60 protein-coding genes (1 of these 60 running past the window's edge) are annotated in these 57,671 nt (G+C 44.7%); 14 read left to right on the forward strand and 46 right to left on the reverse strand.

Annotated elements, in window-relative coordinates:
• The 4 genes from HOL16_02940 to HOL16_02955 form a co-directional block, all read left to right on the forward strand.
• The coding region (locus HOL16_02940; GenBank protein MBT5389651.1) for a hypothetical protein at window positions 1–4,494 on the forward strand (4,494 nt) is incomplete at its 5' end.
• A gap of 215 nt (window positions 4,495–4,709) precedes the next feature.
• A complete protein-coding gene (locus tag HOL16_02945) occupies window positions 4,710–5,684 on the forward strand; it encodes a hypothetical protein (protein MBT5389652.1) in 975 nt (324 codons plus the stop codon).
• 142 nt (window positions 5,685–5,826) lie between these two features.
• Complete coding sequence (locus HOL16_02950) at window positions 5,827–6,741, forward strand: hypothetical protein (protein ID MBT5389653.1); 915 nt, start codon at window positions 5,827–5,829, stop codon at window positions 6,739–6,741.
• A gap of 143 nt (window positions 6,742–6,884) precedes the next feature.
• Entirely contained in the window at window positions 6,885–8,021 is a 1,137-nt protein-coding gene (locus HOL16_02955; GenBank protein ID MBT5389654.1) for a hypothetical protein, read from the forward strand.
• A 423-nt stretch (window positions 8,022–8,444) separates the two neighbouring features.
• On the opposite strand, the gene HOL16_02960 is transcribed toward HOL16_02955, so the two are convergent.
• The 13 genes from HOL16_02960 to HOL16_03020 all read right to left on the reverse strand — a co-directional run bounded on the left by HOL16_02960 (window position 8,445) and on the right by HOL16_03020 (window position 24,407).
• Window positions 8,445–9,461, reverse strand: coding sequence for a hypothetical protein (locus HOL16_02960; protein MBT5389655.1), 1,017 nt, complete (start codon window positions 9,459–9,461; stop codon window positions 8,445–8,447).
• Between the two features lie 257 nt (window positions 9,462–9,718).
• Complete coding sequence (locus HOL16_02965; GenBank protein ID MBT5389656.1) at window positions 9,719–10,597, reverse strand: hypothetical protein; 879 nt, start codon at window positions 10,595–10,597, stop codon at window positions 9,719–9,721.
• 21 nt (window positions 10,598–10,618) lie between these two features.
• The gene (locus HOL16_02970; protein MBT5389657.1) at window positions 10,619–15,490 is read right to left on the reverse strand and encodes a hypothetical protein; all 4,872 of its coding nucleotides are present in this window, start codon (window positions 15,488–15,490) and stop codon (window positions 10,619–10,621) included.
• 674 nt (window positions 15,491–16,164) lie between these two features.
• On the reverse strand, window positions 16,165–16,929 hold the full coding sequence (locus HOL16_02975; protein ID MBT5389658.1) for an inositol monophosphatase: 765 nt from the start codon (window positions 16,927–16,929) through the stop codon (window positions 16,165–16,167).
• 59 nt (window positions 16,930–16,988) lie between these two features.
• Entirely contained in the window at window positions 16,989–17,558 is a 570-nt protein-coding gene (efp, locus tag HOL16_02980) for an elongation factor P (protein ID MBT5389659.1), read from the reverse strand.
• A 7-nt stretch (window positions 17,559–17,565) separates the two neighbouring features.
• A complete protein-coding gene (locus tag HOL16_02985) occupies window positions 17,566–18,495 on the reverse strand; it encodes a class I fructose-bisphosphate aldolase (GenBank protein MBT5389660.1) in 930 nt (309 codons plus the stop codon).
• 137 nt (window positions 18,496–18,632) lie between these two features.
• Complete coding sequence (gene gmk / locus HOL16_02990; protein ID MBT5389661.1) at window positions 18,633–19,241, reverse strand: guanylate kinase; 609 nt, start codon at window positions 19,239–19,241, stop codon at window positions 18,633–18,635.
• A 35-nt stretch (window positions 19,242–19,276) separates the two neighbouring features.
• Complete coding sequence (gene mltG, locus HOL16_02995; protein MBT5389662.1) at window positions 19,277–20,329, reverse strand: endolytic transglycosylase MltG; 1,053 nt, start codon at window positions 20,327–20,329, stop codon at window positions 19,277–19,279.
• A gap of 21 nt (window positions 20,330–20,350) precedes the next feature.
• Window positions 20,351–21,610, reverse strand: coding sequence for a beta-ketoacyl-ACP synthase II (gene fabF, locus HOL16_03000; GenBank protein MBT5389663.1), 1,260 nt, complete (start codon window positions 21,608–21,610; stop codon window positions 20,351–20,353).
• A gap of 119 nt (window positions 21,611–21,729) precedes the next feature.
• Window positions 21,730–21,966 carry an acyl carrier protein gene (locus HOL16_03005; GenBank protein ID MBT5389664.1) on the reverse strand — a complete coding sequence of 79 codons (237 nt, stop codon included), beginning with the start codon at window positions 21,964–21,966 and terminating at the stop codon, window positions 21,730–21,732.
• A 110-nt stretch (window positions 21,967–22,076) separates the two neighbouring features.
• Entirely contained in the window at window positions 22,077–22,814 is a 738-nt protein-coding gene (gene fabG / locus HOL16_03010) for a 3-oxoacyl-[acyl-carrier-protein] reductase (GenBank protein ID MBT5389665.1), read from the reverse strand.
• An 18-nt stretch (window positions 22,815–22,832) separates the two neighbouring features.
• Window positions 22,833–23,774, reverse strand: coding sequence for an ACP S-malonyltransferase (gene fabD, locus HOL16_03015; protein ID MBT5389666.1), 942 nt, complete (start codon window positions 23,772–23,774; stop codon window positions 22,833–22,835).
• 93 nt (window positions 23,775–23,867) lie between these two features.
• On the reverse strand, window positions 23,868–24,407 hold the full coding sequence (locus HOL16_03020; GenBank protein MBT5389667.1) for a hypothetical protein: 540 nt from the start codon (window positions 24,405–24,407) through the stop codon (window positions 23,868–23,870).
• Between the two features lie 266 nt (window positions 24,408–24,673).
• On the opposite strand from HOL16_03020, the gene rpsF reads away from it, so the two are divergent.
• The 5 genes from rpsF to HOL16_03045 are packed head-to-tail and all read left to right on the forward strand — an operon-like array spanning window position 24,674 to window position 28,731.
• Window positions 24,674–25,165, forward strand: coding sequence for a 30S ribosomal protein S6 (gene rpsF, locus HOL16_03025; GenBank protein MBT5389668.1), 492 nt, complete (start codon window positions 24,674–24,676; stop codon window positions 25,163–25,165).
• Window positions 25,166–25,209: 44 nt separating this feature from the next.
• Window positions 25,210–25,530: a 30S ribosomal protein S18 gene (locus HOL16_03030; GenBank protein ID MBT5389669.1), complete on the forward strand. Its 321-nt coding sequence runs from the start codon at window positions 25,210–25,212 to the stop codon at window positions 25,528–25,530.
• Window positions 25,531–25,568: 38 nt separating this feature from the next.
• Window positions 25,569–26,483, forward strand: a complete 915-nt coding sequence (locus tag HOL16_03035; GenBank protein ID MBT5389670.1) for a DUF2232 domain-containing protein — start codon at window positions 25,569–25,571, stop codon at window positions 26,481–26,483.
• Between the two features lie 38 nt (window positions 26,484–26,521).
• The gene (gene rplI, locus HOL16_03040; protein ID MBT5389671.1) at window positions 26,522–27,178 is read left to right on the forward strand and encodes a 50S ribosomal protein L9; all 657 of its coding nucleotides are present in this window, start codon (window positions 26,522–26,524) and stop codon (window positions 27,176–27,178) included.
• Window positions 27,179–27,225: 47 nt separating this feature from the next.
• Complete coding sequence (locus HOL16_03045; protein ID MBT5389672.1) at window positions 27,226–28,731, forward strand: replicative DNA helicase; 1,506 nt, start codon at window positions 27,226–27,228, stop codon at window positions 28,729–28,731.
• Between the two features lie 48 nt (window positions 28,732–28,779).
• On the opposite strand, the gene HOL16_03050 is transcribed toward HOL16_03045, so the two are convergent.
• Window positions 28,780–28,989 carry a cold-shock protein gene (locus tag HOL16_03050; protein ID MBT5389673.1) on the reverse strand — a complete coding sequence of 70 codons (210 nt, stop codon included), beginning with the start codon at window positions 28,987–28,989 and terminating at the stop codon, window positions 28,780–28,782.
• Window positions 28,990–29,372: 383 nt separating this feature from the next.
• Here HOL16_03050 and mtaB point away from each other — a divergent pair, with 383 nt between their 5' ends.
• The 3 genes from mtaB to HOL16_03065 are packed head-to-tail and all read left to right on the forward strand — an operon-like array spanning window position 29,373 to window position 33,050.
• On the forward strand, window positions 29,373–30,623 hold the full coding sequence (mtaB, locus tag HOL16_03055) for a tRNA (N(6)-L-threonylcarbamoyladenosine(37)-C(2))-methylthiotransferase MtaB (protein ID MBT5389674.1): 1,251 nt from the start codon (window positions 29,373–29,375) through the stop codon (window positions 30,621–30,623).
• Window positions 30,620–31,558 (forward strand): signal recognition particle-docking protein FtsY, encoded by a 939-nt coding sequence (gene ftsY, locus HOL16_03060; GenBank protein ID MBT5389675.1) that lies wholly within the window; start codon window positions 30,620–30,622, stop codon window positions 31,556–31,558. Before mtaB ends, ftsY begins: the two co-directional genes overlap by 4 nt.
• Window positions 31,559–31,571: 13 nt before the next feature.
• On the forward strand, window positions 31,572–33,050 hold the full coding sequence (locus tag HOL16_03065; GenBank protein ID MBT5389676.1) for an AMP nucleosidase: 1,479 nt from the start codon (window positions 31,572–31,574) through the stop codon (window positions 33,048–33,050).
• A gap of 6 nt (window positions 33,051–33,056) precedes the next feature.
• Here the strand turns inward: HOL16_03065 and HOL16_03070 are convergent, their stop codons facing one another.
• From HOL16_03070 to HOL16_03080, 3 genes are all read right to left on the reverse strand, one after another.
• Window positions 33,057–33,983, reverse strand: a complete 927-nt coding sequence (locus HOL16_03070; protein ID MBT5389677.1) for a DMT family transporter — start codon at window positions 33,981–33,983, stop codon at window positions 33,057–33,059.
• A 130-nt stretch (window positions 33,984–34,113) separates the two neighbouring features.
• Window positions 34,114–35,304, reverse strand: coding sequence for an ATP-binding protein (locus HOL16_03075; protein MBT5389678.1), 1,191 nt, complete (start codon window positions 35,302–35,304; stop codon window positions 34,114–34,116).
• Between the two features lie 128 nt (window positions 35,305–35,432).
• Window positions 35,433–36,737 carry a replication-associated recombination protein A gene (locus HOL16_03080; protein ID MBT5389679.1) on the reverse strand — a complete coding sequence of 435 codons (1,305 nt, stop codon included), beginning with the start codon at window positions 36,735–36,737 and terminating at the stop codon, window positions 35,433–35,435.
• Between the two features lie 168 nt (window positions 36,738–36,905).
• Here HOL16_03080 and HOL16_03085 point away from each other — a divergent pair, with 168 nt between their 5' ends.
• Together HOL16_03085 and HOL16_03090 are read left to right on the forward strand one after the other, a co-directional pair.
• Window positions 36,906–37,730: a hypothetical protein gene (locus tag HOL16_03085; GenBank protein MBT5389680.1), complete on the forward strand. Its 825-nt coding sequence runs from the start codon at window positions 36,906–36,908 to the stop codon at window positions 37,728–37,730.
• Between the two features lie 71 nt (window positions 37,731–37,801).
• A complete protein-coding gene (locus tag HOL16_03090; protein ID MBT5389681.1) occupies window positions 37,802–40,525 on the forward strand; it encodes an FAD-dependent oxidoreductase in 2,724 nt (907 codons plus the stop codon).
• A gap of 70 nt (window positions 40,526–40,595) precedes the next feature.
• Here the strand turns inward: HOL16_03090 and rplQ are convergent, their stop codons facing one another.
• The 29 genes from rplQ to fusA all read right to left on the reverse strand — a co-directional run.
• A complete protein-coding gene (gene rplQ, locus HOL16_03095; GenBank protein MBT5389682.1) occupies window positions 40,596–41,147 on the reverse strand; it encodes a 50S ribosomal protein L17 in 552 nt (183 codons plus the stop codon).
• Window positions 41,148–41,187: 40 nt separating this feature from the next.
• Window positions 41,188–42,207: a DNA-directed RNA polymerase subunit alpha gene (locus HOL16_03100; protein ID MBT5389683.1), complete on the reverse strand. Its 1,020-nt coding sequence runs from the start codon at window positions 42,205–42,207 to the stop codon at window positions 41,188–41,190.
• A gap of 57 nt (window positions 42,208–42,264) precedes the next feature.
• Complete coding sequence (rpsK, locus tag HOL16_03105; GenBank protein MBT5389684.1) at window positions 42,265–42,657, reverse strand: 30S ribosomal protein S11; 393 nt, start codon at window positions 42,655–42,657, stop codon at window positions 42,265–42,267.
• Window positions 42,658–42,676: 19 nt separating this feature from the next.
• On the reverse strand, window positions 42,677–43,045 hold the full coding sequence (gene rpsM / locus HOL16_03110) for a 30S ribosomal protein S13 (protein MBT5389685.1): 369 nt from the start codon (window positions 43,043–43,045) through the stop codon (window positions 42,677–42,679).
• 66 nt (window positions 43,046–43,111) lie between these two features.
• Window positions 43,112–43,789: an adenylate kinase gene (locus tag HOL16_03115; protein MBT5389686.1), complete on the reverse strand. Its 678-nt coding sequence runs from the start codon at window positions 43,787–43,789 to the stop codon at window positions 43,112–43,114.
• Window positions 43,786–45,129: a preprotein translocase subunit SecY gene (gene secY, locus HOL16_03120; protein ID MBT5389687.1), complete on the reverse strand. Its 1,344-nt coding sequence runs from the start codon at window positions 45,127–45,129 to the stop codon at window positions 43,786–43,788. The genes HOL16_03115 and secY overlap by 4 nt, the downstream gene beginning before the upstream one ends.
• A 10-nt stretch (window positions 45,130–45,139) precedes the next feature.
• The gene (locus tag HOL16_03125) at window positions 45,140–45,604 is read right to left on the reverse strand and encodes a 50S ribosomal protein L15 (GenBank protein ID MBT5389688.1); all 465 of its coding nucleotides are present in this window, start codon (window positions 45,602–45,604) and stop codon (window positions 45,140–45,142) included.
• Window positions 45,605–45,620: 16 nt separating this feature from the next.
• Window positions 45,621–45,821: a 50S ribosomal protein L30 gene (gene rpmD / locus HOL16_03130; GenBank protein MBT5389689.1), complete on the reverse strand. Its 201-nt coding sequence runs from the start codon at window positions 45,819–45,821 to the stop codon at window positions 45,621–45,623.
• Between the two features lie 3 nt (window positions 45,822–45,824).
• A complete protein-coding gene (gene rpsE, locus HOL16_03135) occupies window positions 45,825–46,448 on the reverse strand; it encodes a 30S ribosomal protein S5 (protein ID MBT5389690.1) in 624 nt (207 codons plus the stop codon).
• An 11-nt stretch (window positions 46,449–46,459) separates the two neighbouring features.
• A complete protein-coding gene (gene rplR / locus HOL16_03140; GenBank protein MBT5389691.1) occupies window positions 46,460–46,822 on the reverse strand; it encodes a 50S ribosomal protein L18 in 363 nt (120 codons plus the stop codon).
• Window positions 46,822–47,355 (reverse strand): 50S ribosomal protein L6, encoded by a 534-nt coding sequence (gene rplF / locus HOL16_03145; protein ID MBT5389692.1) that lies wholly within the window; start codon window positions 47,353–47,355, stop codon window positions 46,822–46,824. Before rplF ends, rplR begins: the two co-directional genes overlap by 1 nt.
• A gap of 13 nt (window positions 47,356–47,368) precedes the next feature.
• A complete protein-coding gene (gene rpsH, locus HOL16_03150; GenBank protein ID MBT5389693.1) occupies window positions 47,369–47,767 on the reverse strand; it encodes a 30S ribosomal protein S8 in 399 nt (132 codons plus the stop codon).
• 14 nt (window positions 47,768–47,781) lie between these two features.
• Complete coding sequence (gene rpsN / locus HOL16_03155; protein MBT5389694.1) at window positions 47,782–48,087, reverse strand: 30S ribosomal protein S14; 306 nt, start codon at window positions 48,085–48,087, stop codon at window positions 47,782–47,784.
• A gap of 6 nt (window positions 48,088–48,093) precedes the next feature.
• A complete protein-coding gene (rplE, locus tag HOL16_03160) occupies window positions 48,094–48,642 on the reverse strand; it encodes a 50S ribosomal protein L5 (GenBank protein MBT5389695.1) in 549 nt (182 codons plus the stop codon).
• Between the two features lie 11 nt (window positions 48,643–48,653).
• Complete coding sequence (rplX, locus tag HOL16_03165) at window positions 48,654–48,965, reverse strand: 50S ribosomal protein L24 (GenBank protein ID MBT5389696.1); 312 nt, start codon at window positions 48,963–48,965, stop codon at window positions 48,654–48,656.
• An 11-nt stretch (window positions 48,966–48,976) separates the two neighbouring features.
• Window positions 48,977–49,345, reverse strand: coding sequence for a 50S ribosomal protein L14 (gene rplN, locus HOL16_03170; GenBank protein MBT5389697.1), 369 nt, complete (start codon window positions 49,343–49,345; stop codon window positions 48,977–48,979).
• Window positions 49,346–49,357: 12 nt separating this feature from the next.
• Window positions 49,358–49,615 (reverse strand): 30S ribosomal protein S17, encoded by a 258-nt coding sequence (rpsQ, locus tag HOL16_03175; GenBank protein ID MBT5389698.1) that lies wholly within the window; start codon window positions 49,613–49,615, stop codon window positions 49,358–49,360.
• A 32-nt stretch (window positions 49,616–49,647) separates the two neighbouring features.
• Window positions 49,648–49,836, reverse strand: a complete 189-nt coding sequence (rpmC, locus tag HOL16_03180; protein ID MBT5389699.1) for a 50S ribosomal protein L29 — start codon at window positions 49,834–49,836, stop codon at window positions 49,648–49,650.
• An 11-nt stretch (window positions 49,837–49,847) separates the two neighbouring features.
• Window positions 49,848–50,264: a 50S ribosomal protein L16 gene (rplP, locus tag HOL16_03185; protein ID MBT5389700.1), complete on the reverse strand. Its 417-nt coding sequence runs from the start codon at window positions 50,262–50,264 to the stop codon at window positions 49,848–49,850.
• A gap of 23 nt (window positions 50,265–50,287) precedes the next feature.
• Window positions 50,288–50,965 (reverse strand): 30S ribosomal protein S3, encoded by a 678-nt coding sequence (gene rpsC, locus HOL16_03190; GenBank protein MBT5389701.1) that lies wholly within the window; start codon window positions 50,963–50,965, stop codon window positions 50,288–50,290.
• On the reverse strand, window positions 50,965–51,345 hold the full coding sequence (gene rplV / locus HOL16_03195; protein ID MBT5389702.1) for a 50S ribosomal protein L22: 381 nt from the start codon (window positions 51,343–51,345) through the stop codon (window positions 50,965–50,967). Before rplV ends, rpsC begins: the two co-directional genes overlap by 1 nt.
• Before the next feature lie 2 nt (window positions 51,346–51,347).
• The gene (rpsS, locus tag HOL16_03200; GenBank protein ID MBT5389703.1) at window positions 51,348–51,626 is read right to left on the reverse strand and encodes a 30S ribosomal protein S19; all 279 of its coding nucleotides are present in this window, start codon (window positions 51,624–51,626) and stop codon (window positions 51,348–51,350) included.
• Between the two features lie 12 nt (window positions 51,627–51,638).
• Window positions 51,639–52,466 carry a 50S ribosomal protein L2 gene (rplB, locus tag HOL16_03205; protein ID MBT5389704.1) on the reverse strand — a complete coding sequence of 276 codons (828 nt, stop codon included), beginning with the start codon at window positions 52,464–52,466 and terminating at the stop codon, window positions 51,639–51,641.
• A gap of 4 nt (window positions 52,467–52,470) precedes the next feature.
• A complete protein-coding gene (locus HOL16_03210; protein MBT5389705.1) occupies window positions 52,471–52,800 on the reverse strand; it encodes a 50S ribosomal protein L23 in 330 nt (109 codons plus the stop codon).
• A complete protein-coding gene (rplD, locus tag HOL16_03215) occupies window positions 52,797–53,420 on the reverse strand; it encodes a 50S ribosomal protein L4 (protein ID MBT5389706.1) in 624 nt (207 codons plus the stop codon). The genes HOL16_03210 and rplD overlap by 4 nt, the downstream gene beginning before the upstream one ends.
• A gap of 30 nt (window positions 53,421–53,450) precedes the next feature.
• Window positions 53,451–54,098, reverse strand: a complete 648-nt coding sequence (gene rplC / locus HOL16_03220; protein ID MBT5389707.1) for a 50S ribosomal protein L3 — start codon at window positions 54,096–54,098, stop codon at window positions 53,451–53,453.
• Between the two features lie 13 nt (window positions 54,099–54,111).
• Window positions 54,112–54,420 (reverse strand): 30S ribosomal protein S10, encoded by a 309-nt coding sequence (gene rpsJ, locus HOL16_03225; protein MBT5389708.1) that lies wholly within the window; start codon window positions 54,418–54,420, stop codon window positions 54,112–54,114.
• Between the two features lie 25 nt (window positions 54,421–54,445).
• On the reverse strand, window positions 54,446–55,636 hold the full coding sequence (gene tuf / locus HOL16_03230; protein MBT5389709.1) for an elongation factor Tu: 1,191 nt from the start codon (window positions 55,634–55,636) through the stop codon (window positions 54,446–54,448).
• Window positions 55,637–55,654: 18 nt separating this feature from the next.
• Window positions 55,655–57,671 carry the 3' portion of an elongation factor G gene (fusA, locus tag HOL16_03235; protein MBT5389710.1) on the reverse strand. Its footprint extends 59 nt past the window's final position, so the window shows 2,017 of its 2,076 coding nt (coding positions 60–2,076); its start codon lies off the right edge, out of view; it ends in the stop codon at window positions 55,655–55,657.

The following is a 57,671-nucleotide window of genomic DNA, read 5'->3' on the forward strand; positions in this document are numbered from 1 at the left end:
GAACTCAGAAAGAGCGCCGTGGCGGATGCCTTAAAGGCACAAACTTACTCTGCAGACGCGTCAACTAAACTAGTGCAAGCTGACTCGCGTAAAGCTGCTATCTCAGATGCATTATCTGAGCAAGTAAACGTACCATCTGATTCAATGAAGTTGGCTCAAGAAGAACTCAGGAAGAATGCCATTACAGATGCTTTGAAGGCACAAACTTACTCTGCCGATAGTTCAACGAAGTTAGCTCAGGCTGAACTCAGGAAGAATGCCATGGCAGATGCCTTAAAAACGCAGACTTACTCTGCAGGTGGCTCAACCAAATTAGTACAAGCTGATACACGTAAAGCTGCTATCTCGGCTGCATTATCTGAGCAGTCCCATCTCGCTGCCAAATCGGCGAAGTTAGCTCAAACCGAACTCAGGAAGAATGCTATGGCAGGTGCACTAACTGGGCAAACTCATATGGCTGCCGATTCGGTAAGTTTAGCTCAAGCCGAACTCAGGAAGAATGCCATGGCAGATGTTTTGATGGCACAAACCTTCTCTGCGGATAGTTCAACCAAATTAGTACAGGCTGATACACGTAAAGCCTCTATCTCTACCGCACTATCTGAGCAAGTGAACGTACCATCTGATTCAACTAAATTGGCTCAAGTCGAACTCAGGAAGAACGCTGTAGCAGGTGCCTTAAAAACGCAAACTTACTCTGCTGGTGGCTCAACTAAATTAGTACAAGCTGATACACGTAAAGCCTCTATCTCTACCGCATTATCTGAGCAAGTGAACGTACCATCAGATTCAATGAAATTGGCTCAAGCTGAACTTCGGAAGAATGCTATGGCAGCTGCGTTAACTGAACAACCTCATTCGAATGCTGATTCAATGAAGTTGACTCAAGAAGAACTCAGAAAGAATGCTGTAGCAGATGCTTTGATGTCGCAAACTCATTCTACGGAGAATTCAGTGAGTTTGGCTCAGGCCGAGCTGCGGAAGAAGGCTGTTGCGGATGCATTATCTGGTCAGACTCACCTCTCTACCCAATCGACGAAGTTAGCTCAGGCTGAACTCAGGAAGAATGCCATGGCAGATGCCTTAACTGGCCAGACACATTCGACAACTGATTCGGTAAACTTGGCTCAGGCCGAATTTCGTAAGAGCGCAGTTGCTGATGCTTTGAACACTCAAACTTATTCAGAAAATGGATCCACCAAATTAGTACAAGCTGATGCACGTAAAGCCGCTATCTCTACAGCACTATTTGATCAAACCCATCTCGCTGCCAAATCGGCGAAGCTTGCTCAAACCGAATTCAGGAAGAACACCGTTGTTGATCCTTTGAACACTAAAACGTATTCACCAAACGAGTCTGCGAAGTTAGCTCAAACCGAACTCAGAAAGAATGCTGTAGCAGCTGCCTTAAAAACGCAGACTTACTCTGCAGGTGGCTCAACTAAACTGGTACAAGCTGACACACGTAAAGCTGCTATCTCGGATGCATTATCTGGTCAGACTCATCTCTCTACCGAATCGACGAAGTTAGCTCAGGCCGAACTCAGAAAGAGCGCCGTGGCGGATGCCTTAAAGGCACAAACTTACTCTGCAGACGCGTCAACTAAACTAGTGCAAGCTGACTCGCGTAAAGCTGCTATCTCAGATGCATTATCTGACCAAGTGAACCTACCATCTGATTCAATGAAGTTGGCTCAAGAAGAACTCAGGAAGAATGCCATGACAGATGCTTTGATGGCACAAACCTTCTCTGCGGATAGTTCAGTGAGTTTGGCTCAGGCCGAGTTACGGAAGAAAACTATGGCAGGTGCACTACCTGGTCAGACTCCCCTCTCTACCGAATCGACGAAATTAGCGCAGAACGAAATCCGGAAGAATGCTGTGGCAGATGCCTTAAAAACGCAGACTTACTCTGCAGGTGGCTCAACCAAATTAGTACAAGCTGACACACGTAAAGCCTCTATCTCAGCCGCACTATCTGAGCAAGTGAACGTACCATCTGATTCAACTAAATTGGCTCAAGCCGAACTCAGGAAGAATGCTGTAGCAGGTGCCTTAAAAACGCAAACTTACTCTGCAGGTGGCTCAACTAAGCTAGTACAGGCTGATACGCGTAAAGCCGCTATCTCGGATGCATTATCTGATCAGTCCCATCTCTCTATCGAATCAACGAAACTATCCCAAGCTGAACTCAGAAAGGAGGCCATGACGGATGCCTTAAAGGCTCAAACTTACTCTGTTGATGGATCTACCAAATTGCTCCAAGCTGACTCGCGTAAAGCTGCTATCTCGGCTGCATTATCCGACCAGGCTCCCCTCTCTACCGAATCGACGAACTTAGCTCAGGGTGAACTCAGAAAGAAAGTAATGGCAGATGCACTAACTGGGCAAACTCATATGGCTGCCGATTCGGTAAGTTTAGCTCAAGCCGAACTCAGGAAGAATGCCGTTGCTGATACTTTGAACACTCAAACGTATTCTGCCGAAAGTTCAACTAAACTGGTACAAGCTGAACTCAGGAAGAAGGCAGTTGCGGATGCTTTGAAAGCTCAAACTTACTCTGCAGGGAGCTCAACTAAACTGGTACAAGCTGATGCGCGTAAAACCGCTATCTCTACCGCACTATCTGATCAGTCCCATCTCTCTACCGAATCCACGAAGTTAGCTCAGGCTGAACTCAGAAAGAAGGCTATGGCAGAAGCTTTGATGGCACAAACTCATTCTACGGAGAATTCAGTGAGTTTGGCTCAGGCCGAGCTGCGGAAGAATGCTGTGGCAAATGCACTATCTGACCAGTCGCACCTCTCTACCGAGTCGACGAAGCTTGCACAGGCTGAACTTCGGAAGAATGCTATGGCAGGTGCCTTAAAAGATCAAACTTACTCTGTAGGTGGCTCAACTAAGCTAGTACAGGCTGATACGCGTAAAGCTGCTATCTCGGATGCACTATCTGATCAAACCCATCTCTCTACCGAATCGGCGAACTTAGCACAAGCTGAACTTCGGAAGAATGCTATGGCAGGTGCACTAACTGGCCCCACACATTCGGTTGCTGATTCGCTAAGCTTGGCTCAGGCCGACCTTCGGAAGAATACCGTTGCTAATGCTTTGAACACTCAAACGTATTCTACCGATAGCTCCACCAAATTAGTACAAGCTGATGCACGTAAATCATCTATCTCTACCGCACTATCTGACCAAACTCACCTCTCTCCCGAATCGACGAAACTAGCCCAAGCTGAACTCAGGAAGAATGCCACGGCAGATGCACTATCTGACCAGACTCACCTCTCTACTGAAGCGACGAAGCTTGCTCAGGGAGAATTTAGAAAAAGCGCCATTGCAGATGACTTGAACATACAAACTCATTCTACGGAGGATTCAGTGAGTTTGGCTCAGACAGAGCTTAGGAAGAATGCTATGGCAAGCGCGCTAACTGGCCAGACTCATGGGGACGTTGATTCAATAAGGTTGACTCAGGCTGAACTTCGGAAGAAAGCTTTGACAGATGCCTTAAAAACGCAGACTTACTCTGCAGACGCGTCAACGAAATTGGCTCAGGGAGAATTAAGAAAGAGCACCGTTGCAGATGCACTATCTGACCAGACTCACCTCTCTACCGAATCGACGAAACTAGCCCAAGCTGAACTCAGAAAGAATGCCACGGCGGATGCATTAACTGCACAAACTCATTCGACAGCTGATTCAACGAAATTAGCTCAAGCCGAACTTCGTAAGAAGGCTATGGCAAGCACGCTAACTGATCAAACTTATTCAGATGTTGATTCTGCACTGTTTGCTCAGACCGAACTGTGGAGGACGGAAACAGCTGCTGCTCTGAACGACCAAAAACAAGGGATGGGCGGTTCAATTAAAATAATCCAAACCGAACTCCGGAAGAAGGCAATTGTCGACGAGTTGAAGGCTCAAACTTATTCATCAAATGAGTCCTCGAAATTAGCTCAGATAGAACTCAGGAAGAAGGCCATGGCAAGTGCTCTATCTAAACAAACACAGATATCGGCCGATTCAGCGGCACTTGCTAGAGCCGAGAAAGTGGAAAAAGTATTAGAGAAATTGAGAAAAAATGAAACTATTTCTCAGGCTGATCTAAACAATCTATTCACAAGAGAGGAAAAGAAACGCCTCCTAGGTGAAATGAACTCCAAAACATTGGATTCCAATATTTTGGAGACAAAGCGACGCGCTCAAAGAAAAGAAGCATTATACCGAGATCTCAAAGATAAAGCTCTAAAACCAGGAACCATTGAAGAACACGCAAAGTCACGCCGTAAGGAAGAACTGGCACGCGCATTCCGAAATCAGTCCCTGCAATCTGACACTGTTCAACAAGCAACCCAAAATCGTCGCAAACGGGAATTGTATGAAGCCTTTAGGAGTAAAACGCTCAACAAAGAATTGTTAAGAACTATAGAAAGCGCTCAAGAAAGGGAACCTAGCCCACTCAAGGATATTACCAATATGGGTAGGTAAAAGTCGTAAACTACCCAGTAAAAAACGAGGAGTCTAAATAATGAACTAGTCATTTTCCAAAGTCACTATAGAACGATTTTTTCCACAAATTTAAAGAGAGTTTAAGAGAATAAATTGCTGTTTCCTAATTGACTTGTCAGCATTTTATAGAGTATGTGTATATGAGATATAGAATACATTTTTTTACTATTTTTATAATTGAAAGATTTGTTTTGATGCATACCGAATCCGGTTTATGGAAATGGCTATTTCGCCTAGGTTTTATTATTGTTTTTACACTTTCTTTGTCACGGGAAAATGCTTGGTCAGGCTGTTGCTTTAGCAAAGAAGCTGCTAATGATGAGGACGATCTCCTCCTCAAACGTTCCGCTAATCATGAAGTGCCAGTTTCTAAGGAGTATGGAGGTTTGGCTTCAGGTGGTGGGATAAACGGCGAAGTCGTTGTCAACTCTGAACTCCGAGAGGAAGAGGAGGATGGTGTTGAACATCGCTCTCCGAAGACGCCAAAAGCTACTTCAAACTCTAATGGTGGCGCTCTTATAGTAAGGAAAAGCCCTTGGAAATTAAGAAGACACTTAAATGCAGCTCCAGTGGATAAAGATGTTCTACAAACAGTCCAATCAACAACTTCGACCCATGTTTGTTCTGTTGATGAGGCTGTCAGAAAGGCAGGTTTTCAAGATGCTGAGCTGGAGTTTGATGAGATAGATGAAGTCTTAGATATTCTTACAGAATATAGAGACAGTACCAGAACAAAAGCTCTTGGTAGCGACGCAGATTATGATGATCCCCTTACGCTACAATTCAAAAGCCTTGTTGGAATGTACGATGCTATAATTGGCCATCTTGAGTCGTTGAAAAACGCTATGAATACAGAAGCAGATTCAGTCGCTGAAGAATTAGAGCATACAGCTTGCAACGTTTCCATCAAAATGGGCTTTAATCCGCATTCCGATGGTCAAAAGTTATTAATCCAAATTACCTACAAGCCCGGATATAACCCAGGGACGGACAGCGAGGGCACGTTTGTACAAGAGTTCACACGATTCATCTCCATTTTTAATCCCCTAGGCGCTATTGATGGATTAGGACACGATGACATTCGAAACCCGGAAGATTTTGGCAACGAAGAAGAGCTTCGCAACGCCTTAGCAATTGGTGATTATCGTCGCGTAGAGGAGGAAGATTGATCAAGGCTACCTACGAATCGAATACAAAATGGCACCACTCTCGCGTGTCCTCGAAAAAAGGATTTCAATAATACTTCTGAAGAATCAGGGAAATATCTAAAGAAACCGCGTTTAATATGTTAAATTCTTATGGAGAAATAAAATGAATAAAGTACGCATTTACCTTTCATATCTTATTATTAGTATGGCAGTGTATATTCCTGCAATCCAAAATGCCCTTGCAGATCCCCCCGAGTTTTGGGATACGAATTGGTGTCCTGAAGGATCGACTCTGCATCATACTCAACTTCTTCGCGTCAGCGGCTCATGGCTTAACAATGAGCGTGAAGCCTTAGATAGCGCACAAATCCGTTTGCAACGAATCGAAGGTTTGGAAGCCAGTTATTTTTCCTATGATCAGAGGGAGACTGCGCAACAGTTGAAAACTGACGTTGAACAATTCTCAACAAACCTAGAGGGCCTAAGAAGTAAAGTTCATCAGTTTGATGCCTCACTTGAAGGGCGTAAGAATGCTGCAACATTGCGCTTTTATGAGACTTTTAAGGAAACTGTGGATAGTTTTGCCACCCTTCCAGGAATTCTAAGTAAAAATGTCGCTACTGCTACCGCAGAATTAGGTGTTGATATGGATGCTCAGTATAAGCTGACGGAAAGATTTACTAGGGATGGGGAAATTCAATATAGATTCTCCTTCTCTAAAAAAGCAGATTCTTCGTCTGATGACGGCCCACAACAGACCTTTAGTTTGTTTGTCTCAACCTATATTGCTGAGAAAATGCCAAGATTGCTTGATGTTGGCTTTAACTCCAAAATTTGTGATCTTGAGACCGTTCCAGATGCCATAAGTACTCTTTTTGGAAAACTCTTGGATCCAAAGTTGCACGATGTAAGCGCGCCTCAGGAGGAAGAGGAGGAAGGAGAAGCAGAGCCAGCTGATACGCGTCATGTCGAGCAGGGCAAAAAAGAAGAGTCAGCTAATACGGGATCCTCAGAAGAGGAACAAGCCGCGCAAAGAAAAGCTGCTCTGAGGAAAAAGTTTGATAGTCAAAAAGTATAATTAACCAGCAATACCTGGAAATCTGTTTTAAACACACAAATTTCCAAAGCTTAAAATATTTCGGTAGGACAGCACTCGTTTGCTGTCTTACCAGCTAAATTTAATACTCTATGACAACTCACATTCTGAGAGTAGGATTTCAAATGAACAAAACATTCAAAGCCTTTTCCATTGCGGCAGTTTTGATGACAAGCCTCTCGGGCCATAATCTGTGGGCAAATGATGACTTGTTAGAGGGTATGAAACGAGCATCTGGTGTTAGAAGCGGAGGTTCAAAGAAGCTTCCGTTGTCAAACACGAGCTCGACTGTGTTACAAGAGACCGGAAGAGGTGCATCACTATTAAGAAAGAGTGTTCCCTATGTATTTGGAACAGTTTTAGCCTTTGGCACAGCGTATTGGTTGTGGAACCGTCTCGGAAAGAAGTCTGAGTCTGAGTCTGAGGAACAAAAGAAAGCACCAAAATTAGAAGAACTACGAAGAACAGGAAAACAAAGGGATGATGGGATAAACGACAACCACCTACTACATGAGGAACCTAGGAAAGAGGAGGAGGTAAAAGAAGAGGAGGTAGATAGACCTCCCTCTCCGAAGACGCCAAAAGCTACTTCAAACTCTAATGGTGGCGCTTTAGTAAGGAAAAGCCCTTGGAAATTAAGAAGGCTCTTAAATGCTGCTCCAGAGAATGAGAACGTTCTAGAAACAGTACAATCAACAACTTCGACCCATGTTTGTTCTGTTGATGAGGCTGTCAGAAAGGCAGGTTTTCAAGATGCTGAACTGGAATTTGATGAAATAGATGAAGTCTTAGAGATTCTTACAGAATATAGAGACAGTACCAGCACAAAAGCTCTTGGTAGCGACGCAGATCATACTGATCCCCTTACGCTACAATTCAAAAGCCTTGTTGGAATGTACGATGCTATAATTGGACATCTTGAGTCGTTGAAAAACGCTATGAATGCAGAAACAGATTCAGTCGCTGAAGAATTAGAGCATACAGCTTGCAACGTTTTCATCAAAATGGGCTTTAATCCGCATTCCGATGGTCAAAAGTTATTAATCCAAATTACCTATAAATCTGGATTTAACCCGGGGGAGGACAGCGAGGGCACGTTTGTACAAGAGTTCACACGATTCATCTCCATTTTTAATCCCCTCGGCGCCATTGATGGATTAGGACACGATGACATTCGCAAAGGGGGAGATTTTGCCAACGAAGGAGATATGAAGGACGCCTTAGCAATTGGTGGGGGTGGGCGTGAAAATGAAGATGATTGAGAAGGGGAATTAACCTCCCTGGTGACATAATCGTGTCTAAAGTACTCTAGCTGACGCAGCAACATGAGACATGCGTGATTGTCCCCCTTGGGGCAGGAAGTGAACCATCGTCAGAAACATCAGAGGCTTCACCTATTTCTGATGTTGTAGCACTAACCCTGTAACATCGAATGAAAACTTTCTGCCCGACAGTGGGTATCCACCAAGATCCAAATTACAAAGTAAACGTCTTTTATGCCTGAACCAATTTGGAACAACGCAAAATATAAGATATATCCCCCGGAAGCACCGCCAGTATCTCTATTCCCATAGAATTCAGCATAACTGATTGAAATATTCTTGCCGGCCTTTTTCCAAATTCTAACTTTGGATGGTGTATAACAGAAAATCGGACACGACGAGGATTAATGCCTATGCTGCCCTCTAAAAGCTCGACTCTGATATGAAATCAAATGTCAGAAAATTACTTTGCTCTTCCGATTCCTTTATTTCAACAATAATCTTGCCTCCTGACTGCTCGGAAAAAATAGATATTTCAGAATGCTTTAAATTTTTATTTATGTTCTGTAGAATACTCATGAAAAGTTGGCTTTTAGCGTCCGCTTTATCCCCACATTTATCACTAAATGTTGCATATAAGCTCCCTAATATTTCGGGCAATTCACTTTTCCCATACGACCGATCATTACGAAGCATGCTTCTTTGATCTGCTGTCAAAAACTCTTGATCAAACATATACGAAATTAGGCACTCTGAATCAGCAGATTGCAATGATATAGCTACTTTTCCAGTTTTACTATGAAGGTGTTCAGCCGGCACAACTTGTACGTGTGTGTGTGAAAACAAATTCGCACTGTGAGCTTCATCCGCATAATGGACAATATCCGAACAACAATAGGGTAACAAATTTTCATTTGGGACATGTATTGGCTTTTCTTCTGGGACTGTTTGAATTTCAAGTTCATTTTTAGAATGGGAAATTGAGTTCAAGCTACTATTCGCTGAAACACTTGTCCCTAACGATAAGTTTAATATATTTTCATCATTTAATTCTGAGGAATCAAGTGAATTACCTCGTGATTTCGAAATTTTATTTTTCAAATATATTGCAATTGCGACAAGTCCAACACCGATAACTATTGGAAATACATATTTCCTTGATGGCTTGTTCCATAATTTAGCTGACCAATCTTTCAAACGCTCAAAATTTAATAGCACTTTGGACAATCCTGTTGCTAAGTATAGCTTCAACAGGCTACGAGAATCCTCTCTTTCAGGTCCATTTGCAGTATTTTGTATCCCATTGTATACTTTCGTCCTTCTGGGAAACGAAGAACTTCTATAAGTTTCGTCATCATTGTTGGCCAATGACAACGATGTTATAAAACAAATAAAAATTAAAACTGGTAAATAAAATGTAATATTTCTTAAAAAACTCATTTGTTGCAAACCATCTAATTTGAAATAAAACGCTCTGTATAGAACATTCAAATAAAAAGTATAATTAATATTTTCTTTTTCATTTGACCAAACAGTAAACGGAAAAAATATTCTTTACAGACACTCCCAACTCACCTCCATATGGGCAAGAGAGATACTACTAAAACTCTCTCTTAGTTCTCTCAATCCATAGCAAAGTCCCTATCGTGAATAGCGTTTGCTCTTTAGAACAGTTATTTGCAAGCAGCAAAACAACATCACCTCTCCGTCAATCTTTTCACCAAAGCTGTCTTTGCAAGCTTATTGATAGGACTAATATTCTCTTTCATGATATCAGAATCACTATTCTCTCCGACTTTCTGTTTTTCTTGAAGGAGCTTATACCTGTTCTGGAGCAATCTGAGGCGTACCACGTGACTCTCATGAATATTAATCTCTAAGTATTGGCAATGGTTTCTTTTATTATCTTTCAATATAAAAAAGACACTGCTCCCTTCTTCTTCGGCTCTAACCTCACAGATAGAGTCTTTCAGTGAAACCCCTATAAATCTCAGAAGCTTCACAAAGTTACTCTGATCTTTCTCACTAACATCTTCTAATCCGGCATATGCAGCAGTTAATGACATTAAAGCCAGATTAACGGCAGAGCGCCCACTCTCACTTCGTACCTCATTATCCCGTCTCAGCATTCTACGCACACGAGTATCAAGATAATCCTGACCGAAAAACAACATCAGATCAAATCGCTCAGTGGGAAATTCAAGTAGTCCTAATTGCTCTCTTTCTCTATCAACATGTTTCCGAAGAATATTTTCAGGTTTAAAGTAATCTAACTCGTTGTTTAGTTGTAATTTATTTGCAAGAATAGAAGCAGGGCCACTTTGACAAAGTATTGTTAGAGGGGACATATCTTCTCTTTGAGGGGAGGTGTTAGTACAAGTTCGTATGCTCCCAGCAGTAAGTTCTTCATTCACCTGATTTACTGTGACGCGATAACGAGACAACTGAATTTTTTCATCGAAACCAGACACCTCCGATGTCGACTTCGTATTCCCCCCACCTGCAAAAGCGCTATTCTCATAAATAATAAGATTTATAAAAAACAAAACCAAAAATACAGTGTATTTACTTGCCATAACTACCTTCTCCTCAACATTTTATGATCTCTTTCCCCCAAAAATTCGTCTTCCTATACGCGCAAACAAACCTTCCTTCTTAGGAGTTTCAACAAATTGATCTGCATACTCGTTTGCATTTGGATGTAAGCCGGGGTTTGTGCCAAATTCATTCGCATACTTTTTTGCATCTGGATGCAACCCGGAGTTTGTGCCAAATTTACCCGCATACTTTTTTGCATCTGGATGAAGTTGCGGTTTATTGTCAAACGGCTTTACAACCTCCCCATTATTCAGTGGGTATTTTTGAGGAGAAGAAGTATTCTCTTTATTAGCAACCCCTTCCTCATTCTGACTAGAACTTAGCGCTGACCTATCTTCAGTACTTTCTTCATTTGCAGGCATCTCCACAGAACTAGAAAGTTCTGTGAGCACAGGCTCATCGGTATCACTTTCCTCGAATAAATGGGCAAACTCATCTGCTCTCTGATGTAAGCTGGCAACTTTGATTCTCTCTTTTTTGGCAACCTCTTCCTCATTCTGGCTAGAAGTGGGCACTGACCTCTCTTTAGTACTTTCCTCATTTACAGACGAATCCAGAGAATTGGAGAGTTCTGTGAGCACAGGCCCATCGGTATCACTTTCCTCGAATAAATGGGCAAAATCACCTGCTCTCGGGTGTAAGCTGGCAACTTTGATTCTCTCTTTTTTGGCAACCCCTTCCTCATTCTGACTAGAACTTAGCGCTGACCTATCTTTAGTACTTTCTTCATTTACAGATAGTTCCACAGAACCAGAGAGTTCTGTGAGCACAGGTCCATCGGTATCACTTTCCTCGAATAAATGGGCAAAATCACCTGCTCTAGGATGTAAGTTTTGGCTAGGAATCAAAACTTTCTCAATTAAACTTTCCTCTTCATTACCTTGAATCCCTAATACAGTCGTAGGTTGCCTTGAACTGTCAGAATTTGTCACTAAAGGTGGGAAGTTTTCATTTTTTTCTTTGGGTTCAACATTTGCGACTGTCCACTTCGTTACTCCCTTACTTGAAGAGCGTTCTAATATTTCAATTCCCTTATGTTTCAACTGGAAGTCTTTTAAGCCAAGCTCATGAGGATTGGTAATTTCAACAACACCATTTTTGTGCTCATCTAATAGTGATGAAATACCTTCTAATGCTCGATCTCGAGAAATCAAAAATGAATTTTTACGCTCCGTAAACTTCTTTTGGTCTATTTCAGAATCGGCCGAATGTCCTAAACGTATCATCATCTCAGGCTCTACCAAGTTTTCATAGTTATTATGAATCTCGTGCGCACTGACAAATTCAACATCTGTTAAGCTGTCATCAAGACTGGTGGAATGATTTAAATTACCACTATAGACCACGAGTTCATTCGCAGGTGGAACTATGGTTGGACTCTCTTTATCAGATCGATCGGCTAGAGTCTGACGAGCTCTTACCTTTTCCCGCCACTGCTTCTGAACCGCAATAGCCGCTTTCTTCAGTTCCAACTGTCGCTTCCGGGCCAAATAACCACGTACCAACGACTGAGCCGTCACTATGCTTGAGCGGTCGGCTCGAGTCTGACGAGCTCTTACCTTTTTGCGCCACTGATTCTGAATCGTGATAGCCGCTTTCTTCAGCTTTGCTGCTTCCTTGCGTCCTTCGTAATCACGGAAAACTCTCTGGATTGTTGATGCAGCACCTGTCTCTGCCTTTAGCTTCGAAGCTGCTGTCTTTCCTCTCCATAGCTTCTGCCCCAGGACAACCGCTTTCTTCAGTTCCGACTGTCGCTTCCGGGCCAAATAACCACGTGCCAACGACTGAACCGTCACTATGCTTGAGCGATCGGCTCGAATCTGACGAGCTCTTACCTTTTCTCTCCACAGCTTCTGCCCTAAAATAACCGCTTTCTTCAGTTCCGATTGTTGCTTCCGAATCAAATACCCGCGCGCAAACGATTGTGCTGTCACTATATCGGATCGGTCGGACTTATAAGCCCGTTCTGCTAGCTTCCCTCTCCACAGCTGCTGTCCTACGACAACCGCTTTCTTCAGTTCTGATTGTTGCTTCCGAATCAAATACCCGCGCGCAAACGATTGTGCTGTCACTATATCGGATCGGTCGGCCTTATAAGCCCGCTCTGCTAGCTTCCCTCTCCACAGATTCTGACCTAGGACAACCGCCTTCTTCAAATCTGATTGTTGTTTTTGATCCTTCCGGGTCAAATACCCTCGCGCCAACGACTGAACCTTCACTATATCGGATCGATCGGACTTATAAGCCCGCTCTGCTAGCTTCCTTCTCCACAGCTTTTGTCCCAGGACAACTGCTTTCTTTAGTTCCGATTGTTGCTTCCTAATCAAATACCCTCGCGTCAGCGACTGAACCGTTACAACATCGGAGCTGTCAGCTCGAGTCTGACGAGCTTTTACCTTTTCGCGCCACAGATTCTGTCCTAGGACAACTGCTTCCTTTAGTTCCGATTGATGCTTCCGGGCCAAATTCCCTCGTGTCAATGATTGAACCGTCACAATATCGGATCGGTCGGCCTGATAGGCTCGCTCCGCTACTCTTCCTCGCCATAGCTTCTGTCCTAGAACAACCGCCTTCTTCAAATCCAATTGTTGCTTCTGATGCTTCCGGGCCAAATTCCCTCGAGTCAACGATTGAACCGTCACAATATCTGATCGGTCGGACTTATAAGCCCGCTCGGCTAGCTTCCCTCTCCATAGCTTCTGCCCTAGAACAACCGCCTTCTTCAAATCCGATTGTTGCTTCTGATGCTTCCGAGCCAAATTCCCTCGTGTCAACGATTGAACCGTCACTATATCGGATCGGTCGGCCTGATAGGCTCGCTCGGCTAGCTTCCCTCTCCATAGCTTCTGTCCTAGAACAACCGCCTTCTTCAAATCCAATTGTTGCTTCTGATGCTTCCGGGCCAAATTCCCTCGTGTCAACGATTGAACCGTCACAATATCTGATCGGTCGGCCTGATAGGCTCGCTCGGCTAGCTTCCCTCTCCATAGCTTCTGCCCTAGAACAACCGCCTTCTTCAAATCCAATTGTTGCTTCTGATGCTTCCGGCTCAGATACCCTCGTGTCAACGATTGAACCGTCACAATATCTGATCGGTCGGCCTGATAGGCTCGCTCGGCTAGCTTCCCACGCCACAGCTTATGTCCTAGAACAACCGCCTTCTTCAAATCCGATTGTTGTTTCTGATGCTTTCGGCTCAGATACCCTCGCGCCACCGACTGAACCTTCACAACACCATCTAAAGGCTGGGACCCTCCATGCTCCTTCGTTTCCTGGCTTGAAGAAAGTTCTGCACTCATCGAACTTGTACTAACTGAAGGCGAAACCGAAACCACTAGTGTTGTTTCTTGAACCTCGGTTTTGGTTACAGACTCCCTCACAACAGAATTAGCATTAATTTGACGTGTATTATCCGAAGAAAATTCCTCAAATTTCTTGACTAAATCAGCAGCTGAAATGGGAGAATTGTGCACTTTCTGTTGCTCATCCTGTTTCACTCTCTCAAATTCCGAGTGCAAATCTCGCCTCGATCTAACTGAGCTGTTTTGAGGGGGAATAGATGGTTCACGACCGAAACGAGCTGAGGAATTAGACTTGCTAGGTGACGTTAATTCCCTTTGAGAAAGCAAAAGTTTCCTTTCTGGCGACATAGTAGCCTCGTCATCCCGATGAGCATAATCTTCCCTCCACCTCCATATTTTCCATAGATGCTGAACACTTTCATTCTCACGTTTTGACTTCGCCTTATCATGTCTAATTCCTATAATTCTTTTCTTGATATCTCGGGCTGAAACTCTTTTCTGTTCCTGAACATCAAAAACTGCTGAAACCTTTGGCATTTTTTTCAACAGTGCCCTCTGAATCTGTGGATCTTGCAGATTATAAACTCCAACCAAGGAGGAGTTTGTATGAGCAGCACCTTCTTCAATGGAAACATCTTCAATCGGAACAGTAGGAATCAACTTATCAACCAAAACCTCCCTATCAACCGCCTGCTCCACAATGTCGATGTCTCGGACAACTGGACGCAACATTAGTTTCTCGACATCTGTAAGCTTGTGGGCCTTGTCCACATCATAGAGTGGAACCGTCAATCTGACGCCAGCAAAGTAAGTGTTCTTTCGAATATTATCACGCTGAGCCTGGCCCTCGAGGGCGAGATACTTGTTTATATCGTAGGTGACACGTATACGGCCCCCTCGAATGGTCGGCGCGCCGCTTGCCCTGAAATAGTAGGCCGCGCCATATACACGGAGGCCCTTCAAGACTTGGTAGCCCAACTCGAGATCTAGGCCCCCCATGGGAATATCAACTTTCTCCATCTGAAGGTTTTCTTCATGGAGAACCGTGCCTCCCTCAAACCGATCTCTCCCCGTTGGAACAGGTTTTTCCACCCTGATCAGTTTCTTCGAGGATACTGGCAGATAAACGTTGGCACGCGCTTCCCAAGTGGTACTGAGAGCCTCGGCCCCCACGGTCACTTGGTTGAATATGTTGTTAAAACGCGTTTCTCGGTGGTCAAAAAATCCATACCCACCATAGACCCACTCGCCCACAATGCGACGATACCCGAGGCCATAGTTTCCTTCCGCATTGTTCCGCGAATCCTTCATAAAACGGAAATCGGCAAATAACATGGATCGATCATTCTGAAATACCGGCCCCATAAGACCTATCTGCCCTATGTTACGCTGGCTTCCCGCCTTTAAATCTAAAAAGGACTGAGCCGCCCACTTGGGCCCCTTAGGCAAGGATTTTGCATCGGGTATAATAGCCGCACCCGCGTATGCAAAATCTGCGAAAAATAAATAGGTGCTAATTAATGCTGAACTCGCTAAGAGCCTAGCTCTATGCTTAGACGAACTAGCCATGAATACCTTCCTAATTCCAATACCGGTTCTTCGATCCGGCTTCTCAATCTAAATCTCTTTCTAAATCACTCTCTAAATCTCAATCTAAAAAATTTCTCTTCTCAATCTACTTCCTACCGCCAACTTATTCCCAAAAGGATAAATATCAAGGGTTTTCTTAAAGTTTTAGTTATTACTCCGGCTAGCAAACAGTTAGCTTTCTAAATTAGAATTTCCTTGAGAGATGCTAGTTTCGTCACAAACATTCGACAACTGTTTTACTTCCGGAGTAATAAATAACTTTAAATATATAAGTGTTTTGCATCTGTATAGTTTGTTTGGATTTGTTTGCGGGCTTGTTTTCTGTAAATGGTTTGTTGATTTTTAGCAGTAAATGTGGGATTTAGAGTTTGAATGAATTTCTCTTGGATCCCGCGCTCATCCGTCTTTGCTTCCGCCTTCGCTACGCTATGGCGGACAGGCCGCTACGACGTGATGAGTTCTTACTTCTCATACGCCTACGGCTTGCCCATAATTCCTAATGGCCGGGAAGACGGTTTTGGATGTAGATCACGAGTGGCATGGCTTCTGGAGGTCACTACAAGTCACCACGGGCATCTTCCAAATGCCGTTCGCTCCAAACGTTTTCGAATAGCTAAATTCAAGCACCCCTACCCACTAATCTAGCTCTACGCTTAAGTCGCGCTCTTCAATAGCTTTTGAAGTTGGGGATAAAGTAAGGGAGGCGCCGCCAAGATGCTCTTACAGGCTAAAACATCTTTGCCGCCATCGATTTCAGTGACATATCCACCGGCCTCTTGGACCAAAAGGATCCCTGCTGCCACGTCCCAAGGGCACAGGTCACGTTCCCAATAACCTTCAAACTTGCCAGCTGCCACATAAGCAAGGTCCAATGCTGCGGCCCCTAGGCGGCGCACACCGGCAATTTCACCCATCATCACCTGCAGCTCTTTTACAAAGGCTTCCCGATCGCCATGGCCGGAAAAAGGAATCCCCGTCGCCAGCATGCTTTCCGTCAAATCAGTCCGGCCAGAAACACGCAATCGACGGTTGTTTACAAAGGCACCCATTCCTTTTTCTGCACAAAACATTTCATCGCGCAGTGGATCGTATATAACGCCAGCAATTATTTCTCCGGCTTGCTCTAGGGCGATGGAGATACAAAAATGGGGAATGCTGTGGAGAAAGTTTGACGTTCCATCTAGAGGATCAATAATCCAACGGAATTCTTCGTCAGTCCCTTTGGTCTCTCCGGACTCTTCTGTCAAAAAACTATAGCCCGGGCGGGCGAAAGACAGCTCTTCCCTTAATATTTTATCGGAACGCAAATCAGCCGTAGAAACAAAGTCTGCCGGCCCCTTGCGCGATACTTGGAGATTCTCAACTTCGCCAAAATCGCGGATCAATCCACGGCCAGCTTTTAAGGCGGCCCGTGTCATGACCAACAGATTGGCAGACCTACCCCCATGACGACTATCTGAAGTACGAGTTACCATTCCTAGTCCTTTGCCCTCTCAACATAAGTTGCATCAGCCGTATTAACGACAATTTTAGTGCCTGCTTCAATGTGAGGGGGCACCAATACACGAACGCCATTCTCTAACTTGGCAGGCTTATAAGATGATGAGGCCGTTTGCCCTTTTACAACCGCGTCAGCCTCGACAATATTCATGGCCACGGTATCAGGTAATTGCATGCCTATGGTTTCACCTTCGTGGCTTATGATGGATACCATCATCCCTTCTTGCAAAAACGCCGCAGACTGATCGCCCACCATGGATGCCGGTAAGGTTACCTGATCATAATTCTCAGTATTCATGAACGTATAGATCTCTCCATCGTCAAATAGATACTGGTGTTCCCGTTCATCCAACCGCACCCGCTCAACAGACCCACTGGAACGAAATCGTTCGTTGAGCTTTGTGCCATCCCGAATGTCCTTGAGCTCCACCTGAAGATAAGCACCGCCTTTTCCAGGCTGAGTATGCTGGGTTTTTACGGCAACCCATAAGCGTTTCTTATGCTCAATGACGTTTCCCGGCCGAATGGCATTTCCATTAATTTTCATAGGTTTATTACGCGTCCTTTCCTTTGTATATGCGAACCATGCCCTTCAGCAATGCCAGAGTTTCGTCCCGGGGCCTTTGAAAACAGTTACGCCCAATAATTGATCCGGATCCCCCTCCATCTCGAATGGCACGAGCATCATCAAAGACGGCTTCTTCATCCTTGGCTTCCCCTCCAGAAAAGATCACCAAACGGCGGCCATCAAAACAACTTTTCACCACATGGGCCACGCGATCCCGGAGAGCCCCAGCCGCCACATTTTCCTCGTAAGCAAAACGCGCCGCCTCACTTTCAATGTGTTCCGATGGCAGTTTGACCTTAATGATATGGGCACCCAGCAAAGCAGCCATATGAGCCCCATAGGCAACGGTATCTAAGCCCGTTTCTCCTGCCTTAGACATATGCCCCCTCGGGTAAGACCAAATGATGACAGCCAAACCACACGCTTTGGCCTCTTGCGCCAATGCCTGAATCTCTTCATACAACTCATATGTCTGGTCAACGCCCGGATAAATGGTAAACCCAATAGCTGAGCAACCCAATCGCAAAGCATCCTCAACGGTTCCTGTAATGGCTTGATCTGAGGCTTCGTTTCCGGGGACCAAGCTATTGCCACTGTTCACCTTAAGAATAAGCGGAATCTCTCCTGCAAAAGTCGACGCACCTGCTTCTAACAGCCCAAGCGGAGCCGCAAATGCAGACAATCCCCCATCGATTGCCAATTGAAAATGATAGTGTGGATCATAGGACCCTTCATTCATGGAAAAACTGCGGCCGGGGCCATGTTCAAACCCCTGATCCACAGGATAAATAATCAGCTTGCCCGTTCCCCCTAAATGCCCATGGGATAGGATGCGTGCTAAATTTGATTTAGTTCCGGGACAGTCACTTTCATAGTGAGTCAGGATTTTTTTTGTTGTTTCTGTCATGAATGTCATCATCTGTCCCTTTTGATAGACGCGTGCCCCTTCCTTAATAGAGGTCTTGCGTCCTTTTTGCAATGAAAAGGTGAAACAGACATGAACGCCAAGTGTTTTTGTAATGACCGATTAAAAGCATATGCAGATTTACAAACCTATTGCCCAGATCTTAACGCTTTGACAAAGCTTGCAAGCCCTCTCTGGCGCGTCCTCTTTAAACGCTCGGCATGAAGGATGGCCCGCACCTCTTCTACACTCGCATTCAGGTCATTGTTAACGATGACATAGTCATATTCCGCCCAGTGGCTCATCTCGTCCGAAGCTTGGGCCATGCGCTGAGCAACCACTTCATCGGAATCTTGGGCACGATTCTTAAGGCGCACCTCCAGCTCGCCTGTAGATGGCGGCAACACAAAGACAGAAACCAGATCCCCTCGAGATTGCTGGGCAATTTGCTGTGTCCCCTGCCAATCAATATCAAAAAGAACATCGATTCCTTTCTCTAGGGACTCATCCACGAGAGCCTTGGGTGTTCCATAATAGTGGCCAAATACTTTGGCGTATTCTAGGAAAGCCCCATCGGCAATCATATGGTTGAACTCTTCTAATGTGGAAAAATGATAGTCGACCCCAACTGTTTCTCCCGGACGCCTTTCGCGGGTAGTTGCCGACACAGACAAAACGAGGCGCTTTTCTGATTCCAATAACTTCTTAGAAATAGAGCTCTTTCCCGCTCCAGATGGAGACGCCAATACCAGCATCATTCCCCGTCTCGGGATATCGCCTTGATAGGAATGACTCACTGTTGTCCTTCCATTCTTTGAGGTTGGTCCGGCTGTGCTTGGTCACGCTCTTGCTTTATTTTTTGTGCTTTGGCCGTTTCCTGTTGGCGCAACGCTTGTCGATTTTTCCACTTCTTTACCTGAAATCGGTTATTTTTATGCTCATTCAATGTCTGAGCAAAAACATGCCCCCCACGCCCGTTTGCCACAAAATAGAGCTCTTTTGTCTCCATGGGTTGGGTAACAGCCTCAATGGAAGCATAGCCGGGGTTCGAAATAGGCGTCGGTGGCAATCCCTTATTCTTGTATGTATTGTAGGGACCAGCAACCTGTAAGTCCTTTTCCGTCAAGAGACGATCCAACGGATGCTTACCTTGTGTTAACTGATATACGACCGTCGGATCGGCTTGCAAGGGCATCCCGCGACTCAGCCGGTTCAGAAAGACAGCAGCGACACGTGCCCTTTCAGCATCTTGAGGTGTTTCCAATTCGACAATAGAAGCCAATATTAACACTTCTTCGGGCGATTTTAGGGGAAGATTTTCTTTTCTCGCTGCCCACAAAGTGGACAAGATCCGCTCCATAGCTTCTTCCATCCGATGGATCAAAGTTTCACGCGCATCTCCGTGGGAATAATAATAAGTATCTGGTAAAAGAGCCCCTTCTTTTGGCATTTGGGCCACGTCACCATTCAGGCCCACTGCCTTTGTGACAAGATCAATAACGTGATAGCTGCTAAGGCCTTCTGGAATGGTCAATGTCCGATAGGATATCTTTCCATCATCCATCAAGTTAAGAATCTGCCGAAGGGTGACATGGGCGGGAAATGTATATTCGCCCGCCTTTAAATTATATCCCAAGAGGCGTGCCATGGCCTTGAAAATAAAAGCCCGTCTAATCACGTCTTCCTTGCGTAACTGCTTGGCCACACTCCGAATGCTAGAGCCTTTTTCAATCAAGACCGTCATAGGACGTTCTGAAGGCCCCTCGCGCACAAGCCCATACCAAACGCCCCCGACTCCTAAGAGTAAGAACGTTATAACGCCGAGAAGAATTACTATCCCGCGCATGTAATAGGGGCTCCAAGTGGCTTAAGAATGGGTACCGAAAATAAGTGAAGCATTTGTTCCTCCAAACCCAAATGAGTTGGACATTACTACCTTCATGGGCTTTTCTTTTGCTTTATTTGGGACAAGATCGAGACCTTCAGCCTCTTCTAACTGTTCATGCAAATTCAGTGTCGGTGGCATAATCCCTGAATTTAGGGCCTTTGTTGTAAAGATTGCTTCTACTCCCCCTGCAGCCCCTAAGAGATGACCTATGGCCGATTTCGTAGAGGACATGGCAGCCTTCGGCTTATCCCCAAACAGTCTCTTTACGGCGCGCACTTCAACAGCATCTCCCAAGGGGGTCGATGTTCCATGGGCGTTAATATAGTCTATAGCATCAGGAGAAAGATTGGCGGTCCTTAAGGCTCCTTGCATTGCACGATAAGCCCCTGAGCCATCTTCTGCGGGTGCCGTTATATGATGGGCATCACCTGAAAGACCATATCCTAGGATTTCGGCATAAATCTTAGCGCCACGTGCTTTGGCATGTTCAAGCTCTTCCAACACAAGAATACCGGCTCCCTCGCCCATAACAAATCCATCGCGACCTTGATCCCAAGGACGGGAAGCTTCTTGGGGGGTATCGTTATACTGTGTTGATAGAGCACGCGCACTGGCAAAACCTGAAATCCCAATCCGACAAACGGCTGCCTCGGCCCCACCAGCGATCATAACATCTGCATCGCCAAATTGAATCAGGCGACTGGCATCTCCAATCGCGTGACTCCCAGCGGCACATGCCGTTACGGTGGCATTGTTCGGCCCTCTAAAGCCGTGACGAATAGACACGTGACCAGCAGCTAAATTAACAAGAGTGGAGGGAATAAAGAAAGGGCTCACACGCCGAGGACCTTGGGTATTCAGGGCCACCGAATTGTCATATATGCCTGGCAAGCCTCCGATACCTGAGCCAATAACAACACCTGTTCGATCTTGGGATTCTTCATCCTGGGGATTCCACCCAGCATCTTCTACAGCCTCTTTTGCCGCCATCAATGCATAAAGAATAAAGTCACAGATTTTTCGCTGTTCTTTAGGGGGAACATGGCTATCAGCATTCAGATTTCCAGGAGCATCTCCTCGGGGAACTTGGCCCGCGATCCTTGTCTTTAGATCAGAGACATCAAATGACTCTATCTCTTTGATTCCGGACTCACCTTTGAGAATACGATCCCACACATGCTGAACCCCACATCCCAGGGGACTCACCATTCCAAGACCGGTCACAACAACACGTCGCATTTTCAAAGTCCTCTTAATGGTTTACGCAAGAACACCAAAATCTCTTAGGAGCCGAGCCCTTAAGAGAGTCTCTTAAAAATAGAGCTTTGGACAAACAAGCGCAAAACGCTAATTGCACGCTAGGCAGCTTGCTTTTCAATATAGCCGATGGCGTCTTGAACCGTCAGAATTTTCTCTGCAGCTTCATCTGGAATCTCACAACCAAACTCTTCTTCAAAAGCCATTACAAGTTCTACAGTATCAAGGCTATCTGCACCTAGATCGTCCACAAAGCTTGCATTGGTTGTAACCTTTGATTCTTCAACACCAAGGTGTTCAACAACAATCTTTTTAACGCGATCCGCTATATCAGTCATAGAGTATTCCTTCTATTCGGTAATATAATAATTTTCATTACATTCTTATGGCCTGGCAAAACTTCTTTGTAAAGAGTTTTATGGTAACTTTTCTAAAAAAGGGCCTCCTATTAGATCATGGCCATCCCGCCATTAACATGTAGAGTTTGACCTGTAACATACTTTGCTTCATCGCTGGCCAAAAAGGTTGCCGCAGTAGCTATATCTTTAGGGTCTCCAATGCGCCCCATGGGGATAGACGCCAAGATTCCTTCTTTTTGACCATCAGACAAAACACTCGTCATCGGAGACTCAATGAAGCCCGGCGCAATACAGTTCACCGTTATACCACGACTTGCAACTTCTGATGCTAAAGCTTTGGTCATGCCAATCATGCCCGCTTTTGTTGCCGCATAGTTGGATTGGCCAGGATTTCCAGTCACCCCCACCACAGAAGTAATGCCTATAATACGCCCAAATCGATTTTTCATCATCGATCGGAGACAGGCACGCGAAAGGCGAAAAGCTGCCGTCAAATTCACATTCAAAACCGTTTCCCAGTCTTCATCTTTCATGCGCATCATGAGGCCATCTCTTGTAAGACCAGCATTATTGACCAAAACGTCAAGGCCTCCCATGGCTTTTTCAGCACTGGGGATCAAAGCCTCAGTTGACTCAGAATCGGAAAGATTACAGGTGACAATGTTTACACGCTCTTTCAACTCATTGGCCAAGGACTCAAGAGCCTCTTTTCGAGTCCCAGACAGAGTCACATGGGCACCCTGTTCATGAAGGGCTGTTGCAATAGCGCGTCCAATGGCGCCTGAGGCCCCCGTCACGAGAGCTTTCTTATTTTCTAACCGAAACATACTTCTTCTCCTTAATAATTACGCCGACTTCAGAAACGATTCTATTTGTTCAACTGAATTAATAGTAATTCTATTCATGTCGGGACAAATCCGTTTGTTGAGCCCTGTTAAGACATTCCCTGAGCCTACTTCAATGACCGTATCTACGCCCAGCTCTGCCATCTTCAAGACACTTTCCCGCCACCGAACCATGTGGGTGATTTGCTCCACGAGAAGGCTGGGAATCTGATCCGCTTTTTGAACATCCGCCGCCGTAACATTGCTGATCAAGGGCACAACTGGATCGACACATGTAACGGTTTTAAATTCCTGTTCCATAGCTTGGGCCGCTGGCGCCATCAAAGGGCAATGAAAGGGCGCACTAACTGGCAACAAAAGGCTGCGCTTGCTGCCCCGACCGGTTGCAGCTTTAATGGCGCGATCAATGGCATCCTTATGTCCACTAAGCACCGTTTGACCAGGACAGTTGTCATTGGCCAAGACACAGACCTCTTCCTGGGCCACGTCCTTGGAGATATCAGTCACATCGGAAAGATCTAGCCCAAGCACGGCAGCCATGGCACCCTGTCCAACGGGAACGGCCTCTTGCATGGCCTTTCCACGTGCCCGCAACAAACGAGCCGTATCAGCAATGGTAAAACTTTTGGCCGCAGCCAAGGCTGAATATTCCCCTAAAGAGTGTCCTGCCACGTAAGAGGCTTTCTCTTGAAGGTTCAAGCCGCCTTCTTTCTCCAAAACCCTTAAGATGGCCAAACTGACGGCCATCAAAGCCGGCTGCGCATTTTCTGTCAGGGTCAGAGTCTCTCCGGGCCCTTCAAAAATAAGCTTGCTCAAGTTTTGGTGGAGGGCATCATCTACTTCTTGGAACACGTCCCGTGCAACGGAAAAAGCTTCATAGACATCTTTTCCCATCCCAACGGCCTGAGAACCTTGTCCAGGAAACAAAAAAGCTTGTGACATTGTAAAACTCTCATCAACTATAAAATATCGCCTTATGTGATAGCGTATTTTAAAGAAGTGTCAAGTAAAGAAGCCTATAACGACCTAGAAAGACTATTCGTTAGGAGCGGGTTCTGCTTTTCGCGAAGGCTTGTAGGAAGGGCTTTCCTTGTGCATCTGGGACTCGTGGGCTATCCAGCGCTGGAGTTGATTAACAAGATTTTTAGGCCTTTCTATTCTAATATCCATGGGCATAAGACCTGGCCCTTTTGTAAACAAATGATTAGCTAAAAAATGCATCTTATCCATCAAACAGCTTCGAATTTTCCCCTGCCCCGATTTAGTGTCCTCATTGTAGCAAGACTTCACCCTGTGAGACCAACGTGAGGTTCCATTTAATCTTTTTGGAGCTCTGCCCCCTGAAATCGTCAGACCTCGAACCAAAGAATGTACATGACCCTTAAGACATTCTTCAATTTTTGAGACATCCTTCATACAGCTGCTTACATCTTCAGTCCATTCACTATAATTATCCGCCAAATCGGCCTTGCCACTGAAAGCAATCAAACTCATTACCAAACTGCTCAAAAAAACCCTGTTAATACCACTCATTAGAACCTTCGCCTCATTGTTTCTGCTCGTTCTTGATTCCATTCTACTTCATCTCCCCGCCCACTTCTAGTCTCCTGAAAGTTCATGCTGTAGAATGAAGGTATTAGATCTTCCCCTGTATCCCCCTTCGAAAAAAACCCCAAAAACGAACTTTTCTGCGAATTACTGCTTGATTTACTCTGGTGTTCGTGCAATAAATCTTGCAAATCTTTACATATGCATGAGTGGTTCATGTCTCCTTGCCGGGGTGACCCGGCTAGACAAGCTGAAAAGCTTTTATGTCAATTAGCCGAAAGGAGTACTTTATAATGGCTCTCTATGAGCACGTACTTATTACACGTCAAGATCTGACAAAAAGTCAGACCGAGACTCTTGAAAAGAAATTCGTGGACATCCTGACCGAGAATGGTGGGACTGTCAAAAAAACCGAATATTGGGGGCTAAAACAATTAGCCTATCGCATCAAAAAAAATCGCAAAGGGCATTATCACTTTTTCAATATTGATACCCCTTCAGCCGCTCTCGTGGAAATGGAGCGTGTCATGCGGTTGAATGAAGATGTTCTTAGATACCTTAGCATCAAAGTTGACAAACTAGACGATGAACCCTCTATCATGATGCGAGAACGCTCTCATGAAGAAGGATCTTTCAATCGGGAACGGTCGTTTGATTCCAATAGAGAAAGCCGTCACTCGGACGCGAAAGGCGACGATAACAGATTTTCTGGAAAAGAAGACGCTGGAGATAAGCCAACTGAAGAACCCTCTTCAAAAGCCACATCCAACGATGATGACCAATAATTGAAAATTTAATTTAGTTTGTAAAGACACCTAAGGAAATAGCTATGAAGAGAACCCCAAGCGGTCCCAGGACAAGAGTTGAAAGGCCGCAAATTTCTATTGAAAACGTACCAGCACAATTTACCGCTGCACGCGCAGGAGTACGACGCCCCTTTTTCCGTCGTCAAAAGTCTTGCCCCTTTTCTGGACCTAAAGCTCCGACAATTGACTATAAAAACACCCGGCTTCTGTACCGATACATTTCAGAACGTGGAAAAATTATACCAAGTCGAATCACCGCTGTTTCAGTAAAAAAGCAGCGTGAGCTCTCCAATGCTATCAAGAGAGCGCGCTACTTGGCCCTTTTGCCCTACGTGGCACAATAGTTCCGTGTTCCCTTTCCATGCCTGAAAGGGAAACTCACATGGCCAATAAGACGACAGCCCCAACTCAAAATCTAGTTATTGCCGCTGGAGGGGGGCTTTTGAGCCTCGCGTTAGGGGCTCCCTACATCATACTTTTCATGTATTTTGCCCAGCTCCCCCTCTATTTAGTTGGACTTAGCCTGGGCCCAAGAGAAGGGATCATAGCCTGTCTGGTTGCCTTTTTAGGTTCTCTCTTTGTTTTTGGCATCCCCGAATCAGTTTTATACATTACCTTCCAGATACTTCCTGTCTTCTTGATTGTAAAAGGCTTTCTGACGCAGCAAAAAGATTCTTCTGGAAAACTGGGCTGGCCCACAATTGGATCGACCCTAACCGCTCTCATCCTAATAGGAAACCTGTTGCTTATCGGTGCTGACTTATGGTTTGCAACCCTAGCAACTGGCCTCGAGACCTATATCGCAAGCATCGTTGAAAAGACCACCGCGCTCATTCCAACACCCCTTCCGGAAGGAACTATCTCGCTTTTAATCGCTTTCATACCCGGCCTTGTCATCGTGTCATGGCTTTGGATGTCAATCATCAACACCCTTCTTGCCCAGTCAATCCTCTCGCGTTTTGGCAAAAACTTACGCCCCAGCCCAAGTATAACAACTCTATATCTACCCCCATGGATGATATGGATTCTCCTGGGATCAGTGCTCTTAGCATTTATGGGTGGACATATTGGGTATGTCGGAAAAAATGGTATTCTGATCAGCTTGCAAGCTTTTTTCTTCATAGGGCTTGCTGTTCTCCACTCCTTGTGCCAAAAGTGGAAGCTAAATGTGATAGTCCTTATAGGATTTTACCTTTTGATGTTTTTGTTAGGGTGGCCTATCATTCTCGTTGCTTTTATGGGGATATTGGACCACCTAATGGATTTCCGTCAACATATTGACGCGAAGAGAACTTAATTGTTTGAACAACTTACTAAACTGGCAGGAGTAACCAAATGCAAGTTATACTATTAGAGCGTATTGAGAAATTGGGACAAATGGGAGATACCGTTGCCGTTAAAGACGGTTATGCGCGGAACTTCTTAATTCCTAAAGGGAAGGCCTTAAGGGCGACCCAGGAAAACATTGTCGTGTTTTCCGAAAAGAAAACCCAACTGGAAGCTACTAATCTAAAGCTCAAGAAGGAAGCAGAAGACGTTGCCAAGAAATTGAAAGATTATGTCCTCACCATGATCCGACAAGCAGGTGAAAATGGTCACCTATACGGATCTGTTAGCACCAAAGACATTGCCGAAAATCTTACCAAAGAAAGATGTGCAATAGCCCGTTCGCAGGTTGAACTTTCAAAACCCATTAAAGAACTGGGCCTTCATCCAGTCAAAATCATTTTGCATCCAGAGGTTTCCCTAGAATTGACAGTAAATGTAGCTCTCTCAGTTGAAGAAGCCGAAAAGCAACTCAAGGAAGATGCTGCTACTGAAGAAAAGGATGTAAAATCTAAAGCCGAGAAAAAGACGAAGGCATCCCAGAAAAAAGAAGAAGTGAAATCTGCTAAAGAAGGTGAGACAGAAGCTTCTCAGGAAGAATCGTCTGACCAGTTTGAGGGAAAAGTCATTGCTATAGAAGAAACGGGTGGCTCTGAAGAAGTTTAACGAAAGGCTCTCTTGTGTGAGCCCCTTCAATACGGGAATGTAGGTAGATGGCACAAATAGCTGCTCAAAAAACTGAGGCGACCAAACAGGTTGTTGCTGTCCAGCCTACGCCTGAAGTAAAGGACGACTACCGCCTTCCTCCCCGAAACTACGAAGCTGAGCAAGCTCTGCTTGGCGCGCTCCTGCATAATAATGGTAGTTTCGAAAAGGTTTCTGAGTTCCTTATTCCCGATCATTTTGCAGATCCAGTTCACGGTCGAATTTATGGTGCTATCGGTCGTCTGATCGAAAGAGGTCAGGTTGCCGATCCTATTACACTGAAAGACCACTTCAATCAGGACGGAGAACTGGAAGAAGTTGGTGGATGGGAATATTTGGTAAAGCTTTTAGAATCGGTCATTTCCATTGTTAATGTTCAGGATTATGGCAAGCTGATTCACGACTTATATCTACGCCGGGAACTTATCACTTTCGGAGAAGAAGTTATTCTAGAGGCCCATGAGCACAACTTAGAAGCTTCTGCCAATAATCTTATTGAAAAATCCGAGCAGCATCTATTTGATCTGGCAACAACGGGACAATTAGACCGTGGGTTTCAGCCCTTTTCTCAAGCTTTAACCGATGCCATTGAAACAGCGCAAATCGCATATAACTCTGATAGTACAGTGGTGGGTACAACTACTGGTTTAAAAGATCTGGATAGCTGGTTAGGTGGCCTTCATCCCTCTGACTTGCTCATTTTAGCGGGCCGACCCTCTATGGGTAAAACGGCCCTCGCCACAAACATCGCCTTCAATGCGGCAAAAGCCATGCTTGAAAAGTCAAGCAATGGCGCAAAGGTTGCCTTCTTTTCCCTAGAAATGTCAGCTGAACAATTAGCCACGCGTCTTCTCTCCCAAGAAGCCGAGGTTACATCAGATAAGATCCGCCGAGGTGAAATTAGGAAGGACGACTTTCCTAAGTTTGTTAAAGTAAGTCGCACCTTGTCTTCTCTTCCCTTATTCATTGACGACACACCCGCCCTTACGGTCAGTGCTCTCCGAACAAGGGCCCGCCGCCTTTTGCGTAAAGAAGGGCTAGGACTTATTGTTGTTGACTATCTACAGCTCCTCAACCCACCCATTGGGAATGGACGGCGTCAAGATGGACGCGTTCAGGAAATATCTGAGATTACCCGTTGTCTCAAAGCCCTGGCTAAAGAGCTCCATGTGCCTATCTTAGCCTTATCCCAACTTTCGCGTGCCGTTGAACAAAGGGACGATAAACGACCTCAACTTGCAGATCTAAGGGAATCTGGCTCTATTGAGCAGGATGCAGATGTGGTTATGTTCATCTATCGGGAAGAGTACTATGAATCTCGGAAAAAGCCAAAAGAAGGCACTGAAAAGCACCTTGAATGGCAACAGAACATGGAAAGAATATACAACCAAGCCGACGTCATCATTGCAAAGCAACGTCACGGCCCCATCGGCACCATAAAACTCTTCAATGATAGCCGCTTTACTAAATTCAGTGATTTAGTCACTCAAAATCATCTCCCGACAACTAAGTAGACTACTTGTCGGAAAGATGATGTCTTATTGTCGGAAAGATTGAGTGTCTTACGCGTCCGCTAGAGTAATGTTAGCAGCAGCTTGCTTGCCATTATTGTCAGCAATCTCAAAACTTACTTTCTGTCCATCATTCAGTTGAGACAATCCTGCCTTTTCAACTTCACTAATATGAACGAATACATCATTGTTTCCGTTATCTGGAGCAATAAAACCGTATCCTTTTGTGGCGTTAAACCACTTTACTGTACCTGTCGTCATAAAATATACTCTCTCACTTTACGTGTAGTCAATAAAAACTCCCAAGATCCTTGGGAAAACCTTGAGTTTTAATACCCCAAAACCAAACTGCCAAGGCCCCGGAAAGCAAAACAACACAACGAGAACAGACCCGCCAGTGATATTGCCACAGAATCCTCGACACGCTCTATAGTCGCATCAAACTCAGGTACATTCTACATCCTTATTCTGAAAATAAGCAAGAACAATCCACCATTCAGCTGCTACTACCTCTGACTAAATATGAATGGACCTTGCTATTTTTGTCTTCCACCAACAAAAGAATGATTGAAGATCTGTCTCATATTGATATAACTACCTACAAAGTTTCCTGAGTAAGGAAGCAAAAAAACACGGAACCGTTTATGAAAGAAGCCATAGATATTGTAACCTTTGGTTGCCGACTGAATACATATGAATCGGAAGTTATGCGCCGCCTTTCAAAGGAAGCCGGGTTAAGGAATGCTGTCATCTTTAACACATGTGCGGTCACTCAAGAAGCTGAGCGCCAAGCTCGCCAAGCTATTCGCAAAATCAGAAGAGAACAACCCGATACAGAAATCATCGTCACGGGCTGTGCCGCCCAAATTAACCCTGAACTCTATGCGAGTATGGCAGAAGTGGACCGGGTAATTGGGAACGATGAGAAGCTCAAAGCAAACAGCTTTACAGCTCATCCTCATGAGAAAATCATGGTAAACGATATTATGTCGGTCAAAGAAACTGCCTCTCACATGGTGTCTGGATTTGAAGGGAAGGCTCGGGCGTTTGTTCAAATCCAAAACGGCTGTGATCATCGCTGCACTTTTTGCACCATTCCTTTTGGCCGAGGTAACAGTCGAAGTCAGCCCATCGGTGCCATCACCCAGCAAACAAAAGAATTGGTCCAGAATGGATACAATGAAATTGTCCTAACGGGTGTCGACATTACGGCCTATGGTGCAGATCTTCCTGGCCAACCCACCCTGGGACAGATGATTCGACGACTTTTTGTACAAGTCCCCGATCTCAAAAGATTAAGGCTCTCTTCTCTTGATCCAGTCGAGATTGATGAGGATCTCTATAAACTCATTGAGAATGAGTCAAGGCTCATGCCCCACTTTCACCTCAGTCTCCAATCAGGCGACACCATGATCTTAAAACGCATGAAAAGACGGCACGTACGAGAGGATATCATAGCCTGCTGTGATAAAATCCGCTCTCTAAGGTCAGATGCAGTATTTGGAGCCGATATTATCGCTGGCTTTCCAACTGAATCAGACAAAATGTTTGAAAACACCCGCGCCCTTGTCGAGAAACAAAGGTTGATCCATCTCCATGTATTTCCCTACTCCGAACGGCCTGGCACGCCCGCCGCTCGCATGCCAGCAGTTCCTAAAGAAACCCGTAAGAAGCGAGCTACTACCCTTAGACAACTCGGCCAACAAACCCTTCAAGATTACTTGAAAACCTTAGTTGGACAAGAAATCTCTATTCTCATTGAGTCAGAAAACAAAGGTCGCTCCGAACAATATGCTTCGGTTATTCTGGATGAGAAAACACTTCCCGGAAGCATTCAAACAGCCTATATTCATGGAACTGAAAATGGCATATTGAAAGGAACTCTCAGGGGATGAATCCTCCCAAACAATCCTGGTTTAACCGCCTTAAATCTGGCCTCAAAAAAAGCTCCACAAAGCTAACAGAAGGCATTACACGCATTGTCACCCATAAAAAATTAGACAATGCCGCCCTAGAAGAGCTTGAAGAACTGCTTATTTCCACTGACCTAGGACTTACTCTTTCGACGAACCTGATTGATAAGCTTCGAAAGACAAAGTTTAATCAAGAAGCCTCCTCCGAGGAAATCCGTACATTCTTAGCCGACGAAATTACGAAATATTTGTCTCCCGTGGCTCAGACTCTTCAACCAGACAGAAGTAAGAAACCCTTTGTTGTCCTTGTTGTCGGCGTTAATGGGAGCGGAAAAACAACAACCATAGCGAAACTGGGGGCTCAACTAAAAGAACAAGGCCTACAAGTTTCCTTTGCAGCAGGAGATACGTTCCGAGCAGCCGCCGTAGAACAACTAAGTGTCTGGGGAAACCGTCTCAAGATTTCTGTTGAAAAAAGGGAACTGGGAGCAGACGCGGCCGGTTTAGCCTATGACGCTCTCGAAATCGCCAAAAATCGTGGTGATGATGTCCTCCTCATCGATACAGCTGGCCGACTTCATACCAATGCCAACCTCATGGCAGAACTTCAGAAAATCCAACGTGTTCTGAAAAAAGTCGATCCAAAAGCTCCCCACATGACTCTTCTTGTTCTGGATGCCACCATTGGACAAAATGCCTATTCCCAAATTGAGACATTTAAAAGCATGACGGACATTAATGGCTTGATCATTACAAAATTAGATGGTACCGCAAAAGGCGGGGTTATTGTTGGGCTAACGGAAAAGTATTCCCTGCCTATTTTCGCCCTAGGCGTCGGGGAAAAAGTCGAAGATTTGCGCCCCTTTAAAGCAGAAGATTTTGCCCTCAACCTTTTGGCATTAGAAAAATTAAAGTAAGTATTGGAGCATCATGGATCATCACGGAAAAGTATGGGGACTCACACAACATACGACACCTGAATCCGCTTTTGAGCGCATTAAACAAATTTACGACTGTAATTCCGAGATCATTCGCCAAACCTTTGAAAACTTCGTTATTAATAAAGCGGAAAAAAAGGATTTAGACCCCTCTGCCACTTTGTATACGACTTATCCTTATTTAGGGATCCGCATAACACCTGAAAGCACCCATGATGATGCCAGTTATGCTTTTGGATCCATTTCTGAAACAGGTGTTTATGGCTCCACTCTTACCCGACCAGATCTCTTTGAAGACTATTATAAAGAACAAATTGGCATTCTCTTAAAACGCCACAAAGTTCCAGTGGTTGTCGGTTCGAGCAACTGTCGAATTCCCCTCCCTTTCATTGAGAATATCCCTTCAGAGGCGGTAGAACACAAACAACTAAGTATGTTGCGTCATGAGTTCGCACTTCCCAATCTCAGGGAAATAAATGATGAAATTGCCAATAGTTTTTCAAGTAGCGCAACAAAGCAAGTCCAGCCTCTTTCACTCTTCTCTGCAGAGCGAGTGGACTTTTCCCTGCAAAGACTCCAACACTATTCAGGAACAGCAGCCAAACATTTCCAACATTTTATCCTCTTAACAAACTATCAAAGATATGTTGATGGATTCGTTGAGTTTGCCCGTGAACAACTTAAGAAGAACAATGGGTACACAAGACTTGTCGAACCCGGCAATGTGATAACCACCTATGATGGCTCCAAGTTTAAAACAACGGGCACACCGCGTAAACACCTCCCACAAATGCCCACATATCATCTAGAAAGAGACGATAAGGAAGGCATTACTTTTATAAACATAGGCGTCGGTCCTAGTAATGCAAAGACCATTACAGACCATTTGGCCGTCCTCCGTCCCCATTGCTGGATCATGGTGGGACACTGTGCTGGCCTCCGACGCACCCAGTTCTTGGGAGACTATGTGTTAGCCCATGGATACGTGCGAGATGATCACGTTTTGGATGATGACTTGCCTCCCTGGATTCCTGTTCCCCCAATTGCAGAAGTACAAGTGGCTCTCCAGGACGCCGTTGCACGTATCACGGGTCTAAAGGGAATGGATCTTAAATCTAGAATGCGAACAGGAACCGTTATCACGGTTGATAATCGCAACTGGGAGCTCCGAACAGCCGAGCTCCTTAAGTATCTAAAGCAGTCTCGCTCTATTGCTTTAGACATGGAATCAGCCACCGTAGCTGCCAATGGATTCCGCTTCCGAGTCCCCTATGGAACACTTTTATGCGTTTCCGATAAGCCCATTCATGGAGAGTTAAAACTGCCTGGTATGGCTAATTCTTTCTACCAAGAGCGGGTACAACAACATCTTCGAATTGGGCTTGAAACCATTCGTCTCATGCGGGAAGCTGGAAGTGTCAAACTTCATTCCCGTAAGCTCCGAGGATTCGAGGAGCCACCGTTCAGATAGAAGTTACTAAGAGACAGCCTCAATTGACTTTTCTGTGTTGATGCTCGCAACCCTCTTGAGTTTTCTGGGCCAAAGAACCAAAACGTTTCCAAAAAGAACAATCATACATCCACCAATCGTATAATCATTCCATTCAAACCCTTCCAAAAGGGTTGAGAGGGTAAGAGCTACAATAGGAGTCAACACAATAGCATAGGCTGCTCTATCCGCTCCTATACGTCCCAAAAGCGTCAGATAACAGCCAAATCCCACTATTGACCCAATTACTGAAAGATAAACCAGGGACCCTGTATAATTCACAGACATATCAAAATTAAGCCCATGGCCACGCATAAGGGAGAGTCCCAGCACAAAAAGTCCTGCATATAACATGCCATAGGCATTGTTTTGTAAGACTGGAATTCCTTTCTTTTGATTCCTGGCCGAAAGAATATTCCCAACGGATGCCATCAAGGTACCGAACATTACGTAGCCAAAACCAATAAAACACTTACTAGCACAATCAAAGGTCTTTATGTCTGGCCAAAAAATAGTTAAAACGCCCAAAAATCCTAAAACAGCCCCAACAACAACATTTGCTCTAACTGGTAATCTATAAAATATAGCTCCATTCAAAATGTTCATAATTACAATTGTTGAAAAAGCGACTGCTGCAAAGCCACTCTTCATATTTTGGGTGCCCCAGTAAGCAAGGTAAAAGCTTAGCCCAAACTGCATAATTCCTTGGAATCCCATATAGAGATGCTCTTTAAGTGTAAATTGCATCTTTTTCTTCAAAAGCAGGCACAGAGGAATCAAAATAATGGCCGCTAGACAAAACCGATACCCAACGGAAACAGGAGGTGCAACCTCAGAAGTCACCTGTAGTTTAATGGCAAACCACGTGGTTCCCCATACTAGAACAGACAAAACATATAAAATGCAATTTACCATCACTCAACCGCTCACAATGCTTTAAAGCTTTAAGTTCCCCAGAGCACTCCGCTCTTTGGGAACAATTTTATATAGGATTTTATTTCTAAACGCCAGCAATATAATTACAAAATGGTTGGAGGCTACGAGTTCACTCAAGCCATGTTTCAATTGGCTCGAGGAAAAAAGCTTCTAGAGGGATCCCTTGCCCTCCTACTAAGAATTTTTTATAAGTTGGAAAGTAGAGTTCAAAAGTTTTAAGTCCTGAAATTGAAGTCCTTTTTGAGGTACTCTTTACCTCGATTGGAACTATCCTTTTTCCCGAACTAATAATGAAATCAATTTCCTTAGAACCCTCCCGCCAGTACGTAAGTGTTATCTTTGAGCCTATGGTGCTATTATAAAGATAGGCTCCTATTGCCGATTCAACGAGTCGTCCCCAAAACTTGGGGTCTTCCCTTGCTGATTTAAACGTATGTGTGTTCTGCGCCGTAATAAGGGCGGTATTTAAAACCTGCAGCTTTGGACTAGAGCTTCTCCCCTGGACTGAGCGATTAGAAAATTTTTGTAATCCAGTTAAGAGTCCTGCAAAACTCAAAAGCTGCAAATAATGTGCGAGTGTTGTGGTGTTGCCTGCATCTTGTAACTGCCCCAACATCTTCTGATACGAAAGTATTTGTCCCGAATAATGACACCCCAACTCAAAAAGTCGCCTCAAAAGCGCCGGTTTATGAACGCGGCTCATCAACAAAACATCGCGAGAAATAGTCGTCTCTATCAGAGACTGTTTAATATAATTTGACCAACGTTCTTCATCATTAATGAGAGTGGCTGCACCAGGATAACCGCCAAAATATATATACTGATCCAGATTCCATCCAAATGCTTCTCTCAATTCGAAAAATGACCAATGACTGATCGGTATAACTTCAAAACGACCCGCTAAACTCTCTGTCAAACCGTGTTGAAGTAACAATGGGGAAGATCCTAAAAGCAATACCTTTAATGAAATCCCTTTAGACGTATCTTCATCCCACAAATGCTTAACTGTGTTTGACCACTCTGAAACCTTTTGAATCTCATCTAGAATTAACAACCCTTCTTTGTTTGTTTGTTCTTTACACTTAATACGTGCAATTTCCCATTGTTGCTCAATCCACTGGCTATCTTGGAGCGTTGGGTCATCCGCTGAGGCATAATGCGTTGATAGAGATAAATCCTGAATTAACTGTTGCGAAATAGTTGTTTTACCAACTTGCCTTGGACCAGTTAACACGGTTATGAACTTCCTGGGCTCAATTAATCTATCTAGAATTTTCTTATAAACCAAACGTTTAAACATATAATTTTCCCTAAAAAAGTATTTTGCTCAATATACTGAGTGATTTTGCTCAATATACTGAGTGATTTTACTCAATATACTGAGTAAAATCTAGGAATTAAATTAACTTGATGAAAAAAAAGGTTTTTTTAAGCTTTTTTTCGCAAACTTTCCCAGTATTCGAGGCGTTTTTTGATATCTCTTTCAAAGCCCCTTTCCAATGGTTCATAAAAAGGGGTGCGCGCCATATTATCGGGAAAGTAATTCTGCCCTGAAAAACCTTCCTCAGTGTCATGGTCGTATACATAGCCTTGACCATATCCAATATCCTTCATAAGCCCAGTAGGAGCGTTAAGAATATGCTTGGGCGGAGAATGGGAACCCGTTTCCTTTGCCGCCAGAGTTGCTTTTTTAAAAGCCAAATATGTAGCGTTAGACTTAGGAGCTGTTCCCAAATAGATAACACACTGAGCAATGGCTAACTCTCCCTCGGGCGACCCCAATCGTTCAAAAGTCTCCGAGGCTGATAAGGCTTGTACAATTGCCTGAGGATCGGCTAGCCCTATGTCCTCATTGGCAAAGCGGATAAGGCGACGCAAAATATATCGAGGATCTTCCCCTCCCCCCAACATCCTGGCCAACCAATAGAGAGCTGCCTGGGTATCAGATCCTCTGAGAGACTTATGGAGAGCACTGATTAGATTATAATGCTCGTCACGATTTTTATCATACAGAACAGGGCGCTTTTGCAAGATTTTCGATAGGGCATCCATGGATAATGGAGTGGCCCCCTCTTTACATTGAGCAAACAGGCCTTCCAACAAATTTATGAGATAACGACCATCTCCGTCAGCCATGGAGACTATAAAGTTTATTCCTTTCTCATCCAAAGGCAGATTGCGTTTTTCTTTTTCTTCAGAGCGTACAATTAACAATTTCAATGACGCCTCTTCTAGTCTCTTCAGAACGAATACCCGTGCTCTAGAAAGCAGGGCCCCATTCAACTCAAAAGAAGGATTTTCAGTCGTAGCACCAACCAAGATGACTGTTCCATCCTCAACATAGGGAAGGAAGGCATCTTGCTGATTTCGATTAAATCGGTGAATCTCATCCACAAACAGAAGTGTTTTTTGGCCCATCTCTCGGCGCTGCTTTGCACCCTGGAATATTTTTTTCAAATCTGCCACCCCAGAAAATATGGCAGAAAGAGCAACAAACTCGTACCCAGTGTCTTGGGCAAAAAGTCTGGCAATTGTCGTTTTTCCACAACCTGGAGGCCCCCAAAGGATAAAGGAACTTAACTTCTTTGAAGCTATCATTTTGCACAGGGGCGCATCGGGTCCCAATAAATGATCCTGCCCGACCACTTCAGATAAAGACTGAGGGCGCAAACGATCCGCAAGGGGCCCCTCTGTTCCTTGATCCAGTTGAGCTAATGAAAATAAACCCGTCATTCTCTTTCACTAAGTTACACACACAATATTGCTTTCTACCATATCAAGTATAAGGAATCTGTTAAAAAACGAATATTGTTACAAATACACTTTTCAAAAAATTCTAAGGTGCTAGACTGCACTGAAATGTTTGAAATATATTAGAAAAATTTCTAGGGATGGGCAATTGTGACGTTTAGAAACCAAATGGCCTGCGAATATAGCTTGAGCTTGACGGAAAAGATCGAAGAGCTCACAAAAGATTTATTTTCCGCTCTCGGTCTTACGACTTTTGGCTACAAGCGCGTGTTTGATGATGGCCGTTACATATTTACGTCAACAAATCCGCATTGGCTTTCATACCATTACAAAAATATTCACGACCATGGTATTTTCTTTAAAGAAGCCATGGATAAAACCCCCTTGAATAGCTTTTATAAAGTTCTCTGGCCAAAGGATCCGAAAGACCACTTCTTAAAATCCCTAAATGATTTCGGCATGTGGAACGGTCTAAATTTTTACAAACGACGAGAAGACTCTATTGAGCTTTGGACATTCTCAACAGAAGCTGAAAAACATCAAGACCCAGCAGACTATCTGAATACCATAGAATGCTTAGAAAGATTCATTCTCTATTTTAACAGTTCCTTCGATAGAATAATTGACTATAAAAACTCCGCGACGCTTGCTACATTTCAAGAGTGGACCCCCATAAAACTGCCGGAAAAGGATCCTTCACAAGTAGATCCAATTGAGGCATTTATACAATCTCTCAAACCCGAATGTCTCACCATTAAAACTGGCGCAATTGATTGTTGTTTCACAAAGCAAGAAAGCACCTGTATTCACCTGTTGTGCCAAGGAAAATCTGCAAAAGAAATAGGCCTTGATCTTAATTTGTCTTATCGGACAATCGAATTCTATCTTGCCAATATCCGTAAAAAAAGTGGCATTCATAAGAAATCAGAGCTTATTCAAACGGTGCAAAAAAATTGCTGGTCCCTCTCCCTATAATCTGGCCTCTTTTTAAAAAAGTTTTCCAAGTAACTTTTCTCATTTTGGTGCTTTTCTATCCGGAAAGTTCAATGTGTGCAGGAGATCCAGAGGATCAAGAGGGTGAGTTAACTCACAAAAGAAAAGCAAATGAACAACACACATTATTTCAACTTGTCAAATCACAGGATGACGATTTGGAGATTGATGAAGAAAAAGGTTCTAAGAAATCACGTTATAAGAAGTCCAAACTGAACAGTTCCCATCCCATCCTAGTGGGTGGAGCTAAACCCGGCTCTAGTATACCTATAATATCAAGTCATTCTCAAATATTTCAGCAAGAGCTCGTTGAAGCTGTTGAGAAAGATCCAGAACAGAACCCCTTTCATCTCTTTGCTCTAAACCTTCATCACGCCGGAGGCCTCTATACTGAAGAACAGTTACTAAATGGCATTTTGTCAACACCTCCTAATGCAGAGGAAGAATCAGAAAATCCCCATCCGTTTCACTTAACAGTTGGCAGTTTGGAGGACCTTTCTGCTAGCCTAGAGTTCCCCCATGACTCGCCCCCTATAAGGAGAGAAAAAGTTGGTTTCGCTGGCGGAGGTTTAACAGCTATCTTCACAGCCATCCTTGCTTCTCAATATTACGATGTGACTATTCTTGAAAAGATGGCACACCTTCTAGATTGGGCAAGCAAAAGCCCAGGACGACTTCATTTGGGGGGAGAGTATCCTGAGGACCCCACAACAGCACTCCAATGTCTACAAAGTGCCCTTCTATTCAGGATAATGCTTAAAAATGGACCAAATATATTCACTTCTATTCCTGCCACAGCCTTTTTAGTTCCAAAAGCCTCCGGAGAGCCCCTTTTGGAACAATCCAAGAGGAGCTACGCTCAGTTGCAAGAAGCTTATAAACTTTACCATTCGAGACTTGTGGAAACCTTTGGAACAGATATAGGTGACATGCTATTTGGTCCGCCTGAAGACTTCTTTAAGGAAATTGGACTAGATCCAAGGTTCCCTGACTTTCTGGGAGGCATATTGACCCATGAACAAGGGTTGAATCCTGGCTTATTGGGCGCCCTTCTGGAAACGATCCTTGAAGAGAAGGGCGTCAAAGTTTTATCCAACCACCCAGTCACAGCAATTAAGAAAGTTGATGACAAATTTCAAGTAAGATCAGAATTAGAAACCTATGAGTTTGACTACTTCGTAAATGCCACATGGGAGGGTGTTTTTTGGTTAAATTCCCAGGTTAAAGCGTCCGTATCTAATTCTCCATCCTCAACACTGCCTGTGCCAACTTCCTCTACTACCCACCCCAAACAGGGTGGAAACAGTGCCAAACTTTTCCAACGAGGCATGGCTGTTATGAAAATATCTAAAGGTCAGATCCCCAAATTCGATGGGATAGAAGCTGCCTTGTTTGGACTCGGAGGAAAAGAAGGCGGCATGTGGAGCCCATTTAATCCTAAAATTGCTTTAGGTTATCACCCAGGTACGGCTTATATGGGAGAGCAACGTATTTCTACCAATCGAAAATTTCCAAGGCCAGAAGTGAAGCTGAACGAGCAAGCAGAACATGAAAAAAGGCTGCGTGACACTGTTGCTGCTCTGAACCAAAGATATCCAACTTGTGAGAGCGAGGGGTTTGATTTAATGGTGCGTCCAACCCTCTCTATAAATAGCGATGTTATTCAACGCCAACACTGTGATCCCGAAGAAATTGTACCGGGATTTATAAGCGCTATTTCGCCTAAAGCTACTTTTGTCCCATTCACAGCTTTGCAAATACTCAAGCTTCTCGTCAAGAATTCCCAAAGAACAAATCTTGATTTTAGTATTTCACACAGCACGCAGACATATTTGAACAGTCTGCCCTCAGACTCTCAAAACAGAGAAGCCGATTTAGCATGGCTGTTTCTTCCAGAAGAACTGCGTTTCCCTCCCACTTTTCAAAATGTAGATTTTTTCCTCGATCGTGCAAGGGGGTTTCTGTTAGAAAGAGGCCTCCCCATTCAAATTGTTGATAGAACGGAAGATACCGATAACTATAACGATTCCGTTAGAGTCGTCTGTCAAGGGTCATACCCACGATTAAATCTATCGGACCAGGACCTAGGAGATACAGGGGTTCAGATTGTTGCTCAAAATCTTCCTGGAAGCAACATACATGAACTATGGCTTCGAAATACGAACATATGGAATGAGGGTCTCATAAGTTTAAGTAACGTACTTAAGGCATCCCCCGTAGAAGTCCTAGATATTAGTGGATCAGACAATCACTTTGGAGATGAAGGAATAAAGGCCCTCGGAAATACTCTTGCCACAAATACAACTTTGAACACCCTCTATATGAGAGACTCAAAAATTACAGATCCAGCCATGTTTGAATTTGCAAAAAGCATCGCCCACAGCAAATTGCGCAAAATTGATCTCAGCGGATCTGGAATTACCGATTATCAACTTGGCCTGCTTCTTAGCGCTCTAGAAACTAACACTACGCTTGAGGAAATCATTTTAGACAATAATCCTATTAGTGACAGAGGTTGTGCGCACATTGGACGGTTTTTGAAATCTAACAAACTCCTAAGAGTACTTAGCTTAAGAAGGAGCACCATTTCTGAGAAAGGATTTCATGACTTTGTCGTAACTGGTCTAAAATACAACACGACTCTAATGGAGATGGCACTCCATCAAGAACAGACTCCTGTATTATTTCGGGGGTTTCACATACTGCAAGAACACCCCTTTTGGAAAAACCGCGAGGAAAGTTGGCTCCCCGAAATGAAAGACAGCCAATCTCAATAAACCAGGTAGAATCCGCGGGAGTTCTATCAGGAACTTTTGGAAAAATTATTAGGTTTTTTTAGGAGGCTTTTTAAGCTTTCTTGGAAGGCTTTTCTGACTTGGAAGCTTTAGAAGCAGATGGGGCGGCCTTTTTCGAAGCGGCCTCTTTTTTAGCTTCTGTTTTCTTCTTAGGCGCAGGAGTCTCTTTCTTTGCCTCGGCTTCCACAGAAGGAACTTCTCCACCCTCTTCGTCCACGACTTTTACAGTCTTGGGCTTTGCCGACACATCACGGTCAATGAATTCGATTACAGCCATGGGCGCACAATCACCGTAACGGAAACCAGCCTTAATAACGCGGGTATATCCTCCAGGACGACCTTTGTATCTAGTGCCAAGAGTGTCCATAAGCTTAGAGACAGCTTCTTCGTCACGAACAATGCTAAGCGCTTGTCGGCGTGCATGCAGGTCACCTCGTTTCCCGAGGGTGATAAGCTTCTCAACAAACGGCCTTAAATCCTTAGCCTTTGGAAGAGTCGTCTTAATCTGCTCAAACTTAATCAAAGACGCCGCCATATTGGCAAAAAGTGCCTTACGGTGGGATGTCGTTCTATTCAGTTTCCGACCTTGCAGACGGTGTCTCATTTTAGGTACTCCTCAAATCAACCCTTAAGCCACACGGGACCTAGTAAGGATTTTCCAACTTCTTCGCTAATTCATCAATATTTTCAGGCGGCCAATCTGGAATTTCCATACCAAGATGTAGGCTGTGCTCTTCAAGAACGGCTCTGATCTCTGCAAGAGATTTACGCCCAAAGTTTGGTGTTTTCAAAAGATCCTGCTCAGTCCTTTGAACCAAATCACCAATGTACACGATATTCTCGTTCTTTAGACAATTGGCCGAGCGTACTGAAAGTTCCAGCTCTTCCACACGACGAAGTAGATTCCTCAAAAGATCAGTTTCAATACCGAGCTCAGGCTCTTTAATCTCTTCTTTTGGATCCTCAAAGTTGATGAACTGCTGCAGTTGGTCCTGCAATACCCTTGCTGACAATGCCACAGCATCCTCAGGGGTGATCGCACCGTTTGTCTCAACTTGTAAAACCAGTTTATCGTAGTTGGTCATCTGACCAACACGCGTATTCTCTACTTTGTAGGACACTTTTTGAACTGGGCTAAAGAGCGCATCAATTGGAATCAATCCAATAGGCGTATCTGGCTTCCTATTTTGATTGGAAGATACATATCCGCGTCCAGACTCAACAACCATTTCCATAGAGAGCTTTGCCCCCTTATCCAAATTGCAAATAACCAGATCTGGATCCAAGATATCGATCTCAGGACCTGCTTCAATCTGTGAAGCCTTAACGGGACCAGGTCCCTGTGCCACTAATTTCATACGCCTTGGACCAGCTTCATGAAGGCGAAGAGCAAGAGTCTTAATATTAAGAATCACTTCTGTCACGTCTTCCAAAACACCTGGTATTGATGTGAACTCATGAAGAACGCCATCAACTTGGATCGACGTTACTGCAGCCCCTTGCAGAGAGGACAACAAAATACGTCGTAGCGCATTTCCAATAGTCTGCCCAAATCCCTTTTCTAAAGGCTCTGCAACCACAGTCGCCTTAAAAGCCGAATCTTTCCCCGGTTGAATCTCAAGCCGATGGGGCTTAATCAATGCTTGCCAATTATTCTGTATCACTATATTGCCCTCTTACTTTGCAACAAACCAATGGGTTTTAACCCTAATGATTATAAACTAAACTCTACGCCGTTTTTTCGGACGGCACCCGTTATGTGGTATAGTTGTTACATCCTTTATAGATGTAATAACAAGACCTGCTGCTTGCAGAGCCCTCAACGCAGACTCTCGTCCTGTTCCTGGGCCCTTTATCCGTACTTCTACGGTCTTCATTCCATGTTCCATAGCTTTGGCAGCTGCATCTTCTGCTGCGATCTGAGAAGCAAAGGGTGTCGACTTTCTTGACCCTTTAAATCCTTTTACTCCTGAGGTAGACCAGGCTATTCCGTTTCCTTGAACATCCGTGATCGTAATCACGGTATTGTTAAAAGTTGCATTCACATGCGCAATTCCGGAAGTAATGTTCTTCCTCTCTCTACGCCGCAATCTTGGTTTTGATGATTGAGCCATCCGTTATCTATCCTAATCCTTACTTCTTCTTACCAGAAATGGGCTTTGCTGGACCCTTACGAGTCCTGGCATTTGAGTGTGTACTTTGTCCTCTCACCGGAAGACCCTTTCGATGCCGGAGGCCTCGATAACACCCAAGATCCAACAACCTCTTTATATTCATGCTTACCGTACGACGCAGATCACCTTCAACTTGGTAATCACTATCGATAATGTCACGAATCTTGATTACATCATCATCAGAAAGCTCACTCACCCTTTTTGTTTCGGCAATCTTAGCTTTTTTACAAATTTCCTTTGCGTGAGTGTGTCCTATTCCATAAATGTACGTGAGACCAATGATGGCCCTCTTACCCGTTGGAATATTGACGCCTGCTATCCGTGGCACTTTCTTTCTCCTTAACTAAATCTCGCTTCCGACTATTTAGCCGAATCTCAACTGCAAGCTTGATTCCTATAGAGACTCAGCTCTATAGTCAAGCTTTTCGTTTGATAAAAAACGTTCAATTTTAGTTGTCGTTTCCTCAACTGAACCCATTCCATCAACTGTTACCAACACACCTTTTCCTTTATAAAAAGGCACCATAGGCTTCGTGAGTGACCTATAGATCTCTAATCTCTTTCGTACCGTCGCTTCATAGTCGTCAGCACGCTTCACAAACTCTTTACCACCACAAACATCACAAATGCCTTCAACTTTAGTATCATTGTGTTTATGACTATAAAAAGTCCCACATTTCTTGCAACTAAACCGACCTACTATCCGACTCAAAAGAGTCTCGTCACTGCCAGCCAATTCAATCACTTTATCAATCTTCATCCCTTTTTCGGCAAGGAGTGCATCTAAGAACATTGCTTGGTCAAGATTCCTAGGGAATCCGTCAAAAATAACTCCTTTTTCAGCATCTGGCCGATCCAGCCTTTTGGAAATGATCCCAAAAACCAATTCATCGGGGCCAAATTCTCCTCTATCCATATAGCCTTTAGCTTCAAGACCTAATTCTGTTCCTTCTTCGGCCTCAGCCCTTAAAATATCGCCCGTCGACAGCCTAAGAAGTCCGTACTTCTTTTCGAGAATAACTGCCTGTGTTCCCTTTCCAACGCCCGGAGGCCCAAAAAGAATTAGATTCATCTCCTCCGCCCTTTAAGCCTAGTCTTCTTCAAAAGGCCCTCATATTGATGAGAGATAAGATGAGAATGAACCTGTGCAACTGTATCCATGGTGACACTCACCACGATTAAAAGACTGGTCCCTCCAAAGTAGAATGGGAAGGTGTAGTACAATTTGACAATTTCTGGAAGGGCACAAACAAAAGCCAGATAGGCAGCGCCAGCAACTGTTAAGCGCGTCAAAATATAGTCAAAATACTGGGCCGTCTTTTCACCAGGCCGAATTCCTAAAATGAAGCCGCCCGACTTCTTCAGGTTGTCTGCAGTTTCTTCTGGATTGAAAACAATCGCCGTATAGAAAAAAGCGAAGAAAACAATCATGGATAGATAAAAAGCTATATACAGCCAGTTCCCTTGAGATAGGTAAAAGCCTATACGACTATACCACTCGGTTCCGTCGCCTTGTAAAAGACTCGCCAACGTTATGGGAAGTAACAGCAAAGAGCTGGCAAAAATAGGGGGTATAACCCCAGCGCTGTTTAACTTAAGCGGAAGATGAGAACTTTCTCCACCGTACATTTTTTGGCCCACTTGGCGTTTGGGATATTGAACTAACACTCGCCGCTGTGCACGCTCCATAAAGACTATAAAGGCAACAACTGCAACGGCACAAATGACCACACCCAAAATAACCAAAACGGAAAGAGCACCTGTACGCCCCAACTCGAGAGTGCCCATGATTGCCTGTGGCAAGTTTGCTACGATACCTGAAAAGATGATCAATGAAATGCCGTTTCCAATGCCTCGAGCCGTGATCTGCTCACCAAGCCACATAAGAAAGACCGTTCCGCCCACAAGGGTAATCACCGTTGTTAATCTAAAGAAAATACCGGGATCTAAAACTGCAGACTGTCCAGAACCTGTCATATTCTCAAGACCGACAGCAAGTCCATAGGCTTGCGCCGCACAAATTACGACCGTCCCATAGCGCGTATATTGATTTAACTTCTTACGTCCCATTTCCCCTTCTTTTTTAAGGGCCTCAAATGGGGGATATACTGCGGTCAAAAGCTGAACGATAATGCTGGCCGTAATATAAGGCATAATGTTTAAAGCAAAAATTGTCATTCGGCTCAAGGCACCACCAGACAACATATCAAACATTCCCAAGATACCACCCGCATTCTGACGGGCTATCTCGGACATAATTTCAGGATTAATACCAGGAAGGGGAATATAACTGCCAAAACGGTAAACAACAAGCACTGCTAAAGTGAACCAAATACGCTTCTTAAGATCCGTCGCATTGGCAAAAGCTTTTAAATTGATATTAGCGGCAAGTTGTTCTGCAGCTGATGACATTTCCTATCCCTTATGATTGCTGAGGCAAATGGACCTGCCCCTTTTGTTTTTCTACGGCTTGGATAGCACCTTTTGTGGCATAAGCCACTTCAATCTCGATCTTTTGAGATAGCTCTCCCTTGCCGAGAAGACGTATAGGATTCTGATTCTCACGAATTAAACCAGCCTTTTCTAAAACTTCAGGCGTTATTTTTTTATCATTGGAAAGTCTTCCTTCCTTAATAGCGGTCTCAAGAGCACCCGTATTCACTATTCTATATTTCTTTGAAAAGATGTTCTTAAACCCACGCTTTGGCAAACGCTGGTACAAAGGCATTTGGCCGCCCTCAAAACCTTTAATTGCAACACCCGTGCGTGATTTTTGTCCTTTGACACCACGACCACAAGTCTTGCCGGTACCTGAACCTATACCTCGCCCAACACGTTTAGGTGCTTTGCGAGCTGCTGAATTGTCTCTAATTTCATTCAATTTCATGGTCAAACTCTAATACTTAATTTGTTTCTACACGGAGCAGATGCTTCACAGTATCCACCATTCCGCGAACCGACGGGGTATCTTCAAGTTCAGATGTCTTGTGCATCTTGTTCAACCCAAGACCAATTAATGTAGCTTCCTGGTAAGCTTTACGACGAATTGGGCTCTTAATCTGAGTCACTCTAATCTTACCCGTTGCCTTTTTCTCTACAGCCATAACCTAATCCTTATCTTCTGCTTTTGTCTCAGAAGTCTTGGCTTTCGGTGCAGACTTCTCATCATTAGAAGGCACATCTTCTGCTTGAACATTTTTGTTCTTACCTTCACGATGGAACACGATCTCAGAGACCTTTTTATTCCGGCGTGTCGCAATTTGACGTGGAGACGCCACGTGCTTTAGCGCTTCAAAGGTTGCCCGAACCATGTTGTGTGGATTTGAGCTGCGAATTGACTTTCCAACAACATCATGAATCCCTAATGCTTCAAATATGGCACGCATTGGGCCACCCGCAATGATTCCTGTACCAGAAGGTGCAGAGCGAAGAATGACTAATCCAGCACCATATTTTCCTTTTGAATCATGATGAAGTGTCCGGCCATCTCTAAGGGGAACACGAATCATCTGCTTCTTGGCTTTTTCAGTTGCCTTCGTAACCGCTTCAGGAACTTCTAGAGCTTTCCCGTGACCATGTCCAATACGCCCACGACCATCTCCCACAACAACAAGGGCAGAAAAACCAAAGTTTCTACCTCCTTTTGTCACCTTAGAAACGCGCCTGACGTCAACAAGCTTCTCAATAAGGTCACTACCTTGTTTGCGTTCTTTACCAGCGTTACGAGCCATTTGTATCCTCTCTAAAACAAAAGTCCATTGGATCGAGCTGCGGTTGCCAAAGCCTTAACTCGGCCATGGTATAGATAACCACCACGATCAAAAAATACTTCCTTAATACCTACCGCCAAAGCTCGCATGGCAATCAAACGCCCGACTTCTTCAGCGGCTTTAACATCCGAACCTGATTTCACCTTAGACTTTAACTCTTTGTCGAGAGTTGAAGCTGCTGCCAAGGTCTTTCCCATTTTATCATCAATAATCTGTACATAGATGTTCTTATTGGACCTATACACAGATAATCTTGGCCGGTCCTGCTGGACCCGCTTTATCTTAGACCTTACGCGAGCCTTCCTACGGTGAAATAAATCTTTACGGTCAACCATTACTTTTTCTTACCTTCTTTACGAACTATTCTTTCATCTTCGTACTTAACTCCCTTCCCCTTATAAGGTTCAGGGGGACGATAGGCACGAATCTGAGCAGCTACCTGTCCAACTCTTTGGCGATTGATTCCATGGAGGGACACCAAAGTTGGCTTTTCACATTTAACCGTCACATCTTGAGGAATAGCATGTTTCACTTCGTGACTAAACCCAAGCTGCAGAACAAGATCGCTCCCTTGAACCGCGGCACGATAACCAACTCCATTTATCTCTAACCTTACAGTGAAGCCTGTTTCAACTCCTTGTATTAGGTTATTGATAATATTCCGGTTTGTTCCCCAAAGCATTCTAGCTTGCTTTGTTTTGTCGTTAGGCTCTACATGAATTTTTCCATCTTCAAGCCGCACGGAAACAACAGGGCTAACTTCAAAAGATTGCTCCCCAAGTTTTCCACGGGCTGTCACCAACTGCCCATCAACGGCAACAGTTACTCCTTCGGGAACCTTAACTGGTGTTTGGCCAACTCTTGACATCTACATAAACCCTTTAAAATACCTGACACATGACTTCACCACCGATGCCCTTTGAGCGCGCATCGTGATCCGTCATAATTCCTTGGGAAGTCGAAACAACCGATATTCCCAGCCCATTGCATACCTTTGGTAGATCCAAAGCAGAATTATAAACACGTCTACCTGGCTTAGAGTACCTTTTGATATTCTGTATAACAGACGCACCCTCATGGTACTTAAGCTCGATTTTTATGGAATGAATTCCATCTCTAACTTTCTCTTTTGAAAATGCCCGAATATATCCCTCTCGGCGAAGGACCTCAAGCACACTCTCTTTCAGCTGCGAGTGTGGACAAGAAACGCTCTGCTTATTCACCATCAGACCATTGCGAATCCGCGTGAGCATATCGGAAATTGGATCACTTAATGACATCTCTTATCCCCTATCTACCAACTTGACTTCGTCATACCAGGAATAAGACCGCTTAGTGCCATATCCCTTAAGACGATTCTGCTTAACTTAAACTTACGATAATAACCTCTTGGCCGGCCCGTAATTTCACACCGGCTTCGCAAACGCACCGAGGAGCTATTCCGAGGCAGCTGAGAAAGCTTCATGCTAGCTTCGAATCGTTCTTCAAGAGGAAGCTCCTTATTCTTAGCCAACGCTTTCAAGCTCTTCCTCTTTGAGGAATACTTGTTTACAAGCTTTTCCCGCTTTTTTCCTTGGTTAATTAAACTAAGTCGTGACATGTCTCTCTATTTTCCTTTGCTCGGAAAAGGTAAACCAAACGCTTTTAACAACGCTAGCGCCTCTTCGTTCGTATTTGCTGACGTTTCAATGGATATATCCATCCCACGAATTCGATCCACTCGATCATAATCGATCTCTGGGAAAACAATTTGCTCTTTAAGGCCTAAGTTATAGTTGCCCTTGCCATCAAAACTCTTAGGAGAAAGCCCTCTAAAGTCTCTCACTCTGGGAAGAGCCACGTTGACTAGACGATCCAAGAAGTAGTACATCTGCTCGCCACGAAGAGTCACCTTGACTCCAAGATTCATCCCCTCGCGAATCTTAAATCCTGCGATTGAGTTACGGGCTTTCGTAATTACTGGCTTTTGCCCCGAAATTAATGTCAGGTTTTCCAAAGCAATATCAATTTTTTTGCTATCCTTTGCCGCTTCGCCAACACCCATGTTGATAACGATCTTCTTCATACGAGGAAGACGCATTGGATTACCGTAAGAGAACTGCTTGAGTAACTCTGGTTTAATTTTATCTACGTATAAGTCGCGCATCCGGGACATATTTTACTCACTTACCTATCAATTACTTCGCCTGACCGCTTTGCGTATCTTACTTTGCGGCCATCTTCAAGTACTTTACTTCCAATCCGTGTGGGCTTTTTTGATGTTGGATCAACATGGGCCACATTTGACACGTGAATAGTGGCTTCTTTTTCAATAATGCCACCAGGATTCCCCATACTAGGGCGCATGTGTCTTTTTACCATATTAACACCTTGGACAACGATCCTATTCTTTTCTCGAAGAACTCTCAGGATCTCACCCGTTTTCCCCCGGCTCTTACCGGAAAGAACAACTACCTCATCCCCTTTGCGTACATGCATCTTACTCATCCTTACAAGACCTCCGGCGCTAGAGAGACAATCTTCATAAACTTCTTAGCGCGCAACTCACGTGCCACGGGACCAAAAATACGTGTTCCAATTGGCTCACCTGCGGTACTAACTAATACTGCGGCATTGCGATCGAACCGTATGGTTGTTCCGTCACGACGTATAACATCCTTTGCCGTCCGAACAATAACCGCGCGGTGAACATCACCTTTTTTAACACGACCCCGAGGAATTGCCTCTTTTACAGAGACAACTATAATGTCTCCTACAGAAGCCGTCCTGCGCTTTGATCCACCCAAGACTTTAATACATTGGACCGAACGAGCTCCGGAATTATCCGCCACTTCCAGTCTGGTTTGCATTTGTATCATATCAACACATCCCTACTTTTCTGTGGTTGAACTCTTATCTGTATCCTTCAAGACTTCCCAACTCTTTGTCTTTGAAATGGGGCTTCTCTCACGAATACGAACCATGTCTCCTGTCTTTGAACCATTTTCTGGGTCATGGACAGAGTACCTCTTCGACCTTGTGATAAACTTTTTATAGACTGGATGCCTAAGGCGACGTTCCACCTTTACGACAATCGTCTTATCAGACTTATCACTAACAACTGTTCCTTGCATAATCCGGCGGGGCATTGTTAACCTCTATTCAACATAATTTTCTAGCCTTATTTCTTAAGTTCGTTTTGAACGGACTTAACACGTGCAATGTCTCGCCGCACTTTGCGAAAACGTGCGGTATTTTCAAGTGCGCCACTCACCTTCTGAAATCGAAGATTCATGAGCTCTTTCCTTAGATCATAGAGCTGTAGCTTCAAAGTGTCTTTTCCTTTATTGCGCAACTCTTGTGTCGTCATCATTTTATCCTCTACTCAGCACCTAAACGCGTAACGAAGCGTGTATCAACAGGCAGTTTCGCAGCTGCCAACTCGAACGCCCTACGCGCTACAGAAGCTGGAACACCATCCAGCTCAAACATAATTCGGCCAGGCTTCACACGGCAGACCCAAAACTCGGGAGTACCCTTACCACTACCCATACGAACTTCAGCAGGCTTCGTGGAAACAGGAACGTCTGGAAAAATCCGAATCCAAACACGTCCAACCCTCTTCATATGTCGGGTCATTGCACGACGAGCTGCCTCAATCTGCCGAGCAGTAACGCGAGCCGGCGTCGTTGCCTTAAGACCGTATGCTCCGAAATTCAGAGCTGTACCACCTTTGGCCACACCATGGATGCGCCCTTTAAAGGCCTTTCTATACTTTGTACGCTTTGGACTTAGCATAGTCTTATGTCCCTCTTCAACCTTTATCTGCTGACAAGTTGTTCCTGAGAACGCTTGTCTTGTGCCATTGTATCGTGAGTGGAAAGCTCACCCTTATATATCCATACCTTGATTCCGCAAGTCCCATAGGTCGTAAATGCCGTCGATGTCGCGTAATCAATATTCGCTCTAAAGGTATGCAAAGGAACTCTTCCCTCTCTATACCATTCCGTTCGTGCAATTTCTGCACCACCTAGGCGCCCCGCACAGTTGACTCGTATACCGAGCCCGCCCATCCGCATGGCAGACTGCATCGTTCTTTTCATAGCACGTCGGAAAGATACGCGTCGCTCAAGCTGCTGTGCTATGTTGTCCGCAACCAATTGTGCATCCACTTCCGGCTTACGTATCTCCATAATGTTAAGGGAAACATCACCGCCTGTGATCTTCATAAGCTCCGCACTAAGCTTTTCTATCTCGGTACCCTTCTTCCCAATAACAACACCTGGGCGCGCCGTCATTATGGTAATGCATGCTCTCTTTGCAGGTCTCTCAATTAAAACCTTAGAAACATTGGCATGCTTTAAACGGTCCTTAATAAACTTACGAATATGAATATCTTCATGGAGTAACTTTGCATACTCACGATCCGCATACCAACGCGAATCCCACGTTCTATTAATTCCAAGCCTTAGACCAATTGGGTTTACTTTTTGTCCCATTAAGCTATCTCCTCACGCTCAGCGACAACAATATTTATTCGAGAAAATGGTTTCTGTATGCGACCTGCACGTCCCTTTGCTCGAGCTTGAAAGCGCTTCATTGTAATTGATTTCCCAACAAGCACTTCTCGAACAAAAAGGCGATCCACATCTAAGCCATGGTTGTTCTCAGCATTTGCAATAGCAGACATTAAAAGCTTCTTAACATCATTTGAAATGCGCTTCTTATTGAAACTTAACTCTGAAAGAGCTGACCACACACTCTTCCCTCTAATAACCCCTGCCACAAGATTCAACTTCTGTGGAGAGATCCTGAGGTGTTTGAGGCTTGCATTTGCCTCAGTGTCTGAAAACCTACGGGGGAAAGCTTGTTTTGACATGATTATCCCCTCTTTGCCTTTTTATCTGCAGTATGTCCATAGTAAGTGCGCGTTGGAGAAAACTCACCAAGCTTATGCCCTACCATTTCTTCCGAGATAGTTACCGGCATGAATTTGTGCCCATTATGCACACCGAATGTAAGACCAACGAACTGAGGCATAACGGTTGAACGGCGTGACCAGGTTTTGATCACTTCCTTGCGCCCAGAAGCTCTCGACACCTCTGCCTTATTCAAGAGGTACTGATCTACAAATGGACCTTTCCAAACTGAACGCGTCAAATCAAAACTCCTTTATTTCTTACGTCGTCTACGAACAATTAACTTGTCCGTCGACTTGTTCTTACGTGTCTTCATACCCTTGGTTGACTTACCCCATGGACTCACAGGATGACGTCCACCTGAGGACTTTCCTTCACCACCACCGTGTGGGTGATCAACTGGGTTCATGGCAACACCTCGGACGGAAGGACGTCTTCCCATCCAACGAGAGCGTCCCGCTTTACCCAAATTCGTATTCTTTCTGTCTGGATTGGAAACTGCACCAATAGTGGCCATACACTCAGAACGAACCATCCGCACTTCACCCGAATTAATGCGAATAAGAGCGTAGGCAGCATCACGTCCAATTAGCTGGACATAAGCTCCAGCTGATCGGGCGATTTGCCCACCTTTTCCGACCTTCATCTCCACATTGTGGATGATCGTTCCAATTGGGATGCTTTGAAGGGGAAGAGCATTACCTGGCCGAATATCACAATTTTCACCAGAAATAACCTTATCCCCAGCTTTAAGCCGTTGAGGTGCCAAAATATATGCTTGTTCGCCATCCTTATACTTAATCAGTGCGATAAAGGCAGAACGATTTGGATCATACTCAATTCGCTCAACAGTTGCAGGCACATCTATCTTATTGCGCTTAAAGTCAATCATACGATAGGTGCGCTTATGGCCTCCACCACGGTGACGTACTGTCATGCGACCCGCATTATTGCGACCGCCTGAGCTCGAAAGCCCTTTTGTCAATGACTTAACCGGCTTACCTTTCCACAACTCAGATCGCTCAACAATAACAAGCTGACGTTGTGAAGGGCTGGTCGGTTTAAATTTCTTTAAGGCCATCTCTCTAGAGTCCCGTCGACAAATCTAAGGTTGATCCTTCAGCCAAAGTCACATAGGCACGCTTCATGTTCTGCTTTGTTCCAAGCTTTCCACGGAAACGCTTAACTTTTCCCTGTCTATTGAGGGTATTTACAGCCTTAACTTTAACACCAAATAGTTCTTCAACAGCCTTTTTGACCTCTGGCTTAGTTGCCTTCGGAGAGATCTCAAAAACATATTGATTTTGCTCCGTTACCATCGTCGACTTTTCTGTCACCGACGGTTTGCGAAGGATTTCGTAAATCCTCTCTTTCGAAAGAGTTACTTCTTTTCTAATCTTTGTTTTAATCGTCATTTCAAACGCGCCTCTAAATGATGCACCGCATCTTTGGTTAAAATGAGGTTCTCGCGACGGAGTATGGAATAAACATTTGCTCCCTGCTGGGGCAAAACATCAACATGGGTCAGGTTGGATGTGGCGCGGCTCAAATTCTCATCCACCTTCTCGCCATCAATTATAAGGACTGAAGACAGAACTCCCATTTTCGAAAGTTTATCCGAAAGATCTTTGGCCTTAGATTTTGCCTCTTTTAAGGACTCAACAATAATGAGCTTGCCACTAGCTTGCTTGCCCGACAATGCAGTCTTCAGGCCTAGTTTACGCACTTTTTTAGTCAGGGAAAAGGCATGACTGCGTGTTTGCGGCCCAAATACGATTCCACCACCACGTTGCTGCGGCTGGCGTATACTACCTTGACGTGCTCGGCCAGTACCTTTTTGCCTAAAGGGCTTGCGGGTGCTCCCACTAACCTGAGAGATTCCCTTTGTCTGGTGATTACCAGAACGTTTCTTCGCCAATTGCCAATTCACCACTCGACTCAGAATGTCCTTGCGGGCAGGCAGTCCGAAGACATCAGAGCTCAGCTCTATTTCTCCTACTACCTTATCATTCAAATCTTTTACTGGACACTTCATCTGAGGCCTCATTACCTTTTGCTAAACGTACTACTTTTCACTTACCGGCCGCTTTACAGCGTCCCGTATAAACACATAACTTCCTTTCGACCCTGGTATTCCACCCCTCACAAGCACAAGTCCTTGCTCCGCATCGGTGGAAACAATCTGAAGATTCTGCACTGTTACGCGCTCTGCTCCGAGATGACCAGCCATTTTCTTCCCTTTGAAGACCCGTCCAGGATCCTGACATTGTCCTGTCGACCCGTGACTTCTATGGGAAACTGAAACACCATGAGAAGCCCTAAGACCTGCAAAGTTATGACGCTTCATCGCACCAGCAAAACCTTTACCGATGCTTTGACCCGTTACATCTACAAATTGACCGGGCTTAAAATGATCTACACGAATTTCGGTACCAACTTCAAGCATATTCTCTCGAGAAACCCTAAATTCGGATATTTTTCTTTTGGGTTCCATCTTTGCTTTAGCAAAATGCCCACGTAGAGGTTTAGAAACATTTTTCGGCTTACGCGTTCCAACACCGAGCTGAACAGCATTATAACCATTCTTCTCATCTGTCTTCTGAGCCACGACTTGGCAATTCTCTACCTTCAAAACGGTAACAGGAACGTGCACACCATCTTCTAAAAAGTGGCGTGTCATTCCTAGTTTTTCAGCAATGAGTCCTGTCCTCATGGTCTCTATCCCTTTACAACTTAATTTCCACATCAACACCCGATGCGAGATCTAATTTCATCAACGCATCAACTGTCTGTGGTGTCCATTCAACAATATCCATAAGTCTACAATGTGTTCTAATCTCAAATTGCTCACGTGACTTTTTGTCGATATGAGGAGACCTGTTAACAGTAAACTTCTTGATACTCGTAGGCATTGGAACTGGTCCACGCACCAAACCACCCGTACGCTTTGCAGTATTTACAATCTCGAGCGTAGATTGATCCAACACACGGTGATCAAATGCTCTTAGACGAATACGGATACTTTGATTTTCCATTTTCCTAAACCTACTTCTCTACTTTCTACTTGAGGACCTTGGTAACAACACCAGCACCAACCGTATGACCACCTTCACGGATGGCAAATCGAACACCATCATCCATCGCAATCGGCGCTATCAAGACTACTTTCACCTTTACCGTATCTCCGGGCATGACCATCTCCTTGCCTTCTGGCAATTCAACTTGACCCGTCACGTCTGTCGTACGGAAATAAAACTGTGGGCGATAGTTCGAGAAGAATGGCGTATGGCGTCCGCCTTCATCCTTCGTCAAAATATATACCTCACACTCAAATTCCGTGTGCGGCGTGATCGATCCAGGCGCCGCCAATACTTGCCCACGCTCTACATCTTCTCTCTTCGTGCCTCGCAACAACGCTCCGATGTTGTCTCCGGCTTCGCCATGGTCCAATAACTTCTTGAACATCTCTACGCCAGTTACAATCGTCTTCGTCGTCGGCCTTATTCCCACGATCTCAACTTCGTCTCCTACATTGATCACGCCACTCTCTACGCGACCCGTTACAACCGTTCCTCGACCTGAGATGCTAAACACATCTTCTATCGGCATCAAAAATGGCTTGTCCTTCGGACGCTTTGGCTGCGGAATGAACTCATCTACCTTGGCCATCAACTCTTCTATGGTCTTGCTACCTGTCTCGGGATCTTTCCCTTCCAACGCACCAAGCGCCGTTCCCTTTACAATCGGAATATCATCCCCGGGGAAATCATACTTGGTCAACAACTCTCTGATTTCCATCTCTACCAACTCTAGCAACTCAGGATCATCTACTTGGTCTACCTTGTTCAGGTATACAACCATCGATGGCACGCCAACTTGGTGAGCCAACAAAATGTGCTCACGCGTCTGTGGCATGGGGCCATCGGCTGCGGATACAACCAAAATCGCTCCATCCATCTGTGCCGCTCCGGTGATCATGTTCTTCACATAGTCAGCATGGCCAGGACAGTCCACATGAGCATAGTGACGCTTGTCTGTCTCATACTCAACGTGCGCTGTCGAAATCGTGATCCCACGCGCTTTTTCTTCGGGCGCGTTATCGATCTGATCGTACGCTTTAAAATCAGCGCCACCTTTTTCGGCTAGGATCTTCGTGATCGCTGCCGTTAACGTCGTCTTCCCATGGTCAACGTGACCAATCGTGCCGATGTTACAATGAGGCTTATTCCTCTCAAACTTTTCCTTTGCCATGATCTTTCTCCGTATTCTCTATGCTATTTTCTCTTTAACTTCATCCGCTACCGCTTGAGGTACCTGGTCATAATGATCAAAAGTCATTGTAAATTGGGCACGCCCCTGACTCATTGAACGCAAATTATTCACATAACCAAACATTGTTGCTAGCGGAACCATTGCAGAAACAATCCGCGCATTCCCTTGCTGATCCATTCCAGTAACTTGACCTCGGCGGCCATTAAGATCCCCTATTATATCTCCCATATACTCATCTGGAGTTACGACCTCAACCTTCATAACTGGCTCAAGCAAACGTGGAGCCGCTTTCGGCAGAGCCTCTCGAACAGCGGCTCGACCTGCGAGCTCAAATGCGAGCGTACTAGAGTCAACATCGTGATAAGCGCCATCTACGAGCTTTATTTTAAGATCAATAACTGGGAACCCTGCAATAGGACCAGATTCAATTGCTGTTGCAGCTCCCTTTTCAACACCAGGGATGTATTCCTTAGGAATGGATCCCCCAAAAATTTTACTCTCAAACTCATAACCCTCTCCAGGCTCACGAGGCTCAAATTCAATTTTTACACGGGCAAACTGTCCAGCACCACCAGACTGCTTCTTATGGGTATAATCGACAGTTGTTGGCTTTGTGATCGTTTCACGATAAGCAACTTGCGGAGCTCCAACATTTGCTTCAACACTAAACTCACGCTTCATACGATCTACAAGGATCTCCAAATGAAGCTCACCCATCCCCTTAATGATGGTCTGGCCAGATTCTATATCACTGGTCACTCGGAATGTTGGATCCTCTGACGACAGACGCGCCAAAGCTTGAGACATTTTCTCTTGGTCAGCCTTCGTTTTGGGCTCAACAGCAACCTCAATCACGGGTTCTGGGAATTCCATCCTCTCCAAAACAATGGGCTTGCTGGAATCACAAAGAGTCTCCCCGGTCGTCGTGTATTTAAGACCGCAGATGGCAACAATATCACCAGCATGTGCCTCTTTAAGATCTTCACGGCTATTGGCATGCATCAACAACATACGACCAACGCGTTCTTTCTTATCTTTAAACGCATTCAAAATGTTTGAACCACTCGTCAGAGTTCCCGAATAGACTCTCACGAAGGTCAAAGAACCAACAAAAGGATCTGTCATAATCTTAAAGGCAAGCCCTGAAAAAGGTGCGCTATCCGAAGGAGCTCTTTCCTCTTCGGTCTTACCGTCAACACTCGTCCCCTGAACATCTGGAAGATCAACAGGCGAAGGAAGAAAATCCACAACAGCATCCAGCAAAGGTTGTACACCCTTATTCTTGAATGCGGATCCACAAAGAACAGGTGTAAATGTTCCTTCTATGGCCCCCTTACGAATACATTTCTTTAGAGTCTCTTCTGATGGCTCCTCACCACCAAGATACGCTTCAAGAGCTGCATCGTCTTGTTCAACAGCTGTCTCAACGAGCTTAGCGCGATATTCCTCAGCCTTCTCCTTTAAATTGGCCGGAATATCTTCATCTGAAAACTTGGCTCCAAGAGATTCTTCATGCCAAACGATTGCCTTCATTCTTACAAGATCGATAACACCTACAAATTCGCTCTCGCTACCAATAGGAAGCTGCAAGACAAGTGGCGTGGCGCCCAGGCGATCAACAATCATGCTAACGGTGCGATAGAAGTCCGCACCGGTTCTGTCCATCTTATTTACAAAACAAATCCTTGGAACGTTATATCTGTCTGCTTGGCGCCAAACAGTCTCTGACTGAGGTTCCACTCCAGCAACACTATCAAAAACAGCGACAGCTCCGTCCAACACACGCAAGGAGCGCTCAACTTCCATTGTAAAGTCAACGTGGCCCGGCGTATCAATGATATTAATGCGATAGTCATTCCAGAAACAGGTTGTTGCAGCGGAAGTAATGGTTATCCCGCGCTCTTGCTCCTGCTCCATCCAGTCCATAGTAGCACTACCTTCATGGACTTCACCAATTTTGTGGGAACGCCCCGTATAGTACAGCACCCGCTCGGTTGTCGTTGTTTTACCAGCA

It is taken from the genome of Alphaproteobacteria bacterium, assembly GCA_018662925.1.
GTDB lineage: Bacteria > Pseudomonadota > Alphaproteobacteria > 16-39-46 > JABJFC01 > JABJFC01.

Excerpts from the sequence above, each read along its gene's own strand:
- HOL16_02945 (MBT5389652.1), top strand. The coding sequence starts at position 4,710 with ATGCATACCGAATCCGGTTTATGGAAATGGCTATTTCGCCTAGGTTTT.
- HOL16_02985 (MBT5389660.1), bottom strand. The coding sequence starts at position 18,495 with ATGACATTCATGACAGAAACAACAAAAAAAATCCTGACTCACTATGAA.
- fabD (MBT5389666.1), bottom strand. The coding sequence starts at position 23,774 with ATGTCACAAGCTTTTTTGTTTCCTGGACAAGGTTCTCAGGCCGTTGGG.
- rplC (MBT5389707.1), bottom strand. The coding sequence starts at position 54,098 with ATGAGGACAGGACTCATTGCTGAAAAACTAGGAATGACACGCCACTTT.
- rplX (MBT5389696.1), bottom strand. The coding sequence starts at position 48,965 with ATGCATGTACGCAAAGGGGATGAGGTAGTTGTTCTTTCCGGTAAGAGC.
- rpsF (MBT5389668.1), top strand. The coding sequence starts at position 24,674 with ATGGCTCTCTATGAGCACGTACTTATTACACGTCAAGATCTGACAAAA.
- HOL16_02975 (MBT5389658.1), bottom strand. The coding sequence starts at position 16,929 with ATGACACGGGCCGCCTTAAAAGCTGGCCGTGGATTGATCCGCGATTTT.
- HOL16_03065 (MBT5389676.1), top strand. The coding sequence starts at position 31,572 with ATGGATCATCACGGAAAAGTATGGGGACTCACACAACATACGACACCT.
- mtaB (MBT5389674.1), top strand. The coding sequence starts at position 29,373 with ATGAAAGAAGCCATAGATATTGTAACCTTTGGTTGCCGACTGAATACA.
- HOL16_03090 (MBT5389681.1), top strand. The coding sequence starts at position 37,802 with ATGTGTGCAGGAGATCCAGAGGATCAAGAGGGTGAGTTAACTCACAAA.
- rplF (MBT5389692.1), bottom strand. The coding sequence starts at position 47,355 with ATGTCAAGAGTTGGCCAAACACCAGTTAAGGTTCCCGAAGGAGTAACT.
- gmk (MBT5389661.1), bottom strand. The coding sequence starts at position 19,241 with ATGATGCTGGTATTGGCGTCTCCATCTGGAGCGGGAAAGAGCTCTATT.
- rplR (MBT5389691.1), bottom strand. The coding sequence starts at position 46,822 with ATGGTTGACCGTAAAGATTTATTTCACCGTAGGAAGGCTCGCGTAAGG.
- rplQ (MBT5389682.1), bottom strand. The coding sequence starts at position 41,147 with ATGAGACACCGTCTGCAAGGTCGGAAACTGAATAGAACGACATCCCAC.
- HOL16_03005 (MBT5389664.1), bottom strand. The coding sequence starts at position 21,966 with ATGACTGATATAGCGGATCGCGTTAAAAAGATTGTTGTTGAACACCTT.
- HOL16_03035 (MBT5389670.1), top strand. The coding sequence starts at position 25,569 with ATGGCCAATAAGACGACAGCCCCAACTCAAAATCTAGTTATTGCCGCT.
- rpsQ (MBT5389698.1), bottom strand. The coding sequence starts at position 49,615 with ATGCCCCGCCGGATTATGCAAGGAACAGTTGTTAGTGATAAGTCTGAT.
- rpsJ (MBT5389708.1), bottom strand. The coding sequence starts at position 54,420 with ATGGAAAATCAAAGTATCCGTATTCGTCTAAGAGCATTTGATCACCGT.
- HOL16_03050 (MBT5389673.1), bottom strand. The coding sequence starts at position 28,989 with ATGACGACAGGTACAGTAAAGTGGTTTAACGCCACAAAAGGATACGGT.
- ftsY (MBT5389675.1), top strand. The coding sequence starts at position 30,620 with ATGAATCCTCCCAAACAATCCTGGTTTAACCGCCTTAAATCTGGCCTC.
- rplP (MBT5389700.1), bottom strand. The coding sequence starts at position 50,264 with ATGCTAAGTCCAAAGCGTACAAAGTATAGAAAGGCCTTTAAAGGGCGC.
- HOL16_03070 (MBT5389677.1), bottom strand. The coding sequence starts at position 33,983 with ATGGTAAATTGCATTTTATATGTTTTGTCTGTTCTAGTATGGGGAACC.
- HOL16_03210 (MBT5389705.1), bottom strand. The coding sequence starts at position 52,800 with ATGACGATTAAAACAAAGATTAGAAAAGAAGTAACTCTTTCGAAAGAG.
- fabF (MBT5389663.1), bottom strand. The coding sequence starts at position 21,610 with ATGCGACGTGTTGTTGTGACCGGTCTTGGAATGGTGAGTCCCCTGGGA.
- rplI (MBT5389671.1), top strand. The coding sequence starts at position 26,522 with ATGCAAGTTATACTATTAGAGCGTATTGAGAAATTGGGACAAATGGGA.
- rplE (MBT5389695.1), bottom strand. The coding sequence starts at position 48,642 with ATGTCCCGGATGCGCGACTTATACGTAGATAAAATTAAACCAGAGTTA.
- HOL16_03080 (MBT5389679.1), bottom strand. The coding sequence starts at position 36,737 with ATGACGGGTTTATTTTCATTAGCTCAACTGGATCAAGGAACAGAGGGG.
- HOL16_02965 (MBT5389656.1), bottom strand. The coding sequence starts at position 10,597 with ATGGCAAGTAAATACACTGTATTTTTGGTTTTGTTTTTTATAAATCTT.
- rplD (MBT5389706.1), bottom strand. The coding sequence starts at position 53,420 with ATGAAGTGTCCAGTAAAAGATTTGAATGATAAGGTAGTAGGAGAAATA.
- rpsH (MBT5389693.1), bottom strand. The coding sequence starts at position 47,767 with ATGTCATTAAGTGATCCAATTTCCGATATGCTCACGCGGATTCGCAAT.
- HOL16_03045 (MBT5389672.1), top strand. The coding sequence starts at position 27,226 with ATGGCACAAATAGCTGCTCAAAAAACTGAGGCGACCAAACAGGTTGTT.
- HOL16_03115 (MBT5389686.1), bottom strand. The coding sequence starts at position 43,789 with ATGAATCTAATTCTTTTTGGGCCTCCGGGCGTTGGAAAGGGAACACAG.
- rpmC (MBT5389699.1), bottom strand. The coding sequence starts at position 49,836 with ATGACGACACAAGAGTTGCGCAATAAAGGAAAAGACACTTTGAAGCTA.
- rplV (MBT5389702.1), bottom strand. The coding sequence starts at position 51,345 with ATGTCAAAACAAGCTTTCCCCCGTAGGTTTTCAGACACTGAGGCAAAT.
- rpsE (MBT5389690.1), bottom strand. The coding sequence starts at position 46,448 with ATGGCTCGTAACGCTGGTAAAGAACGCAAACAAGGTAGTGACCTTATT.
- HOL16_03030 (MBT5389669.1), top strand. The coding sequence starts at position 25,210 with ATGAAGAGAACCCCAAGCGGTCCCAGGACAAGAGTTGAAAGGCCGCAA.
- fabG (MBT5389665.1), bottom strand. The coding sequence starts at position 22,814 with ATGTTTCGGTTAGAAAATAAGAAAGCTCTCGTGACGGGGGCCTCAGGC.
- tuf (MBT5389709.1), bottom strand. The coding sequence starts at position 55,636 with ATGGCAAAGGAAAAGTTTGAGAGGAATAAGCCTCATTGTAACATCGGC.
- HOL16_03075 (MBT5389678.1), bottom strand. The coding sequence starts at position 35,304 with ATGTTTAAACGTTTGGTTTATAAGAAAATTCTAGATAGATTAATTGAG.
- rpsN (MBT5389694.1), bottom strand. The coding sequence starts at position 48,087 with ATGTCACGACTTAGTTTAATTAACCAAGGAAAAAAGCGGGAAAAGCTT.
- HOL16_02970 (MBT5389657.1), bottom strand. The coding sequence starts at position 15,490 with ATGGCTAGTTCGTCTAAGCATAGAGCTAGGCTCTTAGCGAGTTCAGCA.
- HOL16_03020 (MBT5389667.1), bottom strand. The coding sequence starts at position 24,407 with ATGGAATCAAGAACGAGCAGAAACAATGAGGCGAAGGTTCTAATGAGT.
- rplN (MBT5389697.1), bottom strand. The coding sequence starts at position 49,345 with ATGATACAAATGCAAACCAGACTGGAAGTGGCGGATAATTCCGGAGCT.
- secY (MBT5389687.1), bottom strand. The coding sequence starts at position 45,129 with ATGTCATCAGCTGCAGAACAACTTGCCGCTAATATCAATTTAAAAGCT.
- HOL16_02960 (MBT5389655.1), bottom strand. The coding sequence starts at position 9,461 with ATGAGTTTTTTAAGAAATATTACATTTTATTTACCAGTTTTAATTTTT.
- rpmD (MBT5389689.1), bottom strand. The coding sequence starts at position 45,821 with ATGGCTGTAGAGAAAAAGGCAACGGGTAAGATTAGAGTGACTCAGATT.
- rpsC (MBT5389701.1), bottom strand. The coding sequence starts at position 50,965 with ATGGGACAAAAAGTAAACCCAATTGGTCTAAGGCTTGGAATTAATAGA.
- efp (MBT5389659.1), bottom strand. The coding sequence starts at position 17,558 with ATGAAAATTAATGGAAATGCCATTCGGCCGGGAAACGTCATTGAGCAT.
- HOL16_02950 (MBT5389653.1), top strand. The coding sequence starts at position 5,827 with ATGAATAAAGTACGCATTTACCTTTCATATCTTATTATTAGTATGGCA.
- rpsK (MBT5389684.1), bottom strand. The coding sequence starts at position 42,657 with ATGGCTCAATCATCAAAACCAAGATTGCGGCGTAGAGAGAGGAAGAAC.
- mltG (MBT5389662.1), bottom strand. The coding sequence starts at position 20,329 with ATGCGCGGGATAGTAATTCTTCTCGGCGTTATAACGTTCTTACTCTTA.
- HOL16_03125 (MBT5389688.1), bottom strand. The coding sequence starts at position 45,604 with ATGAAATTGAATGAAATTAGAGACAATTCAGCAGCTCGCAAAGCACCT.
- HOL16_02955 (MBT5389654.1), top strand. The coding sequence starts at position 6,885 with ATGAACAAAACATTCAAAGCCTTTTCCATTGCGGCAGTTTTGATGACA.
- rplB (MBT5389704.1), bottom strand. The coding sequence starts at position 52,466 with ATGGCCTTAAAGAAATTTAAACCGACCAGCCCTTCACAACGTCAGCTT.